Origin of the sequence: Rhodococcus parequi (assembly GCF_046042785.1) — a bacterium.
Taxonomy (GTDB): Bacteria; Actinomycetota; Actinomycetes; order Mycobacteriales; family Mycobacteriaceae; genus Prescottella; species Prescottella parequi.
This window is the reverse complement of sequence record NZ_JBDLNV010000001.1, coordinates 632,995-690,665: the sequence shown is the minus strand read 5'-3', so window position 1 is coordinate 690,665 and position 57,671 is coordinate 632,995. Positions and strand designations below refer to the sequence as shown.

At 69.6% G+C, this 57,671-nt stretch carries 41 protein-coding genes (1 of these 41 running past the window's edge); 17 read left to right on the top strand and 24 right to left on the bottom strand.

The window, feature by feature from the left end:
- The 3 genes in view from ABEU20_RS03205 to bioB are tightly spaced (at most 11 nt apart) and all read right to left on the bottom strand, a layout consistent with a single transcriptional unit that may run on beyond the window.
- A protein-coding gene (locus ABEU20_RS03205; protein ID WP_420162919.1) for a DUF2567 domain-containing protein crosses the window boundary here: on the bottom strand, positions 1-326 show its 5' portion. 229 nt of this gene lie to the left of the window's left edge; 326 of the gene's 555 nt are visible here — the first part of the coding sequence; the start codon lies at positions 324-326; its stop codon lies beyond the left edge, outside the window.
- An 11-nt stretch (positions 327-337) separates the two neighbouring features.
- Positions 338-571, bottom strand: coding sequence for a biotin synthase auxiliary protein BsaP (bsaP, locus tag ABEU20_RS03200; protein WP_420162918.1), 234 nt, complete (start codon positions 569-571; stop codon positions 338-340).
- Positions 558-1,577 carry a biotin synthase BioB gene (bioB, locus tag ABEU20_RS03195; RefSeq protein ID WP_420162917.1) on the bottom strand — a complete coding sequence of 340 codons (1,020 nt, stop codon included), beginning with the start codon at positions 1,575-1,577 and terminating at the stop codon, positions 558-560. Before bioB ends, bsaP begins: the two co-directional genes overlap by 14 nt.
- Before the next feature lie 187 nt (positions 1,578-1,764).
- Between bioB and ABEU20_RS03190 the strand changes: the two genes are divergently transcribed.
- Positions 1,765-2,394 (top strand): TetR/AcrR family transcriptional regulator C-terminal domain-containing protein, encoded by a 630-nt coding sequence (locus ABEU20_RS03190; protein ID WP_420162916.1) that lies wholly within the window; start codon positions 1,765-1,767, stop codon positions 2,392-2,394.
- 485 nt (positions 2,395-2,879) lie between these two features.
- On the opposite strand, the gene ABEU20_RS03185 is transcribed toward ABEU20_RS03190, so the two are convergent.
- Positions 2,880-3,176 carry a hypothetical protein gene (locus ABEU20_RS03185; RefSeq protein WP_420162915.1) on the bottom strand — a complete coding sequence of 99 codons (297 nt, stop codon included), beginning with the start codon at positions 3,174-3,176 and terminating at the stop codon, positions 2,880-2,882.
- Positions 3,177-3,345: 169 nt separating this feature from the next.
- On the opposite strand from ABEU20_RS03185, the gene ABEU20_RS03180 reads away from it, so the two are divergent.
- Positions 3,346-4,491 carry a lipase family protein gene (locus tag ABEU20_RS03180; RefSeq protein ID WP_420162914.1) on the top strand — a complete coding sequence of 382 codons (1,146 nt, stop codon included), beginning with the start codon at positions 3,346-3,348 and terminating at the stop codon, positions 4,489-4,491.
- Positions 4,492-4,506: 15 nt separating this feature from the next.
- Here the strand turns inward: ABEU20_RS03180 and ABEU20_RS03175 are convergent, their stop codons facing one another.
- From ABEU20_RS03175 to ABEU20_RS03140, 8 genes are all read right to left on the bottom strand, one after another.
- On the bottom strand, positions 4,507-5,253 hold the full coding sequence (locus ABEU20_RS03175) for a Mut7-C RNAse domain-containing protein (protein ID WP_420162913.1): 747 nt from the start codon (positions 5,251-5,253) through the stop codon (positions 4,507-4,509).
- A 63-nt stretch (positions 5,254-5,316) separates the two neighbouring features.
- Positions 5,317-5,700 (bottom strand): VOC family protein, encoded by a 384-nt coding sequence (locus tag ABEU20_RS03170; protein ID WP_420162912.1) that lies wholly within the window; start codon positions 5,698-5,700, stop codon positions 5,317-5,319.
- Between the two features lie 102 nt (positions 5,701-5,802).
- On the bottom strand, positions 5,803-22,230 hold the full coding sequence (locus ABEU20_RS03165) for an amino acid adenylation domain-containing protein (protein WP_420162911.1): 16,428 nt from the start codon (positions 22,228-22,230) through the stop codon (positions 5,803-5,805).
- A 191-nt stretch (positions 22,231-22,421) separates the two neighbouring features.
- The gene (locus ABEU20_RS03160) at positions 22,422-22,742 is read right to left on the bottom strand and encodes a hypothetical protein (RefSeq protein ID WP_420162910.1); all 321 of its coding nucleotides are present in this window, start codon (positions 22,740-22,742) and stop codon (positions 22,422-22,424) included.
- 246 nt (positions 22,743-22,988) lie between these two features.
- Complete coding sequence (locus tag ABEU20_RS03155) at positions 22,989-23,744, bottom strand: succinate dehydrogenase/fumarate reductase iron-sulfur subunit (RefSeq protein WP_420162909.1); 756 nt, start codon at positions 23,742-23,744, stop codon at positions 22,989-22,991.
- A 1-nt stretch (position 23,745) separates the two neighbouring features.
- Entirely contained in the window at positions 23,746-25,677 is a 1,932-nt protein-coding gene (locus tag ABEU20_RS03150) for a fumarate reductase/succinate dehydrogenase flavoprotein subunit (protein ID WP_420162908.1), read from the bottom strand.
- 51 nt (positions 25,678-25,728) lie between these two features.
- On the bottom strand, positions 25,729-26,532 hold the full coding sequence (locus ABEU20_RS03145; RefSeq protein WP_420162907.1) for a hypothetical protein: 804 nt from the start codon (positions 26,530-26,532) through the stop codon (positions 25,729-25,731).
- Between the two features lie 11 nt (positions 26,533-26,543).
- Positions 26,544-26,828, bottom strand: coding sequence for a hypothetical protein (locus ABEU20_RS03140; RefSeq protein ID WP_420162906.1), 285 nt, complete (start codon positions 26,826-26,828; stop codon positions 26,544-26,546).
- Positions 26,829-27,086: 258 nt separating this feature from the next.
- Here ABEU20_RS03140 and ABEU20_RS03135 point away from each other — a divergent pair, with 258 nt between their 5' ends.
- The 5 genes from ABEU20_RS03135 (at position 27,087) to ABEU20_RS03115 (ending at position 31,407) form a co-directional block, all read left to right on the top strand.
- Positions 27,087-27,962: a TIGR03619 family F420-dependent LLM class oxidoreductase gene (locus ABEU20_RS03135; RefSeq protein WP_420162905.1), complete on the top strand. Its 876-nt coding sequence runs from the start codon at positions 27,087-27,089 to the stop codon at positions 27,960-27,962.
- 204 nt (positions 27,963-28,166) lie between these two features.
- A complete protein-coding gene (ahpC, locus tag ABEU20_RS03130) occupies positions 28,167-28,730 on the top strand; it encodes an alkyl hydroperoxide reductase subunit C (protein ID WP_420162904.1) in 564 nt (187 codons plus the stop codon).
- 175 nt (positions 28,731-28,905) lie between these two features.
- A complete protein-coding gene (gene ahpF, locus ABEU20_RS03125) occupies positions 28,906-30,495 on the top strand; it encodes an alkyl hydroperoxide reductase subunit F (protein WP_420162903.1) in 1,590 nt (529 codons plus the stop codon).
- A 102-nt stretch (positions 30,496-30,597) separates the two neighbouring features.
- Positions 30,598-30,768, top strand: a complete 171-nt coding sequence (locus ABEU20_RS03120) for a hypothetical protein (protein WP_420162902.1) — start codon at positions 30,598-30,600, stop codon at positions 30,766-30,768.
- A gap of 123 nt (positions 30,769-30,891) precedes the next feature.
- On the top strand, positions 30,892-31,407 hold the full coding sequence (locus tag ABEU20_RS03115; protein ID WP_420162901.1) for a hypothetical protein: 516 nt from the start codon (positions 30,892-30,894) through the stop codon (positions 31,405-31,407).
- Here ABEU20_RS03115 and bioD read toward each other — a convergent pair.
- The 4 genes from bioD to ABEU20_RS03095 are packed head-to-tail and all read right to left on the bottom strand — an operon-like array spanning position 31,397 to position 35,267.
- Complete coding sequence (bioD, locus tag ABEU20_RS03110; protein ID WP_420162900.1) at positions 31,397-32,092, bottom strand: dethiobiotin synthase; 696 nt, start codon at positions 32,090-32,092, stop codon at positions 31,397-31,399. The genes ABEU20_RS03115 and bioD overlap by 11 nt on opposite strands.
- Positions 32,089-33,255 carry an 8-amino-7-oxononanoate synthase gene (locus tag ABEU20_RS03105; RefSeq protein WP_420163137.1) on the bottom strand — a complete coding sequence of 389 codons (1,167 nt, stop codon included), beginning with the start codon at positions 33,253-33,255 and terminating at the stop codon, positions 32,089-32,091. The genes bioD and ABEU20_RS03105 overlap by 4 nt, the downstream gene beginning before the upstream one ends.
- A 46-nt stretch (positions 33,256-33,301) precedes the next feature.
- Positions 33,302-33,940 carry a hypothetical protein gene (locus tag ABEU20_RS03100; RefSeq protein ID WP_420162899.1) on the bottom strand — a complete coding sequence of 213 codons (639 nt, stop codon included), beginning with the start codon at positions 33,938-33,940 and terminating at the stop codon, positions 33,302-33,304.
- Positions 33,941-33,962: 22 nt separating this feature from the next.
- Entirely contained in the window at positions 33,963-35,267 is a 1,305-nt protein-coding gene (locus ABEU20_RS03095; protein WP_420162898.1) for an adenosylmethionine--8-amino-7-oxononanoate transaminase, read from the bottom strand.
- Between the two features lie 116 nt (positions 35,268-35,383).
- Between ABEU20_RS03095 and ABEU20_RS03090 the strand changes: the two genes are divergently transcribed.
- Positions 35,384-37,450, top strand: a complete 2,067-nt coding sequence (locus ABEU20_RS03090; RefSeq protein ID WP_420162897.1) for an acyltransferase family protein — start codon at positions 35,384-35,386, stop codon at positions 37,448-37,450.
- A gap of 202 nt (positions 37,451-37,652) precedes the next feature.
- Here the strand turns inward: ABEU20_RS03090 and ABEU20_RS03085 are convergent, their stop codons facing one another.
- On the bottom strand, positions 37,653-38,900 hold the full coding sequence (locus tag ABEU20_RS03085; protein WP_420162896.1) for a cytochrome P450: 1,248 nt from the start codon (positions 38,898-38,900) through the stop codon (positions 37,653-37,655).
- Between the two features lie 216 nt (positions 38,901-39,116).
- On the opposite strand from ABEU20_RS03085, the gene ABEU20_RS03080 reads away from it, so the two are divergent.
- Entirely contained in the window at positions 39,117-39,905 is a 789-nt protein-coding gene (locus ABEU20_RS03080) for a GNAT family N-acetyltransferase (RefSeq protein ID WP_420162895.1), read from the top strand.
- Between the two features lie 196 nt (positions 39,906-40,101).
- Positions 40,102-40,716 carry a hypothetical protein gene (locus ABEU20_RS03075; protein WP_420162894.1) on the top strand — a complete coding sequence of 205 codons (615 nt, stop codon included), beginning with the start codon at positions 40,102-40,104 and terminating at the stop codon, positions 40,714-40,716.
- 712 nt (positions 40,717-41,428) lie between these two features.
- Here the strand turns inward: ABEU20_RS03075 and ABEU20_RS03070 are convergent.
- Positions 41,429-41,854: a hypothetical protein gene (locus ABEU20_RS03070; protein WP_420162893.1), complete on the bottom strand. Its 426-nt coding sequence runs from the start codon at positions 41,852-41,854 to the stop codon at positions 41,429-41,431.
- Between the two features lie 339 nt (positions 41,855-42,193).
- Positions 42,194-42,574: a hypothetical protein gene (locus ABEU20_RS03065; protein WP_420162892.1), complete on the bottom strand. Its 381-nt coding sequence runs from the start codon at positions 42,572-42,574 to the stop codon at positions 42,194-42,196.
- Positions 42,575-42,784: 210 nt separating this feature from the next.
- Between ABEU20_RS03065 and ABEU20_RS03060 the strand changes: the two genes are divergently transcribed.
- Positions 42,785-44,110: an HNH endonuclease signature motif containing protein gene (locus ABEU20_RS03060; RefSeq protein ID WP_420162891.1), complete on the top strand. Its 1,326-nt coding sequence runs from the start codon at positions 42,785-42,787 to the stop codon at positions 44,108-44,110.
- Positions 44,111-44,394: 284 nt separating this feature from the next.
- Here ABEU20_RS03060 and ABEU20_RS03055 read toward each other — a convergent pair whose 3' ends face one another.
- A complete protein-coding gene (locus ABEU20_RS03055) occupies positions 44,395-45,600 on the bottom strand; it encodes a PucR family transcriptional regulator (RefSeq protein WP_420162890.1) in 1,206 nt (401 codons plus the stop codon).
- Between the two features lie 108 nt (positions 45,601-45,708).
- On the bottom strand, positions 45,709-46,074 hold the full coding sequence (locus ABEU20_RS03050; RefSeq protein ID WP_420162889.1) for a hypothetical protein: 366 nt from the start codon (positions 46,072-46,074) through the stop codon (positions 45,709-45,711).
- 112 nt (positions 46,075-46,186) lie between these two features.
- Between ABEU20_RS03050 and ABEU20_RS03045 the strand changes: the two genes are divergently transcribed.
- The 3 genes from ABEU20_RS03045 (at position 46,187) to ABEU20_RS03035 (ending at position 49,124) form a co-directional block, all read left to right on the top strand.
- Positions 46,187-47,227, top strand: coding sequence for an NAD(P)-dependent alcohol dehydrogenase (locus ABEU20_RS03045; RefSeq protein WP_420162888.1), 1,041 nt, complete (start codon positions 46,187-46,189; stop codon positions 47,225-47,227).
- The gene (locus ABEU20_RS03040) at positions 47,224-47,646 is read left to right on the top strand and encodes a hypothetical protein (RefSeq protein ID WP_420162887.1); all 423 of its coding nucleotides are present in this window, start codon (positions 47,224-47,226) and stop codon (positions 47,644-47,646) included. Before ABEU20_RS03045 ends, ABEU20_RS03040 begins: the two co-directional genes overlap by 4 nt.
- A 221-nt stretch (positions 47,647-47,867) precedes the next feature.
- A complete protein-coding gene (locus ABEU20_RS03035; RefSeq protein ID WP_420162886.1) occupies positions 47,868-49,124 on the top strand; it encodes an ion channel protein in 1,257 nt (418 codons plus the stop codon).
- Here ABEU20_RS03035 and amt read toward each other — a convergent pair.
- Both amt and ABEU20_RS03025 read right to left on the bottom strand, forming a co-directional pair.
- Complete coding sequence (amt, locus tag ABEU20_RS03030) at positions 49,117-50,790, bottom strand: ammonium transporter (RefSeq protein ID WP_420162885.1); 1,674 nt, start codon at positions 50,788-50,790, stop codon at positions 49,117-49,119. The genes ABEU20_RS03035 and amt overlap by 8 nt on opposite strands.
- A 109-nt stretch (positions 50,791-50,899) precedes the next feature.
- Complete coding sequence (locus ABEU20_RS03025; protein ID WP_420162884.1) at positions 50,900-51,175, bottom strand: PepSY domain-containing protein; 276 nt, start codon at positions 51,173-51,175, stop codon at positions 50,900-50,902.
- A 129-nt stretch (positions 51,176-51,304) separates the two neighbouring features.
- On the opposite strand from ABEU20_RS03025, the gene glgX reads away from it, so the two are divergent.
- Positions 51,305-53,425 carry a glycogen debranching protein GlgX gene (gene glgX / locus ABEU20_RS03020; protein WP_420162883.1) on the top strand — a complete coding sequence of 707 codons (2,121 nt, stop codon included), beginning with the start codon at positions 51,305-51,307 and terminating at the stop codon, positions 53,423-53,425.
- Positions 53,422-55,800: a malto-oligosyltrehalose synthase gene (gene treY / locus ABEU20_RS03015; protein WP_420162882.1), complete on the top strand. Its 2,379-nt coding sequence runs from the start codon at positions 53,422-53,424 to the stop codon at positions 55,798-55,800. Before glgX ends, treY begins: the two co-directional genes overlap by 4 nt.
- A gap of 37 nt (positions 55,801-55,837) precedes the next feature.
- Here treY and ABEU20_RS03010 read toward each other — a convergent pair whose 3' ends face one another.
- Positions 55,838-56,683 (bottom strand): SAM-dependent methyltransferase, encoded by an 846-nt coding sequence (locus tag ABEU20_RS03010; RefSeq protein WP_420162881.1) that lies wholly within the window; start codon positions 56,681-56,683, stop codon positions 55,838-55,840.
- A 121-nt stretch (positions 56,684-56,804) separates the two neighbouring features.
- Here ABEU20_RS03010 and ABEU20_RS03005 point away from each other — a divergent pair, with 121 nt between their 5' ends.
- Positions 56,805-57,617 (top strand): mycofactocin-coupled SDR family oxidoreductase, encoded by an 813-nt coding sequence (locus ABEU20_RS03005; RefSeq protein WP_420162880.1) that lies wholly within the window; start codon positions 56,805-56,807, stop codon positions 57,615-57,617.
- The last annotated feature ends 54 nt before the right edge of the window (positions 57,618-57,671 follow it).

Below are 57,671 nucleotides of genomic sequence, written 5' to 3'. Positions count from 1 at the left end.
CCGACGAGGGCGGCCACACTCGCCCCGAGGGCCGACCCGACGACCAGGGCGGCGACCGCGCCGGGCCCGCGGGCGCGCCGCATCCCCCACACGACGACCGCCGACAGCACACCGGTCACGATGGTGATGCCGACGAAGATCGCGAGCGCATCGAATCGATGCAGACTCTCGGTGGTGAGCACCACGCCGCGGTCCTCGGCGACGACGAGCATGTGCACCGCCGGAGCGAGCAGCGCCCAGATCGCCCCGACCGGAACGCCGAGCACCGCCGGGAAGACGACGACCCGCGCGAAGGCTCGCGGCCGGCGGTGTCGGGGTGGCGTCACACCACCGGAGGTTACCTGCGACCGAGCAACGTCGAGTCGAGGACTCCGTGCCGGGAGCATTTCGCCCACCAGCCGTCGGGGCTGACCTGCACGATCATCCGGCGCCCACACTGCTCGCAGAACCGCGGCGGCTCGAGGCCGAGTTGCGCGGCGGTAGGCGTCGCGTCGTCGACACCGGGGACGATGCGGTGACCGGTGAACGGGTTGAAACGCTCGCCCGCCGCCACGGCGTCAGAGGGTGGCATTGAGCGCCTTGATCGGCATCTCGAGATCCACCAGCAGGTCCAGATCGCTCTCGGCCGGACGCCCCAGAGTCGTCAGGTAGTTGCCGACGATGACAGCGTTGATGCCGCCGAGCATGCCCTGCTTGGCTCCGAGGTCGCCGAGAGTGATCTCGCGGCCACCGGCGAAGCGCAGGATCGTACGCGGCAGCGCGAGACGGAAGGCGGCGACCGACTTGAGCGCCTCGCTCGCGGGCAGCACGTCGAGATCACCGAACGGCGTGCCCGGACGCGGGTTGAAGAAGTTCAGCGGCACCTCGTCCGGTTCGAGCGCGGCCAGGTTCGCGGCGAACTCGGCCCGCTGCTCGACGCTCTCCCCCATGCCGAGGATGCCGCCGCAGCACACCTCCATGCCGGCCTCGCGGACCATGCGCAGCGTGTCCCACCGCTCCTCCCACGTGTGGGTGGTGACGACGTTCGGGAAGTACGACTCGGCGGTCTCGAGGTTATGGTTGTAGCGGTGCACACCCATCGCGGCGAGCTGGTCGACCTGTGCCTGGGTGAGCATGCCGAGCGAGCACGCGATCTGGATGTCGACCTCGTTGCGGATGGCCTCGATACCGGCGGCGACCTGGGCCAGTAGCTTCTCGTCCGGCCCGCGAACCGCGGCGACGATGCAGAACTCGGTGGCGCCGGTCTTGGCGGTCTGCTTCGCGGCTTCCACCAGGCTGGGGATGTCGAGCCATGCGGCCCGCACCGGCGACTGGAACAGCCCGGACTGCGAGCAGAAGTGGCAGTCCTCGGGGCAGCCACCGGTCTTGAGGCTGATGATGCCCTCGACCTCGACCTCCGGCCCGCACCACTTCATCCGCACGTCGTGCGCGAGGGCGAGCAGGTCCTCGAGGCGGTCGTCGCCCAGGCGCAGCACCTCGAGCACCTGCTCCTGGCTCAACCCCTCACCGCGCTCCAGCACCTGATCGCGCGCGGTCGCGAGAATGTCGAGGTCGACGACGTCGGGGGCACTGGTCACTGCGAACTCCTCGGGGTGCGAACAGCCCCGGGAGCCGGGGCCGGACGGATTCGGCAACAAGATCGGCGCAAACTTGAACACCGTACAAGTTGAACGGCGTTCACGTTAGAGCCGCGGTCGATTAGTGTCAAAGGAACAGGCCACCGCGAGAACCGCGGCCTCGGCCCGACCCCGGAGGAGTGAGTCAGTGCAGCTGCGACGCGGCGACGTCCTCGACGGCGCGATGGCGATCCTCGACGAGTACGGACTCGCCGACCTCACGATGCGCCGGCTCGCAACCTCGCTCGGCGTCCAGCCCGGGGCTCTGTACTGGCATTTCCCCAACAAGCAGACCCTGCTCGGCGCGATGGCGGACCGGATTCTCGAGAGGGTCGACGCGCCGGTGTCGTCGGAGCAGTGGGACGACGGGATCGCCGAACTCGCCCATCGCCTCCGAAAGGCGTTGCTGGCGCACCGAGACGGCGCGGAACTGGTCGCGGCGACCTACGCGTCGCGGATGACGTCGAATCTGGCCCGGGAGAGTTTCGTGGGCGCCGGCGTCCGCGCAGGACTCCCCCGCCCGTACGCCGAGCTGGCCGCGTACACGCTGCTCTACTTCGTCCTCGGCCACACCGTCGACGAGCAGTCCCGCGCCCAGTTGGAGGCACTGGGCGCGCTCACCCGGACGCCCGCGTCGCCCGACACCGAAACCGCCGCCGACCTCGGCTCGGACGACGACTTTCTCGACGGCGACCCGCAGGTCCGGTTCGACTTCGGACTGGCCCTGTTCATCGACGGCGTCCGCGCCCGACTCGCGACGGACAGCCGCACCCGCTGAGATACCCGGCGACGAACCTGCCCCTAGCCGGCGGAGCCGCCGATCGCCACAGCGGCAACCGCACTGCACAGTGCCGTGAATCCACCGACGGCGAGGCCGTCCGTCATCGATCCCGAGCACCACCACGTCAGCCCGCCGGGAACGAGCCCGGACGCGACGACGACGGAGTGGGCGAGTCCGGATGCTGTGACGCGGCGCCGGAGGCCCCCGGAGTCGGGGTCGCCGGGCCGCGTCCGATGCCCCGGCCGAGCCGAGGGCGGGAGGTCGGCCGTCAGAAAATCCGGGCCACGGAATTCGGGCGGGACTTCGGTTCGAGGAGGAATCCGATAAGGCATCGTATCTTCACCGTCCAGGATGGAGGGCTGGCACGGAGCTTCGGTTCAAACTCGCTCGCCGGATCCGACTTCAGAATACCGATTGCGCGCGCAGCTCCCCAGGTGTCGAGACGGAAACCACAGCGACGACGGTGATTCGACCCGGGCGGGTCAGGAAACGTCCTCGCGCCGTTCGCTGACCGCGCGGCAGATGTCACGGTCGACGGCCACCGCCCGAGCGGTGGCGACGTCCCCCACCGCGAGCAGTTCGCGTTCGCGGTCGGTGAGTGCCTCGATGGCGCGGGCGAGTTCGTCGTGATCCATCGCCCAGGCCGCGGCGTGCACCGGGGACGTCCGGTCCCGACTGCGCGCCCGCCATTCGTGCCACCCGAACCATCCGAGCAGCAGCACCATCGCGAGGAGAGGCAGCACTGCCAAGATCACGAGCCAGGTCGGCGGTGTCACCATCTCGCCTGAGAACTCTCCCGGATACTCACCAGGCCCCATTCCATACCCCCCAAAACGATGCGCGCCCAGAGCTTTCGATGGTAGCGCCACCGAACCCCCTGCGAAGAGCACATCCCAACCAGCAGAATGGGTGGTGCAGCGCACACCGAGACAGCTGCGAGGTGACGCGATGATCCGAGCACTCGCCTACCGTGCCGCGCTCACGGTGGTGACGGTGACGACGGCCGTGGTGGCGGCGACGGCCCAGGCGCTCCCGGTGCACGCGGAGGTGCCGAACTCGGTGACGACGCCGGGTTCCGTCACCGCGGTGGACCCACTGCCCCCGTCGTCGTGGATTCCGGGAGCCGCGACCGGAACGAAGGTCACCTACACCACCACCGGACCACTGGGCCGCCCCGCGACGAGCACCGGTGCCGTGTTCCTTCCGCCCGGGGCCGCCCCGGCCGGCGGCTGGCCCGTCGTCGCGTGGGCGCACGGGACCGTCGGGATCGCCGATCGATGCGCCCCCACCGTGACCGGCAAGATCGGCGGTCCGTATCTCGCGCACTGGCTTTCGCAGGGGTACGCGATCGTGGCCACCGACTATGTCGGTCTCGGAACCCCCGGCCTGCACCCCTACCTCGACGGGCCCACCGAGGCGAACAGCGTGATCGACATGGTGCGGGCGGCGCGCGTCGCCGAGCCCGGGCTCTCGGAGCGATGGGTGGCGCTCGGACAGTCCCAGGGAGGCCAGGCCGCGCTGTTCACCGCCGCGCGTGCAACGCGGTACGCCCCCGAACTCGACTATCGCGGCGCGGTCGCGACCGGCGCACCGTCGAACCTCGAGAACCTGGCGACGCTCGTCGCGCCCGGGTTCCCCCGTCTTCCGCTCACGGGCAGCACCGTGTTCGTGTCGTACATCCTGGCCGGCCTGCGGGCGGCGCGGCCGGACCTCGACGTCGATAGGTTCCTCACCCCGGTCGGTCGGGACGCCCTGACGGCCGCCGAGACCGAATGCTACGAGACGACCGCGCCGAAACTGGCGGGCGTCTCGATCGGCGATCTCGTCTCCCGCCCGCTCGACGACCCGGCGCTGCTGTCCGCGGTCCGCGGCATGCTCGAGGTCCCCACCACCGGCTATGACCAGCCGGTCTTCCTGGGGCAGGGGATGACCGACGACATCGTGCCCGCACCACTCGCCCTGAAACTGGCGGGGGAACTGGCCACGAACCGGCAACCGGTGACGTTCCGGACCTATCCGACCGGCCACCTCGAGACCATGCGGGCCTCACTGCCCGACACCACGGCGTTCGTGCGCGACCTCTTCGCCGGATGACCGCACGGCTTGCGGTCAGAACCACACCCCGATCTCGGCCAACCGGGCCCGCAGCCGGGTCAGATGCCCTCCCGGCCAGTACACCTGGCCGCAGCCCCGGCACCGGCTGAACCGGCGCTGCTCCCGCAGCACACCTCCGGGAACCCGGCCGCGCGCGACGGCGGGCGTCGCGGGTCCGATCAGCCCGTTACAGCGCGCACATCGCGTGAGCGGAGCGATGCGCGACTGCAATCGGAAACGATCGAGGACCTCCCGCAGTTGCAGGCGTGAGTCCGTCTCGTGCAGGAACCCGCCGTAGACGAGCGCAGCGCGTTCGAGCAGGCCGACGTCCCGGGTGAGGAGGACGCGATTCTCACCGCGCGACAACGCGAGCAGTTCGTCGTCCGAGCGGTCGTTCGCATACGAGCTGTCGAATCCGAGCAGCCGCAGGTAGCGGGCGAGGCGGCCGAGGTGGACGTCGAGCACGAACCGCGGCTCCTGTAGCGGCGGCCGCAGCGGCTCGACGTCGCCCAGGTCGAGCGACTGGAACGTCGGGTACACGGCCACCCGCTCGCCGCCGGCGAGGAGTCGGTCGAATCCGACGGGTTCGCCGTCGACGGCGATCAGGTCGACCTCGGTGTGGGGAACCCCCAACGATTCGATCCGATCCTTGACCGACGGCGTGCCGGTGAACTCGTGGACGAGGGTCCGCCGACGCGCCGACGGCTGCAGGAAGTCGTTCAACTCCCCGTAGAATCGGAACTCGCTGTGACACTTCGACATCGTCGGTCCAGGTGGTGGCGGCCCGCTCACGATCTCGCTACCCGTGCACCGGCCGGTGTTGCGTCATCCGCCGGAACCGTAAGGGCGCGTGATGATCTCCAGATTGTGGCCGTCCGGGTCGTGGAAGTACACCCCGCGTCCGCCGTCGTTGCGGTTGATCTCGCCGGGGCGCGCCTTGCGCGGATCGGCCCAGTGGTCCATTCCGTTCGCGCAGATCCGGCCGTAGATCGCGTCGAAGTCCGTTTCCGAGACCAGGAACGCGTAGTGCTGCGGTAGTACCTCGACCGGCGACGTGGCGAAGTCGAGCGTGACGCCGTTGCCGAGACCGACCGCCAGGAACGGGCCGGCCGCCACGGCGTCCGGCAGCCCGAACAGGGTGGTGAAGAAGAGCGCGGACACGGACCTGTCGCGCGAGAACACAATGGTGTGGTTGAACGAGATCGTCATGGAAGACCCCTCGAGATTCGACGCCTCCATGCCTGGCGCAGTCCGCCATCGACACGCGACGCTGCCCACCATGAAAGCACCCGACCGGGGTGCACTGCAAGATCATCGCGTGTGCCCGTCCAGATACCGGCCGACGACCGGGCCGATCACGTCGAGCGCCTCCGGCGTTGTCAGCCGGTTGTGCGTCCAGGCCACCGTATGGATACGGACGGCGCCGGAAACGTAAGGATCCCACGGTGTTTGCGATCCGTCTGTCGCATCGCCCGCCGAGGCGATGTACACGAGGTCGCCGTCGAACATCTCCGGCCGGTAGGCGCCGCCGAGATCGATCGTGTGCAGGTAGTCGTCGTAGAGGCGGCGCACGTCGTCGGCGGTGAGCGCCGCGTACGGACCGTCCCCGTCGTGCAGCAGTCGGGCCGCGTCCTCGGCGGTGAGGTCGCCGTCGATCGAGGACTCGTCGACGCCCGCGAACTCCGCGAACAGCATGCCCAATGTCGGGGCGGGCGCGGATTCGGGCACCGACTCCCCCGTCTGGGTGTCGAGCATGACGAGCGTGCCGACCTCCTCACCGAGGCGCCGCAGACGTACCGCCATCGCGTGTGCGATGGCCCCGCCCACGGAGTAGCCGAGCAGGTGGTACGGCCCGTGCGGTTGGACCTGCCGGATCCGGTCGACGTACCGATGCGCCAACTCTCGCATCGTCGCCGGCGCGTCCGCCCCGTCCGTCAGCCCCGGTGACTGGATGCCGTACACCGGCCGGTCGGGAGAGAGGTACGGGAGCAGACCCGCGTAGCACCAGGTCAATCCGATGGCCGGGTGCACACACACCAGCGGCTCCGCGCCGTCGCCCGGCCTCATCCGGACCAGTACGTCCGCCGGCGCGGGTACACCGCCGTCCAACCGGGCGGCGATCGCGGCCGGGGTCGGATCGGTGACGACCCACTGCAGCGGCAGCGCCCGGCCGAGCCTCGCCTGCACCTCGGCCACGACCCGGACGGCACTGAGCGAGTTGCCCCCGAGTTCGAAGAAGCTGTCGTCGACACCGACCCGGTCGGTGCCGAGGACGTCGGCGAACACATCGACGAGTACCGCCTCCACCTCGGTCTCCGGAGGGCGGTAGTCGACGGTCGCGAACACCGGATCGGGTAGCGCCGTGCGGTCGAGTTTGCCGTTGGAGTTCATCGGCACGTCGTCGAGGACGGTGACCGCCGACGGCACCATGTACGCCGGCAACGACGCCGCCGCGAACTTCTTGAGCGTCGCCGCGTCGACGGCGCTGTCGGCGGCGAGGCGCACGTACGACACCAGCACGGTCTCGCCGGTGGGGGCCTCGTGCCCGAGCGACGCCGCGAACTCGACGTCGGGGTGCGCCGTCAGTGCCGCATCGACGTCGCCGATCTCGATGCGCAGGCCCCGGATCTTGATCTGGAAGTCGGTGCGTCCCACGTACTGGATGCCGCACGAGCCGGCGCGTCGCACCAGGTCCCCGGTTCGGTACAGGCGTGACCCGGACGGCCCGAACGGGTTGGCCACGAAACGCTCCGACGTCCGCGCCGACTGGCCGCGGTAGCCGCGGGCGAGGCACGGGCCGGAGAGGTACAGCTCACCCTCCCCACCGTCGGGGACCGGCCGCATCCAGCCGTCGAGCACGACGGCGCCCACTCCCGACCCCGGCACCGGCCCGCCCAACGTGATCGGCGCCCCGGGCACGAGGGTGCCGCTGGTCGTGACGCACACCGTGCATTCGGTGGGTCCGTACGCGTTGAGCAACCGGGTGCGGGGCGCCCACTCGTCGACGAGTTCGGCGCCGAACAGTTCACCGCCGACCTCCACCACCTCGACGTCGGGCAGCGCGACGGGGTCGAGGGTGCCGCAGACGGCGGGCGTGACCAGTAGATGAGTGACGCGCTCGTCCCGCGCGTAGCGCTCGAGTTCGGGGCCCGCGTACACGTCGGGCGGGGCGACGACGAGGGTGGCCCCCGCGGCGAGGGCCAGCGTGAGTTCGAGGACCGACACGTCGAAGCTCGGCGAACACACGTGCAGCACCCTCGATCGCGGCGTGACGCCCTGGTGTGCGATCTGGGCGGCCGCCATGTACGGCAGGCCGGTGTGTGTGACCACGACTCCCTTCGGCGCCCCCGTCGACCCGGACGTGTAGATGAGATAGGCGGGGTCGGTCACTCGGACCGGGTGTACGCGTTCGTGGTCGCGAATCGGCAACGAGGAGAACCGGTCCAGGTCGAGTTCGTCGAGTGCGAGCCACTCGGGCCCGCCGGGCAGGCCGTGGTCGCGGGACGCCGCGAGCCCGACCGCGGCGTCGCAGTCGTCGAGCATGTAGCCGATGCGTCCCGGCGGCAGCGTGGGATCGATCGGCACCGGCGCGGCACCGGATTTTGCTACGGCCCACGTCGCGGTCACCGAGTCGGCCGACCGCGGAATCGCGACGGGCACGAAGTCCTCCGGCCCGATGCCGCGTTCGACGAGGACCCGCGCGATGCGGGTCGACCTCTCGTCGAATTCCCGATAGGTGACGTCGGTGCCCCGCCACCGCAGCGCCACCGCGTCCGGATCGAGCGCCGCGCCCGCCCCGAGTGTCTCGGCCCAGGTCTGCGGCGTCACGGGCCCCCGGGAGGCCACCTCGACGAGCGCGTCCCGGTGGGCGGCGCCCAGAACGTCGATGTGCCCGACCGGCGTCCGGGGCCGGTGCGCGAGTGTCTCGACGATCCGCGCCAGCCGTGCCGCGAGATCGACGACGGTCTCCGCGGCGACGACGTCCGGCGAGTAGCGCAGCCGCAGGCGCAGCCCCGTGTCATCGAACGCCATGAGCGAGAGGGGGTAGTGGGTGGAGTCGAATCCCTCCACCGCGGTGACGCGGACCCCGGTCGCGTCGGCGAGCCGACTTAGCGCCGTCACGTCCTGCGGATACGACTCGAGCACCATCGCGGTGTCGAAGAGTCCGCCGAAGCCCGCCGCCTGCTGGATCGCGGTGAGCCCCAGATGTTCGTGCGACATCAGTGCGGCGCGCTCGGACTGCAGCCGGGTCAGCAGGTCCAGCGTCGTCTCACGCGGATCGAGACGAACCCGGACCGGGACGGTGTTGATGAACAGCCCCACCATCGATTCCACCGAGTCGACGGCGGGCGGTCGGCCGGACACCGTGGTGCCGAACACGACGTCGGCGCCGGCGGTCATCTCCCCCAACAGGATTCCCCACGCCGCCTGCAGCACGGTGTTGACCGTGACGCCGGCCTGTTCGGCGGTCCGCGCGAGTGCCGCGGCGGTCGGCTCGTCCACCGGCACCGGTTCGCTCGCGGTCGCAGACAGGCGCTGCCCGGCGGCGTGTGGCACGACGAGCGTCGGGCCCGGCAGACCGGCCAGTGCCTCCGCCCACGCCCGCTCCGCGGCGCCGGTGTCGCGGTCGGCGAGCCACGCCAGGTAGTCGCGGTAGGCCGGGGCGGGGCGCTCCAGCGGGCGTCCACCCGTGACGTACAGCGCGAACAGATCCGCCACCAGCAGCGGCATCGACCAGCCGTCGAGCACGATGTGATGGTTCGTGACGACGAGCCGCCACCGGCCGGCGCCGAGTTCGAGCAGCAGGAACCGGATCAGCGGCGCGCTCCGCATGTCGAAGTGGTTCTCGCGTTCGCGATCGACGAGCGCCCGATCGCTGCCGTCGGCGACGACGGCGACCGACCAGTCGACGTCCACGTGGTCGAGGACCACCTGCACGATCGTGCCGTCGGCCCGGTTGTCGAACGCGGTGCGCAGGCTCGGGTGCCGATCCATCAACGCCTGCGCGGCCACCGCCAGCCGGACCGGATCGAGATCGCCGTCGAGATCGAGTACCAACTGCACGTGATAGGCGTCGACGTCCTCACCGGCGAGGAGGGCATGGAAGAGCAGCCCCTCCTGCAGCGGCGCGGTCGGCCAGACATCCGACAGCGCGGGATGCGTGCTCTCCCAACGGGTGATGTCCTTCTGTGTCGCCGCCACGAGATCGAGGTCCGACGGCGTCAGCCCCCCGCTGCCGGGCCGGTCCGCGTACTCCGCCAGCGCATGGACGGCTCTGCGCCACAACGTCGCGAACTCCTCGGCGCCGTCGGCGTCGAGGACGCCCGGCGCGTACCGGATCGCGGCGCACAGGTGCGGCCCGTCGGCGAGATCGACTACGTAGGCGTCGACCGCGAGCGTGCTCGGTACCGGGCCCTGGCTCGCGGCGTCGACCATCGCGTCCGGCCCGTCCGCGTCGAGGGACCACCCGGCGGCACCTTCTCCCGCCAGGCGTCCGAGGTAGTTGATCGACACCTGCGGATCCTCGAGGTCGTCGAACGCCGGCGCGGTGTCGGGATTCAGGTAGCGGAGCAGTCCGTACCCGATGCCGTGATCGGGCACCGCCCGCCACTGCTCCTTGACCGCCGCGAGTGCTGCCCCGGCGTCGTCGCCCGCCGAGTACGCGTCGTCGAGTTCGATGTCGGTGAGGTCGACCCGCACCGGGAAGCTGGTCGTGAACCACCCCACCGTGCGCGACAGGTCGGCGCCGGGCAGTATCCGTTCCTCGCGACCGTGTCCCTCGGCCGCGACGACGACACTCGCCCGGCCACCGGCCCAGCGGCCCCAGCGCGCGATCGCCAGCGCCGTCGCGCACAGCACCGCGTCGGCCGGAGTGGCCCGGTACAGCTCCGGCAGCCGACCCAGCAGGCGGTGTGTCACACTCGCGGCGATGCGCACGGACTCCTGTTCCGCGGTCACGTCGACGGCCGGATCGAACCGCCGGGCGCCGAGCACCGGGTCAGCGGGGGTCAATACGTCTCGCCACCAACGCAACTCCGCGACACGCTCCGGCTCGGCCGCGAGCCGGAGCAGCTCGTGAGCCCACGTCCGCATCGACGTGCCGACCCGTGGCAGCTCCGGGGCAGCACCGGCCCGGGCCTGCGCGCACGCGGACACGAGGTCGGCGAGCAGGATCCGCCACGACACGCCGTCGACCGCGAGGTGGTGGATGGCGACCGCGAGCCGCCCCGACCGCTCCGGTCCGGCGTCGCACCACGCCACCTGCACCATCGCCCCGGCTGCCGGATCGAGGCGGACGACGGCCGCGGACCGCTCCCACGAGGCCACCGCGTCGATGTCCGCGTCGTCGCGCACGTGCGAGCAGTCGATGCGCCGCAGGCAACCGGCGGCGTCGACCGAACCGGGCGGGTCCACCACCAGATGCAGGTCGGAGCCGGAGCCGATCCGGGTCGATCGCAGCATGTCGTGCCGGTCGAGCAGCGACTGCAGCGCGACGATCAGCTGCGCTCCCGTCGTTCCCTCGGGGATCCGCACGGTGACCGACTGCGAGAAGTGGTCCCACTCGCCGCGCCGGCCGCCGAGCCAACGAAGGACAGGTGTCGGCTCCACCTCGCCGACGCCACCACCGGAGACCTCCGTGAGCCCGGGCACCCGGTCCGCGCCGGCGGCCGCGTCCACGACGGTGACGAGACGCTCGACGGTCGGATGCTCGAATACGTCCTGCGGGCTGAACACCATTCCTGCCTCGCGGGCCCGGGACACCAACTGGATGACGGTGATCGAGTCGCCACCGAGGGTGAAGAACGAGTCGTCCGCCGCGACCGCGGGCACACCGAGCGTCTCGGCGAACAGAGCTGCGAGGTGCTGCTCCGCGGGACCGGTCGGCTCCCGTCCGTGGCCGGTGAACGCCGCGAAGTCGGGTTCGGGAAGCGCGCGACGGTCGACTTTCCCGTTCGCCGTGACCGGTAGCGCGTCCAGTACCACGACGGCGGCCGGGACCATGTACGGCGGGAGGGTGCGGTCGACGGCGTCCCGGATGTGGAGCGGCTCCAGGACGTGCCCGGCTGCCGGCACGACGTAGCCGACGAGACGGTCGTCGGCGCCGCCCTCGCGCCGCCGGGAAACGACCACCGCCCGCCCGACGCCGTCGCAGCGCAGCAGCGCCGACTCGATCTCCCCGAGCTCGATCCGGAAACCCCGAACCTGGACCTGGAAGTCACTGCGGCCCAAGAATTCCAGTTGCCCGTCCGATCCGCGACGTCCGAGGTCGCCGGTGCGGTACATCCGCCGGCCGTCGCTGCCCGGGGCCGCGACGAACCGCGCAGCGGTGAGACCGGGTCGGCCGACGTACCCGCGGGCGACGGCGTCACCGGACACGTAGATCTCGCCCTGCACCCCGGTGGGCACGGGATGCAGTCGCGCGTCGAGCACGTCGACGCGGACACCGGGCAGGGGCCGGCCGATCACGGACGCGGGCGTGTCCGCGAGCGCGTCGCGGGCGAGGACCGCATCGGTGTCGATCACCGTGGCCTCGGTGACGCCGTACATCTCGACCACCCGGGCCCCGCCCGGCGGAGAGTGCGTGTACCAGCGATCCACCTGTTCGAGGGCGAGTTCCTCGCCGCCGACGAACACGTAACGCAGAGGGAGGTCCGCCGCCGCGGCGTGATCGACCAGCTGGTAGAACGACGCGGGCGTCTGATTGAGCACCGTCACCGACTCCCGGCGCAGCAACTCGACGAAGTGGTCCGGCGACCGCGCGGTCGCGGGGTCCACGACGATCGCGGTGGCGCCCACCGACAGCGGCCCCCACACCTCCCACACCGAGACGTCGAAGGCGAAGGAGTGGAACTGCGTCCAGATGTCGCTCGGGCGGAGGTCGAATGCGGCGTAGCCACCCGCCAGCAGCGCCACGGCGCTGCGGTGCGACACCTGCACGCCCTTGGGTCGCCCCGTCGACCCGGACGTGTAGATGACGTAGGCGGCGTGGTCCGGGTGCAGCGGGGCGCTGCGGTCGGCGTCGGTGAACAGTGCCGGCGACGCCGCGGCGCGGGCGACGCGGATCGGCTCCGAGTCCAGGACGACGACCGGCGCCGCGAGCTTCCGCAGCGACCCGGCCGTGCTCGCCGTCGCCAGCACGCATGCCGGGGCCACCTCCCCGACGACGAACGCGACCCGCTCCGCGGGCGATCCGACGTCGAGCGGCAGGTATGCCGCTCCGGCGAGGGCGGTCGCGACCATCGCGACGACCATCTCCGCCGACCGGGGCAGCGCCAGCACCACCACCGTGTCGAGGCCGGCGCCGCGGGCGATGAGCACCCGCGCGAGTCGGCTCGCGTCGGCGCGCAGTTCCTCGTACGTCGTCCGCTGCTGCCCGTCCACGAGCGCGACCGTGTCCGGATGCGCCGCGGCGGCGTGCGCGAAGAGGACGTCGAGCGTCGGGCCCACGGTGGGGCCGGGGGCAACCCGGCCCGCCTCGATCTCCGACAACTCGACGTCGGTGAGCAGCCCCACCTCGCCGACCGGGACGTGCGGCTCGGTGGCGGCCGACGCGAGGATCCGGCGCAGCCGCTCGGCGAACCCGTGCGCGGTCGGCGCGTCCCACAGGTCGGTCGCATAGGTGAGGTCGAGGTGCATGCCCGCGGGTTCGCCCTGTGGCGTGAACGATTCGGAGACGCCGAGTTGCAGATCGAACTTGGAGACCGCGGGCTCGCAGTCGACCGGCTCCACCTCGAGCCCCGGCAGCCGGAGGTATCCCGACATGTCGGATCGGTACTCGACCAGCACCTGGAACAGCGGCGCGTACGACGTCGACCGCTCCGGCGCGAGCTCGTCCACCAGCCGCTCGAACGGCAGATCGGTGCGGGCGAACGCCGCGAGGTCGCGGTCGCGGACCACCGCGAGCAGTTCCCCGAACCCGGCGCCGGTGTCGATCGGGGTCCGCAACGGCAGCATGCCGACGAACATGCCGACGATGTCGTCGAGCCCGGCCTCCCCGCGGCCGGAGACCGGGGTGCCGATCACGATGTCGTCGATGCCGGACAGCCGCGCGACCAGCACCGCCAGCGCCGTGTGCGCCACCATGAACATCGTCGCATTGCCGTGCCGGGCGAGATCCGCGAGCCGGGCGTGGTCGGCCGCGTCGACACCGAAGCCGACGGCTGCGCCGCGGAACGATTGCCGCGAGGGGCGGGGGCGGTCGGTCGGCAGCGGGATCAGCTCCGGGATGCCGTCGAGCGTGGACCGCCACTGCGCGAGCTGCCGCCGGTACAGCGAGTCGGGATCGGCCGGATCGCCGAGCAGATCGCGCTGCCACAACGCGAAGTCGATGTAGTCGAGCGCGGGCGGCGCCCAGTCCGGTGAGCGGCCGCGACGTCGGGACTCGTACGCGCGCATCACATCCCGGGCGAGGGTCGTCATCGAGAATCCGTCGGCGGCGATGTGGTGTGCGACGACGGCCAGGACGTGCTCGGTGCGCGACACCCGCAGCAACTGGGCGCGCAGGGGCACCTCGCGGCACACGTCGAAGCCGGCGTCGACCAGTCGTATCAGGTGCGCGGGCAGGTCCGCGCCGAGCACCGACAGCAGCTCGGTGCGCGGTGCGGCGTCGGGCTCGACCACCTGTTGCACGGGGCCGCCGTCGACGATCGGGTACGTCGTGCGCAGGGTCGGGTGCCGGACCACGACGTCGGACACCGCCGCGATCAGAGCGCGCTCGTCGAGGTCGCCGCGCAGCCTGACCGCCATCACGATGTTGTAGGCGGCCGACGCGGTGTCGAGTTGGTTGAGCGACCACATGCGCAGCTGCGCCGAGGACAGCGGCACGGCGTCCGGCCGGCGGTACGGGCGCAACAGCGGACGGGGCTCGCCCTTGCCGCCGCTCCGGATCCGGGCGGCGAGGCCGCGGACGGTCGGTGCCTCGAAGAGGGCGCGCACGTCGAGGTCGGCATCGAGTGCCGCGTCGAGTCGCCGCGTGACCCGGGTCGCCATCAGCGAGTTGCCCCCGAGGTCGAAGAAGCTGTCGTCCGGCCCGATCCGGTCGAGGCCGAGCACCGCGCGCAGATGACCGGCGACGATCTCCTCGATCGGGGTGAAGGCGGCGGCGGTCGTGGTGTCGACGGTGGCCGGGAAGTCGGGCTCCGGGAGCGCCTTCTGGTCGAGCTTCCCGGACGGCGTGAGCGGGACCTCGCCGATCGGCACGACGAGCGAGGGCACCATGTGCGGGGGCAGCCGCCGCGCCAGATGCTCGAGCAGCGCGCCCGGCTCGACCGCCGGATCGTCGCCCGACCGCACGTACGACACGAGTACGGTCTCCCCCGAGGGCGCGGTCCTGCCCAGCGTGGCCGCGAAGTCCACACCCGGATGATCGGTCAGCGCGGTGTCGATCTCACCGAGCTCGATCCGGAATCCCCGCACCTTCACCTGGAAGTCACTGCGGCCCAGGTATTCGAGCGTGAGATCCTCTCGCCAGCGCACGATGTCGCCGGTCCGGTAGAGCCGGTCGCCGGGCAGGGTTCCCTCGTCCTCGTCGGTGGGGTGGTCGGTGGCGGCGACGAACGGGCTCGCGACGAAACGTTCGGCGGTCAGGCCCGGCCGGCGGTGGTAGCCGCGCGCGATCGCGGGCCCGCCCAGGTACAACTCGCCCGGCGTGCCGATCGCCACCGGCTGCAGTCGCGCGTCGAGCACCAACTCGACGAACCCGAGTGTCGGACCGCCGATCGTGACAGGCTCGCCCGGAAGCAGGGGGCCGGCGATGTTGGACATGATCGTGGTCTCGGTCGGCCCGTACGCGTTGAACATCCGCCGCCCGGGTGCCCACCGCCCCACCAGTTCCGGCGGGCACGCCTCCCCCGCGACGGCGAGCGAGGCCAGCGCGTCGAGGCCGTCGGACGACAGGGATCCGAGGACACTGGGAGTGAAGAATGCGTGCGTGGCCCGCCGGTCCGCGAGCCCGCGCGTCAGTTCCTCGCCCCCGTACACGTCGGGCGGCGCGATCATCAGGTGGGCACCGGAACCGAACGCCATGAGCAGCTCGAACACCGACGCGTCGAAACTCGGCGACGTGAACTGCGACACCCGCGCGTCCTCCGTGACGGCGAGGCTCTCCCTTTCGGCCGCAACCAGATTCGCGAGACCGCGATGAGTGAGCGCGACGCCCTTCGGGATGCCCGTCGAACCGGACGTGTAGATGAGGTACGCGGGGTTGTCGACGCGCACCGGTGCGCGCCGTTCGGCGTCGGTGAGCGGTTCGCCCGAGAACACCGTGAGCCCGTCCCGGTAGCCGTCGGAGTCGATCGCACGCCAGGACACCGCGGCCGGCAGGGATGCGCGCCACCGTTCGACGGTCAGACCGACGCGCGCGCCGGAGTCACCGAGCATGTGATCGATCCGCTCGCGCGGATACGTCGGGTCGACGGGGACGAACGCCGCGCCGGTCTTCGCGACCGCCCACACCCCCAGGACGAACTCGATCGACCGCGTCAGCCCCAGCGCCACGACGTCCTCGGGCCCCACGCCGTCGGCCACGAGGTGCCGCGCCATCCGGGTGGACCGCTCGTCGAGTTCGCGGTAGTCGAGGACGCGTTCGGCCGACGACAGCGCCGGCGCGTCCGGGTCGATCCGGGCCGCGTCGGCGAGGATGTCGGGCAGCGTGCGGGGCCGACGTCCGGGTTGCCCGTGGACGGGGGCCAGTCGCGCGTAGTCGGTGTCCGAGAGCAGGCGCAGGTGCGCCAGCGTGCGGTCGGGATCGGACGCGATGGCGTGCAGCACCCGCTCGAGACGGTCCGCGACGGCGTCGATCTCGTGCTCGTCGAACAGCGCCGGGGCGTAGTCGATGCGGATCTCGAGGCCGCCGTCGACCGACGCGGCGAGCGCGAAGGGGTAGTGCGTGGCGTCGTGGACCGCGATGTCCGCGACCCGCATCCCGGCGATGTCGGTGTCGGCGGTCAGCCCACCCCGGTCCATCGGATAGGACTCGAAGACGGTGATCGTGTCGAACAGTGCGGCCGCCCCGGTCGCCCGTTCGATGTCGGCGAGACCGACGTGTTCGTGGTCGAGGAGCGCCGTCTGGTCGGCGTGGCAGCGGTCGAGCAGTTCCCCCAGGGTCTCCGCGGGGTGCAGCGTCACCCGAACCGGAATCGTGTTGATGAACAGGCCGACCATGTCCTCGATGCCGTCGACCTCCGGAGGCCGCCCGGACACGATCGCCCCGAACACCACGTCGTCGCGTCTGGTCCACGCCCCCAGTACGATCGCCCACGCCACGCGCACGATGGTGCTGAGCGTGACGCCGCGTTCCCGGGCGACCTCCTCGAGCCGCGCGGTCTCCGCATCGGTGAGCAGGAGCCGATCGGCGCGCGGCACGGTGGGCAACTGCCGTCCGCGCTCGAACGTTCCCACCAGTGTGGGCTCGTCGACACCGGCGAGCACCTCCACCCACTGTTCGGTCGACGCCTGCCGGTCGATCGTGGCCAGCCACGCCAGATAGTCCGCGAACGACGCCGACGTCGGGACGTCGTGCGGATCCGCCGACGCGTACAGCGCGAGGAGTTCGCGGATCAGAGGCGGCACCGACCAGCCGTCCAGCAGGATGTGGTGGTAGGTCAACGCAAGTACGTGCCGGTCGTCGGCGATGCGGATCAGCAATGCCCGCAACAGCGGCGGTCTCGCCGTGTCGAAGCTCCGTGCCCGGTCCTGGGCGAGCACTCGATCGACGTCGGCGGCGTCGGGGAGGTCGGCGACCGACCACGGCAGCTCCACCCGGCGCGGAACCAGTTGCAGCGGATCACCGCCCGGTCCGGTGGTGAAGGCGACCCGCAGGATCTCGTGCCGGTCCAGCAACGTCTGCACCGCGCGGCGCATCCGGTCGCCGTCGACCTCCCCGCGCAGATCGAGGGTCAGCTGAACCAGGTAGGGATCAGCACCGTCGCCGGCCATTTCGGTCTGGAAGAGCAGCCCGGCCTGCAGCGGGGACAGCGGCCACACCTCCGCCAGTCCGGGGTACGCCGATTCGAGGTGCTCGATGGCCTCCTGGTCGAGGTCCACCAGAGGTACGTCCGACGGCGTCAGACCGCCCGCGTCGGGAGTCCTCGCCGCCTTCGCGAGAGCCCGGCACGCCGAACGCCACAGATCCGCGAGATCGCGCACCTCGGCGGAGTCGAACAGCCCCGCCGGGTACGCGAACGACGCACGTAGCCTCGGACCGGACGGGGTGTCGACGGTGATCAGATTGATGTCGAGGGCGGCCGCGGCGGGCATGTCCGGGTCCACGGTCGAGCCGAGGCCGCCGAGTTCGTCGACGGGAAGCCATGCACCGTCGACGCCGTCGGTCACCGTCGTGCGCCCGAGATAGTTCACGCTGATCCGCGGCGGCGCAGCGATCGGGAGTCGGTCCGGATCGGCGGAGCCCAGGTAACGCAGCGCGCCGTAGCCGATTCCGTGGTCGGGAGCGGACCGCAGCTGTTCCTTGACGAGTTTCAGCGCCTCGACGGCGGCCGCGGCACCACCGAACGGGGCGGCGCCGAACGCGGCGTCGAGGTCGACACCGGTGAGGTCCAGCCGCACCGGATGGGTCGTGGTGAACCAGCCGACCGTGCGGGACAGGTCCGCCCCCGGGATCACCTGTTCCTCACGTCCGTGCCCCTCGAGCAGGACGGAGCACGCCGTCGCCGCGGCGCCGCGGCGACGGCGCCACCGGGCCAACGCCATCGCGAGCCCGGTGACGACCGCGTCGTCGATGCCGCCGTGGACGGTTTCCGGGACGCTGGTCGACAGGGCCGAGGTGACATTCTCCGAGAGTTCGACGACGTGCGCCACGACGGTGTCGGCGACGTCACGGGTGGGGTCCAGGTCACGGCGGCCGAGCGGTGGATCCGGGGCGGCGAGCAGATCCCGCCAGTACCCGACCTCGGCTCCCCGTCCCGGCGCCGTAGCCCACTCGATCAGCCCGTGTGCCCACGTGCGCATCGAGGTGCCGACGTCCGGCAGGTGCGGTGTGCTCCCGCGCCGCACCTGATCCCACGCGGATGCCAAGTCCGGGAGAAGAATTCGCCAGGACACCCCGTCGACGACGAGGTGGTGGATCACGAGAAGCAGCCGACCCGGCCGGTCCGGACCGACGTCGCACCACACCGCCTGCACCATCCGGCCCGACGCCGGGTCGAGCCGGTCCGCGGCGTCCTCCCGCGCCGAGCCGAGCACGACGGCGAGGTCGGCGTCCGGCTCGACCGCGATCCGGCGCAGCACGTCCGCCGCTGCGACGGCGGACGGCGGCGGCACCTCGAACTCCGCGCGGTCCGGGAGGAAACGTGCCCGGAGCATGTCGTGGTGGTCGAGCACGGCCTGCAGCGCAGCATGGAGATCGGCCGCGGCGATGCCCACGGGCAGCGCCACGCACACGGACTGCGAGAGCCGCGACCACGGTCCCCCGCGTTCGACGAGCCACCGCACGATCGGGGTCGGCGGCACCCGGCCCACCCCGCCACCGGGCACTTCGTCGAGCGTCGGCGCGTTCTCGTCGACCGGTGTGACGACCGCGGCGAGACCCGCCACCGACAGCCGGTCGAACACGTCGCGGGCCGAGAGCGACAGGCCGGCCTCGCGGGCCCGCGACACCAGTTGGATCGCCATGATCGAGTCGCCGCCGAGGGCGAAGAACGAGTCGTCCGCCGCCACCGTCTCGACGCCCAGCACCTGCCCGAACAACCCCGCCAGGGCCTCCTCGACCGGCCCCGCCGGCGCCCGTCCGGCACCCGCGGCCGTCCCGAAATCCGGTTCCGGCAGCGACTTCCGGTCCACCTTCCCGTTGACGGTGAGGGGCAGCCGCTCGAGGACGGTGATCGCGGCCGGCGTCATGTACGCCGGCAGGATCGCGCCGACCCGGTCCCGCACGGCCTGCGGGTCGAGCACCACACCCGAAGCCGGCACCACGTACGCGGACAGCCGCACCGGGCCGGCGTCCGCGCGCCGCGGCACCACCACCGCGTCCGCCACTCCCGGACACTCGACGAGCGTCGCCTCGATCTCCCCCGGCTCCACCCGGAACCCGCGAACCTGAACTTGGAAGTCACTGCGCCCGAGGAAGATCAGGTGACCGTCCGCGTCCCATCGCGCGAGGTCCCCCGAGCGGTAGAGCCGGTCGCCGGTGGAGAACGGATCGGCGACGAAGCGCGCGGCGGTGAGCGCGGGGCGGCCGCCGTAGCCCCGCGCCAGCTGGCTGCCACCGGCGTAGATCTCGCCGACGACGCCGACCGGTACCGGTCGCAGCCGCCGATCCAACAGGTGCAACCGCACACCGGGGAGTCCGCGGCCCACCAGATTCCCCGGCTGCCGTGCGCGGGCCGCGTCCATCGTCACGCCGGTGAGGAAGACGGTCGTCTCGGTTATCCCGTACACGCTGAGGAGCGCCGACGCGTCGTGGTGGCGGTCCAGCCACGGCAGCATCCGGCGCTGGTCGTAGTCGTCGCCGCCGACGAACACCCACTGCAGGTCGGTCAGCGTCCGGCCCGCCGCGTTCTCGGCCTCCGCGAGTTGCAGAAAGGCGGCCGGCGTCTGTCCCAGCACGTTCACGTGCTCGCGGAACAGCAGTTCGACGAAGGCGTCGGGCGCGCGGGCGGTGTCCTGGTCGACCACGACGAGGGTTCCACCGGACGTCAGCGGCCCCCAGATCTCCCATACCGAGAAGTCGAACGAGAAGGCGTGGAACGTCGCCCACACAGCGCCGTCCGGGGTGTCGAACGCCGTCCGCGCGTTCGCCAGCAGCGCGGCCACACTGCGATGGCTCACCTGCACGCCCTTGGGTCGTCCCGTCGATCCGGACGTGTAGATCGTGTAGGCGAGGTGCGCCGGGCGCAGGGGCTCCGTCCGCTCGGCGTCCGTCACCGGTGCCGCCGACAGCGAGTCCAGGTGACGCGCTGTCGCGGCGTCGTCGAGCACGATCCGGGCGCCGGTGCCGGGCTCGCCGGTGAGATCCGTACTGGTCACCACACAGGCCACCCCGGCGTCGCCCAGCACGTAGTCGCGCCGCGAGGTCGGCGTGCCGGCCTCGATCGGGACGTAACTGCCGCCCGCGGTGAGGACGCCCAGCAGCGTCACGATCAGGTCGTCGGAGCGGTCCGACACCACCCCCACCGGGACGTCCGGCCCGACCCCCAGCGTGATGAGCCGCCGCGCAAGCCGATTCGCCCTGGCCTCCAGCTCCGCGTAGGTGAGCCGGTGGCCGCGCCACACCACCGCGAGCCGGTCCGGGTGCTCGGACGCCCGGCGCGCCACCAACTCGGGCAGGGTGTCGTCGGCGTCCACCCCGGGCGCGCGCCAGGACGACAGCCGGGCCGCGAGCGCGGCGTCGTCGACCATCGGCAGCTCACCCACCGGGGTGTCGGCGGGCGCCGTCAGCAGTGCATGCAGCAAGTGTGCGAACCGCTCGTGGTGGGTGCGCAGGGTGGCAGCGTCGTAGAGCTGCGGATTGGCCTTGAAATCCAGGCGGATCGGCTCGGAGGGCCCGTACCGGTAGACGTTGACGAGCAGGTCCTCGATCGGCCCGGACGAGAGCACGTCGAGGGCGGTTCGGGTGTCGCCGAGCCGCAGTTCCTCCGGAAACAGCATCAGGTTCAGCAGCGGCCCGGAGAAGCCGCGTCCGCCGCCGTGTTCGCCGCGGTCCCGCCGGAGGTCCTCGTGGCGGTAACGCTGATGCCGCAGCGCACCGGACAGCGCGGCGGACACCGCGGCCACCAGCTCCGCGACCGTCGTGGCGATCCCGACCGACACCCGCAGCGGCACGACGTTGGCGAGGGTGCCGCCGGACCGGCGCAGCACCGCCGTCGTACGGGACGAGACCGGCAGGCTCAGGACGACGTCCTCGGCACCGGTGTGCCGCGACGTGTACGCCGCGATCGCCGACGCAACCAACACCGCGACGCTCGCGCCGTATCGTTCCTGGGCGTCGTCGAGTGCCGCCGCCGTGTCGGGTGCGACGACGCCGCCGACGTCGCGCCCCAGCGCCCGCGCCGGCGCGGACCTCTCCGCGAGACTGCACCTTTCGGGCATTCCCGATGTCCGCTCCGCCCAGTAGTCACGGTCGGCGCGCCAGCGCTTCGATCCGAGATACTCGACATCCGCGGCGTTGACCGCATCGAGGTCCGCGGCCCGCGCGGGTGGCGGCTCGCGGCCGTCGACGGCCGCGTTGTAGAGGTCCGCCGTGCGGTAGAGCATCGTCGCGGCACCGACGCCGTCGAGCGCGATGTGATGCGCCCGGGTGTACCAGAACCAGCGCTCGTCGCCGACCCGCAGCAGCACCGACACCCCGAGCTGGTCCCGCAGCAGGTCGAGCGGCGCGGTCACGTCGGTCCGCATCCAGGTGTGCGCGGCGGCTTCCGGGTCGGGCTCGTCACGCAGGTCGACGACCCTCGTCGTCGTGTCGAGCCGGGGATCGAGGACCTGGTGCGGCCGAGAATCGGTCAGTACCAGACGAATCAGGCCCGAGCCGAACTCGTGGGCAGCCCGGGTCACGGCCGCTGTGAGGAGGTCGACGTCGAGCCGGCCCGGCCCCTCCTCGATGTCCACGTACTGTGCGACGGACATCGGCACGGACGGATCGAGCTGCTGCGCCAGCCACTGGCCGGTCTGTGCGGGCGAGAGGGGCATCGGGTCGGGGTGACCGCCGGAACTGCCGTCGAGTTCCGGCAGGCTTCCGCCAGCGTCCGTCGTGCCGGGCGCTGCATCGACTCGGAAGGGCAGTTCCATCAGCTCGGTGTGCGGCGTCGCCTGGACCACGTGTCCGACGGCCGCCGCCGCCTCAGTCCCGGCCCGGGGAGTCCATCCTCGTCGCGCGAGCGCCGGAGGCGTTCGACGCGGAAGGAATTGCGTCGATGTTCGTCATTGCCCCAACGATACGACGGACGGTCACCGCCGAGCGAGTGACGATTTCGTGTAGATCACCACTGCGGAGCCGCGACGAGTAGGAATATCAGTCCGGCGACGACGCCGAGGGCCCCGCTCAGAATGCCGAACAGGGCTTCGAGCGACTTGGGCTCGCTCTCCTCGGAGCGGGAGGCGACGACGCCGGCCCCGACCGCGCCGAGACCGAGCACGATGCCCAGACCGAACGTCCAGAAGGTGATGACCGACAGCGCGCCGAGTGCGATCGAGGTGTCGCTCCCGGACCGGCGCAGCCAGTCCAGAAGTGGCGCGAGCGGCCGGGGCTTGTCGGTGACGGGGTACGGATCCGGGGTGGGGCGGTCGGCGACGACGGACATCACGGTGCTTTCTCGAACGAACTACTGACTGACGCGTGGGTACGGTGGGCGTGCCCACCGATGGGGTCTTTCGGTTCGGATCGGCCGGATGTTTCTCCGCTGCCCGCCGCCCGACCGGAATCGATCGACCGTGCCGTCAAAATTAGCACTCGCCCGATGTGAGTGCCAACTGCAGTCCGTGTTGTTCACTGTGAGCGATCGCGCCGAAACAGTTTGGCACGCAACCGCGCCGACCGCGTGGGGCGATCAGTGTCGATCGCGACGGAAGAGCTTGTTACCCAGCCAGACGACCGGGTCGTAGCGCTTGTCCGCAACCCGTTCCTTCATCGGAATCAGGGCGTTGTCGGTGATGTGGATGTCCTCGGGGCACACGTCGGTGCAGCACTTCGTGATGTTGCACAGGCCGAGACCGAGGTCGTCCTGGGCGGCGTCGCGCCGGTCGGCCACGTCGAGCGGGTGCATCTCCAGCTCGGCGACGCGCATCAGGTAGCGCGGACCCGCGAACGCCTCCTTGTTCTCCTCGTGGTCGCGGACCACGTGACACGTGTTCTGGCAGAGGAAGCACTCGATGCACTTCCGGAATTCCTGCGAGCGCTGCACGTCCACCTGCTTCATCCGGTACTCCCCCGGCGCGAGGCCGGGCGGCGGAGTGAACGACGGGATCTCGCGCGCCTTGACGTAGTTGAACGACACGTCGGTGACGAGGTCGCGGATGACGGGAAACGTGCGCATCGGCGTGACCGTGACGACCTGGTCCTCGGTGAACGTCGACATCCTGGTCATGCACATCAGCCGCGGCCGGCCGTTGATCTCCGCGGAGCACGATCCGCACTTGCCCGCCTTGCAGTTCCACCGCACCGCCAGGTCCGGGGACTGTGTCGCCTGGATCCGGTGGATGATGTCGAGGACCACCTCGCCCTCGTTGACCTCCACCGCATAGTCCCGCAGGTCGCCCCCCGACGCGTCACCGCGCCAGATCCGGAATTTCGCGTCGTATCCCATGTCAGGTCGCCCTTCCAGGATGAGCGTCGAGTTCGGCGTCGCTGTAGTACTTGCCGAGTTCGTCGATGTCGAACAGCGCCAACAGGTCCGGGCGCATCGGCACCTGCTGCTCCCGGGTGACGATCACGTCGGGCACGGACGCGCCGTCCTCCGCCGCCGGGTCGCCGGCCACCGTGCTGCACACGAGCAACGTCGACCTCCACTCCGGATCCATCGACGGGAAGTCGTCACGGGTGTGCCCGCCCCGGCTCTCGGTGCGCATCAGCGCCGCGCGTGCCACGCACTCGCTGACCAGAACCATGTTCCGCAGGTCCAGCGCGAGGTGCCATCCGGGATTGAACTGCCGATGCCCCTCGACCGTCACCCCCGGCAGGCGGGACTTGACGTCGTCGAGCGTGGCGATGGCCTGCTCGATCTCCGACTCGGTACGGATGATCCCCACCAGGTCGTTCATCGTCTGCTGCAGTTGCGTGTGCAGCGTGTACGGGTTCTCCCCCGCGCCCGCCTCCGGCGGATCGAACGGCAACAACGCGGCCCGTGCCGCCGTCGCGACGTCCGCCTCCGCGACCACCGGCCGCGCCTCGAGGGACTGGACGTAGTCGGCCGCGCCGAGGCCTGCCCGACGACCGAACACCAACAGGTCGGACAGGGAGTTACCGCCCAGCCGATTGGACCCGTGCATCCCGCCCGAGCATTCGCCTGCCGCGAAAAGCCCAGACACCGTGGAGGACCCGGTGTCGGGGTCGACCTCGATGCCTCCCATCACGTAGTGACAGGTGGGCCCGACCTCCATCTGTTCTCGGGTGATGTCGACGTCGGCGAGTTCCTTGAACTGGTGGTGCATCGACGGCAGCCGCCGCACGATCTCCTCCGCGGGCATGCGCGACGCGATGTCGAGGTAGACGCCACCGTGCGGGGTGGATCGGCCCGCCTTGACCTCGGAGTTGATGGCGCGGGCCACCTCGTCACGGGGCAGTAGATCCGGGGTGCGGCGGTGGTGGTCCGGGTCGTCGTACCACTTGTCGGCCTCCTCCGCGGTCTCCGCGTACTGACCTTTGAACACCGCCGGGATGTAGGAGAACATGAAGCGCTCGCCGTCGGAGTTCTTCAGCACGCCACCGTCACCGCGGACGCCCTCGGTGACGAGGATGCCCTTGACGCTCGGCGGCCACACCATCCCGGTCGGATGGAACTGCACGAACTCCATGTTGATCAGGTTCGCGCCGGCGCGCAGCGCGAGCGCGTGCCCGTCGCCGGTGTACTCCCACGAGTTCGAGGTGACCTTGAACGACTTGCCGATGCCGCCGGTCGCCATCACCACGGCAGGCGCCTCGAACAGCACGAAACGTCCCGACTCGCGCCAGTAGCCGAACGCCCCGGCGATCCGGTCGCCGTCCTTGAGCAGTTCGGTGACGGTGCATTCGGCGAACACCTTCACCCGCGCCTCGTAGTCACCGGTCGCCGCGAAATCCTCCTGCTGGAGCGAGACGATCTTCTGTTGCATCGTGCGGATCAGCTCGAGCCCGGTGCGGTCGCCGACGTGCGCGAGCCGCGGGTAGGTGTGCCCGCCGAAGTTGCGCTGACTGATGCGGCCGTCCTCGGTTCGGTCGAACAGCGCGCCGTAGGTCTCGAGTTCCCACACCCGGTCGGGCGCCTCGCGCGCGTGCAGTTCGGCCATGCGCCAGTTGTTGAGGAACTTGCCGCCCCGCATCGTGTCACCGAAGTGCACCTGCCAGCTGTCCTTCGAGTTCGCGTTGCCCATCGCTGCCGCGCAGCCGCCCTCGGCCATCACGGTGTGGGCCTTGCCGAACAGCGACTTGCACACGACGGCGACCGACAGCCCTCGTTCCCGGGCCTCGATGACCGCGCGGAGACCGGCACCGCCGGCGCCGATCACCACCACGTCGTACCTGTGCCGTTCGACCTCGGCCATGCGCACTCCCCCTCTCGGTGCATCCGTCGGTGATGCCGGAATCGGTGGAACTCAGTTGATCAATCGCAGGTCGGAGATGGTGCCGCTCGCGACCAGCATGATGTAGAAGTCGGTGATCACGAGCGTCGCGAGCGTGGTCCACGCGAGCTGCATGTGCCGAGTGTTGAGCCTGCTCACCCACGTCCAGATCCGGTAGCGGACCGGGTGCGCCGAGAAGTGCTTGAGCCTGCCGCCGGTGACGTGCCGGCACGAATGGCACGACAGCGTGTACGCCCAGAGCAGGATCACGTTGCCCGTGATGATCAGGCTGCCCAGACCGAGCCCGAAGCTGCCGTTCGGTCCCTCGTAGGCGCGCACCGCGTCGTACGTGTTGACGAGCGAGACCACCAGCGCGACATAGAAGAAGTAGCGGTGGACGTTCTGCACGATCAGCGGGAACCGAGTCTCGCCCGAATAGGTGGAATGCGGTTCGGCCACCGCGCACGCCGGCGGCGCCAGCCAGATCGACCGGTAGTAGGCCTTGCGGTAGTAGTAGCACGTGAGCCGGAACCCCAGCAGGAACGGCAGCACGAGGAATCCGAGCGGAATCCACATCGGCAGTTCGCCCACCCAGGTCCCGAAGTGGCTGGCCCCGGGCACACACGACTCGCTGATGCACGGCGAGTAGAACGGCGTCAGATAGTGGTAGTCGTCGACCCAGTACGCGGCACGCACGAACGAGCGCACCGTCGCGTACACCACGAACACCGCCAGACCGAGCGTGGTGAGCAGTGGCGCGAGCCACCACCGGTCGGTGCGCAGGGTGCGCGCATCGATGTCCGCCCGAGCCGACGGCGGCGCGCCGATCTCGGTCACCCGAGGCGTCCTCACGTGTTCTCGTGCGGGTTGCCGCCGAGTCCCTCGTCGTCCGCGCCCTGCCACAGCGAGCGGTCGTACGGGGTGTCCGGCACCTGTACCCGCTCGGCGGTGGCGCCGGCCGTCGGACGCGGCGGCGATTCACTCAGATCATGGGCGTCGATGTCGAGTCGGTCGACGTCGTTGGCCAGTCGGCGCACGGCCGACGCGTCGCCGTACACCTCTCGCAACGATCCGATGCACTGACGCAAGTGCCCGATCGTGCGCTGCAAATCCATCACTTCGGTGGTGGTCATCCGTACCTCCGCACAAACGTCGGTCGGATCGGACGGCGGCAGGGCTGCCGGTCCGCGCCCGATCTGCCTACACGGTGTGATGCCACTCACAGTACGTCAGGTGTCGCGCCGATGCCGTCGATCGCACGAGATCCGGCGCCCTGCCCGCCGAATCGATTTCCCGCGCAGCGGGAGGAGCACTGACATGTGATCCAGCCCACTTCAAGATGGTGCGGGCGGGACGGACCTCGCCCGCCACCCGACCGAAGGAGCCCGTCCGTGCGATTCACCTACGCCGAGTCCATGACCGACCCCGACTTCTACGTGCCCCTCGCGCAGGCCGCCGAACGCGTCGGCTTCGACTCCATGACCGTCGCGGACAGCATCTGCTACCCGGAGGAGTCCGACTCGGTGTACCCGTACACGCCGGACGGAAGCCGCGAGTTCCTCGAGAACAAGCCCTTCGTCGAGGCGATGATCCTCGCGATGGCCCTCGGCGCGGCGACCAGCACGCTTCGGTTCACGACGTTCGTGCTCAAGCTGCCCGTCCGCCCGCCGGTGCTCGTAGCGAAGCAGGCCGCCTCGATCGCCTACCTGACCGGCAACCGCCTGCGGCTGGGCGTGGGGGTCAGCCCGTGGCCCGACGACTTCCAGGTCATGGACGTGCCGTGGGAGCGTCGCGGTCGCCGAACGGACGAGGCGATCGACATCGTGCGAGGACTCACGAGCGGCGGATACTTCGAGTACCACGGCGAGATCTTCGACCTGCCGTCGATCAAGATCAATCCGGTTCCGACACAGCCGATCCCGATCCTGATCGGCGGCCACAGCGACGCCGCGCTGCGCCGGGCCGTGGTGCGTGGCGACGGCTGGACCCACGCCGGCGGCGACCCCGAGGAACTCGACCGGATGCTGGACCGGCTGCAGAAGATCCGGTCCGCCGAAGGCAAGGCGGATGCCCCATTCGAGATCCACGTCGCGTCGGCCGAGGCCTACACGGTCGACGGCATCAAAAGGCTCGAGGACAAGGGCGTCACCGACGTGATCGTCGGCTTCCGCAACTCCTACGACGTCGCACCCGACACCGAGCCGCTCGAGCAGAAGCTCGCACACCTGGAGGGCTACGCGGAATCGGTGATCGCCAAGGTGCTCTGACGAGACAGGACCGTCGACTCTCGCCGTCCCCGCTCCGGGCGGCGAGAAACGACGCCGAGGCGCCGGTTTTGCCCGAAACCGCCCGCCCCGACATTGATAGGTAAAGGGTATCTATGAAATAGACCTCATAGATTGGAACTATCTATGATTCTTGGTTAACCTCTGAAACGTCTGGTATCCAACTTCGACCGAACAGAGGTTCACATGGCCCTGATCAACAAGCAGATCAAGCCCTTCGCCGCGACCGCGTACAAGAACGGCGCATTCGTCGACGTGTCCGACGAGGACATCAAGGGCAAGTGGGCGATCTTCTTCTTCTACCCGGCCGACTTCACCTTCGTCTGCCCGACGGAGCTCGGTGATCTCGCCGATCACTACGAGGAGCTTCAGCGCCTCGGCGTCGAGGTCTTCTCGGTGTCCACCGACACCCACTTCACGCACAAGGCGTGGCACGACTCCTCCGACACCATCGGCAAGATCCAGTACGCGATGATCGGTGACCCGACCCTCGAGATCAGCACCAACTTCGAGGTGCTTCGCGAGAACCAGGGCCTGGCCGACCGCGGCACCTTCCTCGTCGATCCCGACGGTGTCATCCAGTTCATGGAGATCACCGCGGAGGGCATCGGCCGCAACGCTGCCGAGCTGCTGCGCAAGGTCAAGGCCGCTCAGTACGTCCGCTCGCACCCGGGCGAGGTCTGCCCGGCCAAGTGGGAAGAGGGCGAAGAGACCCTCGCTCCGTCGCTGGACCTCGTCGGCAAGATCTGACGTAAGTCGCATCAGCTGACGTAAGTCGCTTCGGGCGGCGCGGGCCCGGTTGCTCCGGGCCCGCGCCCACCCCCACTTCCGTCTCGATCTGCACCTCGCCATACCTGCCCGGACCGCAGGAGAACCACGGTCCGATTCCCGATCACAGCCTTCCCCACGGATGGAGTAGATCCGCATGCTCGACGCCCCTCTCGCCGGCCAACTGAAGTCCCTCCTCGAGCGGTTGACCCTGCCGATCGAGCTCGTGTCCTCCCTCGACGACGGAGCCAAGTCGGCCGAACTCGCCGAACTGCTCACCGAGATCGCCGCGATGTCGGACAAGATCACCTACGAGCGCCGCGACGACGACGCGCGACGCCCGTCGTTCGCCATCCGCCGCGTCGGCACCGACATCGAGGTCCGCTTCGCCGGCATCCCCCTCGGTCACGAGTTCACCTCGCTCGCACTCGCGCTGCTCCAGGTCGGCGGTTACCCGTCGAAGGAAGCGCCCGAGGTGCTCGAGCAGGTCCGGGGACTCGAGGGCGAGTTCCACTTCGAGACCTACTTCTCGCTGTCCTGCCAGAACTGCCCCGACGTCGTGCAGGCGCTGAACCTGATGGCGGTGCTCAACGCCAACATCAGTCACGTCGCCATCGACGGCGCGCTGTACCAGGACGAGGTCGACGGCCGTCAGATCATGGCGGTGCCGACGGTGTACCTCAACGGCGAACTGTTCGGCTCGGGCCGAATGAGCCTCGCCGAGATCGTCAACAAGCTCGACGACGGTGCTGCGGACCGCGCCGCCGCCGCGATCGCGGAGAAGGATCCGTTCGACGTACTCGTCGTCGGTGGCGGCCCCGCCGGCGCCGCGGCCGCGATCTACGCCGCCCGCAAGGGAATTCGCACCGGCATTGCCGCCGAGCGCTTCGGCGGTCAGGTCCTCGACACGATGGCGATCGAGAACTACATCTCCGTCCCCTACACCGAGGGCCCGAAGCTCGGCGCGGCGCTCGAGAACCACGTGCGGCAGTACGACGTCGACCTCATGAACACCCAGCGCGCCGCGAAGCTCGTGCCGGCGGCCACCGAGAACGGCCTCGTCGAGGTCGAACTGGAGAGCGGCGCTTCGCTTCTCGCCCGCACGGTGATCCTGTCGACGGGTGCGCGCTGGCGGTCGATGAACGTTCCCGGTGAGACCGAGTACCGGAACAAGGGCGTCACCTACTGCCCGCACTGCGACGGCCCGCTGTTCAAGGGCAAGCGCGTCGCGGTCATCGGTGGCGGCAACTCCGGCGTCGAGGCGGCGATCGACCTCGCCGGCATCGTCGCGCACGTCACGCTCGTCGAGTTCGACTCGGCGCTGCGGGCCGACGAGGTGCTGCAGCGCAAGCTGCGGAGCTTGCCCAACGTGACGATCCTGCTGAGCACCCTCACCACCGAGGTCCTCGGCGACGGCAGCAAGGTCACCGGCCTGACCTACACCGACCGCACGACCGACGAGTCGCACACCGTGGACCTCGAGGGCGTGTTCGTCCAGATCGGCCTGCTCCCCAACACCGAGTGGCTGGCGGGCAGTGTCGACCTGTCGCCGCGCGGCGAGATCGTCATCGACGATCGCGGTCAGACGTCGGTGTCGGGAGTGTTCGCCGCGGGCGACTGTACGACGGTCCCGTTCAAGCAGATCGTGATCGCTGCCGGCGCCGGAGCCACGGCCGCCCTGTCCGCGTTCGATCACCTGATCCGCACCAGCGCTCCGGAAGAGGAGTCGGCGGCAGCGGTCGGCTGACGCTCCTTCCCCTACGACGACCCCGGGTCCGGTGCCGGGTCCGGGGTCGTTCAGGTCGACGGGCGTACCGTGGGGCAATACGACTGGCGTGGGGGTGGATTCATGGCGGACATCGCGGGGCGGGCATTTCAGAACGTCAGCTCGCTGTACCTGACCGGCCGGACATGGGACTCGGCGATCGAGCCCGAGCCGGAGGCGATCGAGACAGCCCTGATCGTCGACATCGAGCCGTTCCCGGACGACCCGCACGGAACGATCGTGCTTCGCCCGTAGACCGGTCCACGCGCGCACCCGCCCACCCGCCGGATCCTGTTCGGATAATCCACCGGTTCCGTCGCGTCCGAAGTTCCGGATCGCACTGTCCACCCACCCGGCCGGCTGTGCAACGATGCCGACATGTCCGCAATCACCGACTATTTCTCCGCGCCGTCCGACGAGGCCGCGGCGGCGGCTCTCGACGATCTGCTCGACCTCGATCCGGACGACATCGCCGCGGCCGAGGAGCTCTACCGCACCTCGCCGGACGAGGCGGCCCGCCCCCGGGTACGGACCGCCGCGAGCGGAACACCGGTTCTCCAGGCGAAGGAGATCGACCCGACGGTCTCGCTCGGACAGCTGGAGGCGGTCCTCACCGGTCGCAGCTACGACGAGGTCAAGGCCGGCCCGCGGCGCGGAACCATGGTGGCGGACAGCGAGGACGGTGACGCGTTCGTACTGTCGGTCGCCGACGAACTGCGCGCTGCGTTGGCCGGTTCCGAGCCGAGCGCACTGATCGCCGCGGCCGGCGCGTGGATCTTCGACGAAGCCGCCGAGCCCTCGGAGGAATCCGTCCCGTTCGTCGTCGCGCTGGCCGAACTGGCCACCACTGCGACCTCCCGCGGCGAGCGTCTCTACTGCCGCATCATCGTCTGATCATCACCGATTCGAGCCACTCGGGGTCGAACCACGTGGGGGCGGCCGCGGCGAATCCGGCGGCGTCCGGGCCCGCAACGCCCTCGGGCACGCGCCCGACCACCGCGGACCCGGTGACGGCGGGCAGATCATGGAGGTTGCAGCGGGCCGCGAGATCCGGCCGCTGCGGCCAGGATCCGACGACGAACCCGGTGCACTTCACGCGGGCCGTGGCGAGCGCCTCCGCGGTGAGGGCGCAGTGGTTGAGCGTGCCCAGACCGGGCGCGGCCACCACGAGGACCGGGGCGTCGAGTGCGGCGGCGACGTCGCGCACGGTGAACCCGTCGGCGCCGAGCCGGACCAGCAGGCCGCCGGCGCCCTCGACCAGTGTCACGTCGTGGTGGGCGTCGAGTTCGCGCACCGCCGACACCACCTGGGCGAGCGTCACCATCGGCATTCCGGCACGCCGCGCCGCCGTGTCCGGTGCGAGCGGCTCCGGGTAGCGGGCGAGCTCGACGGTCTCCGTGACGCCACTGAGCCGGACGATCTCGGCCAGGTCCGCGGGTGCACCCGGCGCCTCCCCCGTCTGCGCGGGCTTGCACACCGCCACCGATCGCCCCGCCGCGCGCAGGGTGGCGGCGAGGGCCGCGGTGACAACGGTCTTTCCGACGTCGGTGGAGGTTCCGGAGACGACGAGAACACTCATGCCGGGGCTCCCACGCGAAGATCCGAAAGCACCTCGGTCAGAACGGATTCGATACACGCCATGTCGTCCGCATCGATCGTCGCCCGCGCCGTGAGACGCAGACGCGACGTGCCCTCCGGGACGGACGGCGGGCGGAAACAACCCACGTGCAGTCCGCGTTCGCGGCAGGCCGCCGCCGCCGCGAACGCCACCTCCGGGTCGCCGAGCACCACCGACACCACGGCCGATTCGGGGTGGTCGGCACCGGTGATGCAGGCGAGGTCGCGGGCGCGGTCCAGGACGGCGGACGCCCGGTGCGGTTCCCGCAGCAGCACCGCGAGCGCCGCGCGGGCGGCGCCCACCGCGCCCGGCGCCAGGCCGGTGTCGAAGATGAACGTGCGTGCCGCGTCGATCAGATGGGCGCGGACCTTCTCCGCCGCGAGCACCGCCCCACCCTGGCTCGCGAGAGACTTCGACAACGTCGCGGTGACGACGATGTCCGGTTCCCCGGCCAGGCCCATCTCGTGGACGAGTCCGCGACCACCGCGGCCTCGTACCCCGATCCCGTGCGCCTCGTCGACGAGCAGGACGGCGCCGTGGTCCCGGCACACCCGGTGCATCTCGGCCAGCGGAGCCAGATCGCCGTCGGCGCTGAACACCGAGTCGGTGAGCACGAGGGCACGTTCCTCGGTTCGCTCGGCCAGCGCGCGCCGCAGGAACTCGGCGTCGGCGTGCGGCGCGACGACCACCCGGGACCGCGACAGCCGGCACGCGTCGACGAGCGACGCGTGGCAGCCGGCATCCGACACGATCAGCGCATCCCTGCCCGAAAGCGCCGTCACTGCACCGAGATTGGCCGCGTAGCCGCTCGCGAACACCAGACCGGACTCGGCACCGACGAAGTCGGCGAGTTCGCGTTCGAGAAGTTCGTGGTCGGACGTCGTGCCCGTGACCAGGCGTGAACCGGTCGCTCCCCCACCCCAGCGCCGGACGGCGTCGACGGCTCCGTCGATGACCTCGGGGTGCCGGACCAGGCCCAGGTAGTCGTTGGACGCGAGGTCGATCACCGCATCCCGGTCGTGACGTGCCCGCAGCTCACGGCGCAGTCCGGCAGTGCGACGCGCGCTCTCGACGTCGTCGAGCCAACTCAGGGCGGTGCCATCGATTCCCACCCGCAGCACGATACAAGCCCACTTGAACGGCGTTCAAGTGGGCTTGTATCGGGACCGTTCATCGGCGCTCGACCGCCCATCGCACCACCCGGACACCGCTGCCGAGCGCGCCGGCGGCGGCAACCGACGCCGTCACCCCGCACAGGATCGGGAAGGTCAGCCACGGCGATCCCACCCCCAGACGGACCGATCCGGGCTCCGCCACGACCATGTCCAGCTCCACCACGTCGGCGTCGGTGCTCGTGTCGGCGTCGGCGTAGACGCACATGACCCCGACCTCACCACAGAACGGTGTCCCGAGGCCCTCGAACCGGACGGGCGTCTCCGTCGCCGCCGTAGCGATCGGGACGGGCTGCGAGTCGGCGGCAGCCTCGTCCGGCGCGGGTGGCGCGAGGGTCCACACCCATGCGAAGCACAGGCCCGCGACCAGTGCGGTGCCGCACACGAGGGCCACGAGCGGCCGCCGTGGGGCGGCGGGCGCGCGCAGAATCCGCCACCCTTCGGCGTTCGCGCACGCCGCGACGAACCAGCCGACGAGCATCCCGAGAACCGCCAGCAGCGGCAGGCCCGGCAGCCACGCGGCCGGCGACGGCGCGGCGAAGTGCCATACCAGGGCGGCGATCATCCCCGCGATCAGCCCGACGAGCACGAGCAGGCCGGTCACCGGCCGGGGGCGGGGCACACCGACGCTGTCCACACGGGGACTGTAGCGACGCAGATCACATTTCCACGGCACTCCGGGACTGACTGCGCGCCGCGGCAACCATTCCGGCGGCGATGCGGTCGATGTCGTCCGCACCGCACACGTACGGCGGCATCGCATAGATCAGGTTCCGGAACGGCCGCAGCCAGACCCCGGCGTCGACCGCGGCAGCGGTCACCGTCGGCATGTCGACCGGTCCGGCGAGTTCGATCACGCCGATCCCACCGAGGATCCGCACGTCCACGACGCCCGGCACCTCCCACGCCGGGGCGAGTCCGCGCTCGAGTCCCGCATTCAGAGCCGCGACCTCGGTGCGCCAATCGCGCGAGAGCAGCAGTTCCACCGCAGCGACCGCCACCGCGCACGCCATCGGATTCCCCATGAAGGTGGGTCCGTGCATGATGCCGCCGCCCTCGCCCGCACTGATGACCTCGGCCACCTCGGTGGTGCACAGCGTCGCGGCAAGAGTGAGGTAGCCGCCGGTGAGCGCCTTACCGACGCACATGACGTCCGGCGCCAGGGCGGCGTGATCCGCCGCGAACAGTTCACCGGTGCGCCCGAAGCCCGTGGCGATCTCGTCGAACACCAGCAGCAGTCCGTGCTCGTCACACATGCGGCGTAGTTCCCGCAGGTAGTCGGGGTGGTGAAATCGCATTCCACCGGCACCCTGGACGGCGGGCTCGACGATGATCGCGGCGAGTTCGTGACGGTGCCGGACGACGATCCTCTCGAACTCCTCGACGTACTCGGGATCGAACTCGCGCGGCGGCGCCGGGGCGAACAGTTGCTGAGCGAGGACGTCGGTCCACATCGCATGCATGCCGCCGTCCGGGTCGCAGACGCTCATCGGCGCGAACGTGTCGCCGTGATACCCGCCACGCCACGTGAGCAGCCTGTGCTTCTCGGGCCGGCCGCGGCTGCGCCAGTACTGCAGGCACATCTTCACCGCGACCTCCACGGACACCGACCCGGAGTCGGCGAGGAACACCTTGTCGAGCCCCGCGGGGGTGATCTCGACGAGCAGTTCGGCGAGCCGGGCGGCCGGGGCGTGGGTGAGCCCGCCGAACATGACGTGACTCATCCGGCCCAGCTGGTCGGAGACTGCCTGGTCCAGCACCGGATTGCGGTATCCGTGGACGGCAGACCACCACGAGCTCATCCCGTCGACCAGTTCGGTCCCGTCGGCGAGCGTGAGCCGCACGCCCTGCGCGGACTCGACGACGAGCGACGCCGTCGACGCGGGAAACGCGCCGTAGGGGTGCCACAGGTGGGTGCTGTCGATCTCGACGATCCGATCGGCCGTCAGGTGCAGGGAGTTCACGGCGCTCGACTGTAGGTGTCGGGCAGGACCGGCGGGTCGGCAGGTACGTTGGACAGGTCCCCGTCGGCGGAATCCGCCGCGGTCGCCGCCCCGTCGCCTGCCCGGAAAGATTCGCGTTGTCCGTCAGCTCCACCGACCGAACCATCGGCGGGCCGTCGGCCTCTCCCACCCGCAGCCGCCCCGCATACCGCCACGATCTCGACGGACTTCGCGGTCTCGCGATCGGCCTCGTCGTCGTCTACCACGTCTGGTTCGGGCGGGTCTCCGGTGGCGTCGACATCTTCCTGACGCTGTCCGGGTTCTTCTTCGTCGCGTCGCTGCTGCGGACCGCCGAGTCCGGAGCCCGCCCCGATCCGGTTCCCGTCGTCCGGCGCGTGGTGCGACGCCTGGTGCCGCCGCTCGCGATCGTGCTGGCGGCGGTGGCCGCGTTCACGGTGGTGATGCATCCGGCCACCCAGTGGTTCGACACCGCACGGCAGATCACGGCGTCGCTGACGTTCCTGCAGAACTGGCATCTCGCCGATACCGCGAGCGACTACCTCGCCGCCGACCCGTCGGTCAGCCCGCTGCAGCATCTGTGGTCCATCTCGGTGCAGGGCCAGTTCTATCTGGCGGCGCTCGTCGTGGTGTTCGGGCTCGCGTGGCTGCTCCGCACTCGCGGCGTCCCGGTCCGGGGGCCGCTCGCGTTGCTGCTCGGCGGGCTCGCGCTCGCGTCGCTGACGTACGCGACGACGAGCGACCTGCCGCAGACGTGGCTCTACTACGACACCGGTGCACGCATGTGGGAGCTCCTCGTCGGCGGCCTGCTGGCCTGCGTTGCCCCGTTCCTGCGGGTGCGGCGGGTCTGGCGCGTACTCCTCGCGGTCGCCGGACTCGCCGTCGTGGTCGCGTGCGGCATGCTGCTCGACGGGCGCAGCCAGTTCCCCGGACCCTGGGCGCTGGTCCCCGTCGGTGCCGCGCTCGCGCTCATCGTCGCCGGATCGCAGGACGTCGAAACCGATCGCTCCCCCACTCGGCTGCTCGCGTCGCGGCCCCTGGTTCGACTCGGGTCGATCGCGTACGCGCTGTACCTGTGGCACTGGCCGGTCCTCATCGCGTACCTCGTCTGGCGCGAGGAAGCCGAGGTCGGGTTGGCCGGCGGCGCCGTCGTGATCGCGGTTTCCCTGGTGCTCGCGGAACTCACCACACGGTTGATCGAGACGCCCATACGTCGGCCGTCGGCTCCCCGCGCGGTGCGGGGCGCTCTGATCACGGTCGTCTCGTTGATCACGGTCGCTCTGGCGGCGGCCTCGATGACGTGGACCGGATTCATCGACCGCCGGACCGAGCAGTGGGCGCAGCAGAGCTCGCTCGATGCCTCGATATACCCCGGAGCCGCCGCTCTCCTGTCCGGCACGGAGGTCGAGTATGCGCGGGAGCAGCCGTCGCGCTTCGTGGCGCAGTCGGACCTGCCGGCGACGACGCTCGACGGCTGCATGTCCCAGCCCGGCCAGACCGAGGCGCTCACGTGCACCTACGGCGACGTCGACGCCGACCGCAGCATCGCCCTGATCGGCGGTTCGCATGCCGAACACTGGCTGCCCGCACTCGATGAACTCGGCCACGAACACCGTTTCCGGGTGGAAACGTACCTGAAGGTGGGGTGCCCAGCGGTGCTGCCCCCGGACCCCGAGGCCCCGGTCGGCGAATGCGAGGAGTGGACGTTCGAGATCCTCGACGCGATGGCCGCCGCCCGCCCCGACATCGTGTTCAGCACCTCGACCCGCCCCCGCCCCGGCACCCCCGGGGACTACACCCCCGACACCTACATCGCGCTGTGGCAGGCCCTGACCGATCTCGACCTTCCCACCATTGTGGTTCGCGACACTCCGTGGCTCGAATCGGACGGCATCGCCTTCCGCGCCTCGGACTGCCTGGCCCGACGCGGCGGCAACGCCGACACGTGCGGCATCGACCGTGCGCTGGCGCTCGACCCGATCGACCCCGCCCAGGATGCGTCGGCGCCGTTTCCGTCAGTCCTGCCCCTCGACCTCTCCGATGCCGTCTGCCGGGAGGACCGCTGCCGGGCGATCGAGGGCAACGTGCAGATCTACCGGGACTCGAATCACCTCACGACGTCGTACGTGAAGACTCTGACCCCCGTACTGGGCGCCCGCCTCGGCCCGCTCACCGGTTGGTGGTGACCCGGCCCGCCGAACAGTCCAAGCGCTCCACCACATCTGGCCATTCGTCGATCACGTGGCGGGCATGGCAGTCGATGTGCTTCGCACCCACGAGTCCACGACGACCATCGGCGTCGGCGAGCCGCTCGCAGCCGTGCTCGTCAACTTCCGATACCCCGCACGTCGAACTCCTTGCCGGCGCCGAGGCGTCGGACGAATCCGGTCAGTGCGCCACCGGGCATTTACCGGCGTAGTCCACCTGCAGTTCCTTGATCCCGTTGATCCACCCGGATCGCAGGCGGCGCGGGTCGCCGAGCTTGGTGATGTCGGGCATGTGGTCGGCGATCGCGTTGAACATCAGCTCGATCTCCATCCGGGCGAGGTTTGCGCCGATACAGAAGTGCGCGCCGGTGCCGCCGAAGGCGAGGTGATCGTTGTCCGTGCGGGTGATGTCGAATCGTTTCGGATCCTCGAACACGTCCTCGTCGAAGTTCGCCGACGAGTAGAACATCACGACACGGTCGCCCTTGTGGATCGCCTGACCGCCGAGCGTGGTGTCCGCCAACGCTGTTCGCTGGAACCCGACGACCGGTGTGGCCCAACGGATGATCTCGTCGACTGCCGTCGACGGACGCTCCCGCCGGTACAACTCCCACTGGTCGGGGTTGTCCATGAACGCCATGATGCCGTGCGTGATCGCGTTGCGGGTGGTCTCGTTGCCGGCAACGGCGAGTAGCAGAACGAAGAACCCGAACTCTTCGGACGCGAGCCCGTCGCCGTCGACGTCCGCCTCCACCAGCGTCGTGACGATGTCCTGTGCGGGACACTTGCGTCGCTCCTCGGCCATCGCGTACGAGTACGCGAGGATCTCGGCGGACGCGGTCGCCGACTCCTCCGCGAACTCTGGATCGTCGTAGCCCATCATCTGGTTCGACCAGTCGAAGATCTTGTGCCGGTCCTCCTGCGGTACGCCGATCAACTCCGCAATGGCCTGCAGCGGCAACTCGCATGCCACCTGCTCGACGAAGTCGCCGGATCCCGCGGCCACCGCGTCTTGCACGATCTTCTCCGCGCGCTCCTTCAGTGCGGGACGCAGACTCTGGACGGCGCGCGGCGTGAAGCCACGGGCAATGACCTTGCGGAGCTTGGTGTGCTCGGGGGCGTCCTTGTTGATCAGCAGGTGCCGCATCAGCTCGACGGTCTCGCGGGGCATGTCGTCAGAGAAGCGTGCGATGGCGGTGTTCTCCCAGGTGGAGAACACCTCACTGTTGCGCGAGACCTCCTTGACGTCCTCGTGCCGGGTCACCGCCCAGTAGCCCTCGTCTGCGTATCCACCCTTGGTGGGCGGCTGCTCCACCCAGTGGACCGGGGCCGACTTGCGGAGCGCTGCGAACTCGGCGATCGGCAGCCTCTGCTCGTAGACGTCGGGGTCGGTGAAGTCGAAACCGTCGGGGACTCCGGAAACTGCCACGCTGCACACCTTCTCTCGGGGACTGTTGCAGATCGTTCAGCGATCCACGTGACCATGATCACACGCACACGTCGGCACTCGCTTGGGCATTCGGCACAGCTCGACGCGCAGCAGTTGTGCGGCGCGCACAAATCCGCCCCCGAGGGTTTCACCTGTTCCGCCGGGACCATCACGGCAGATTTCGTCGACCGTTCGCCCGAATGCGAGGCTGGGTGCATGGCGTCCGATCCCCGTTCCGATTCCCTCCCGACCGCCCAGCCGGACTCCGGCGCGCTCCTCGCGGACGACTGGGCGGAGATCGACGATCCCGGGCTCGATCATCCGGTTCACTTCTCCCTGTCCGGCGCGCACGCCCACCTGTCTCGCACTGTCGGCCGGGCGGGCACGTACGCGGACGAGGTCTCCACGTTCTGTTCCGTTCCCGCCCATCCGGAACCCGAGGACTGGGACGATCTCGCCCGACTGCTCGGGAGCGGCGGTTTTGCCGACCTCTTCAGCTGTCCGGAACTTCCGCCCGCGCACTGGGAGCCCGTTTTCGCGCTCGACGGACTCCAGATGATCGCTCCGCCCGCCACGGACGCGCGCCCGGTCGTCGCCTCGGACGCCCTTCAGAGAGGATTCGAACTCGTCGAGCTCGGGGCCGCAGACGTGCCGGACATGCTCGAACTCGTATCCGAGACGCGCCCCGGTCCGTTCTGGGCCCGAACACCGGAATTCGGCACCTACCTCGGGATCCGGCACCACGGCACGTTGGTCGCCATGGCCGGCGAGCGCCTGCGCCCGCCGGGGTGGACCGAGATCAGCGCCGTCTGCACCGCGCCAGAGGCGCGCGGCCACGGACACGCCGCACGGTTGGTCCAGACGCTCACAGACCGGATCACGGCCCGGGGCGACAGGGCATTCCTCCACGTGGCGGGCACCAACGCGCAGGCGATCAGCGTCTACACGCGTCTCGGTTTCCGGCCGCGTCGAGATGTGACGTTCCGCGGGTTCCGAGTTCCCTGAGGGCCAGCCGCTTCCCGGTACGCGCGCCTGCGGTTCATCCCCGACCCCCGCACTGTCCGGGACCACGCGAAGCCGCCTTCCCTCTCCCTCGGACGGGCTGTCCTACAACGAACGGCTCGGCGCGGTCCCGCCCGAATCCTGACACGGAGCACCGCACTACCGTCGACGGCGTGTCGATCCCCCCTATGCTCGACGGGTGGCGTTCGAATCGAGTTCGGACCTCGACCGAGGTTCCCTCGGTCGGATGGCGTGGATCAACGTCGCCGCGACGCTCGTCGCGGCGGCTGTCATGACTGGGACGGCATGGCATCTACCGTGGCCGAACCCTTCCGACAGTGCGGTCGCGGCGGCGGGTGCCCGCGTCGTGCTTGTCCTTTCAGCCGTGGTGACGCTCGTCGTGGCGATACTCACCGCTATCCAGCGGCGACGCCGGACCTGGGCGATCGCGGCCTGGCTCCTCGTTGCCGGGTGCGCACTCGGCGTATCGGCTGTGGGTCGCCCAACGTTCGGTGACCATCAGAGCGAGTTCGAAGAGGTTGCCCGCCAACTACTTCGCGAACCCGAGAATTCGCAGAGCGGCCGCTACCATCGCGACCTTCGGATCGGACGCTTCGACGTGGCGTACGCCCATGTCAGCACCGACGGCTCGGTGTACTTCTACGACGCACGGACGGGACCGTCACCGTCCGAGAACCCGGGATGGATCTACGCACCTCACGGTCTCTCGGAGACAAGCGTCGAACACACGGGGGCGCGCAACATCGGGGGCGGCTGGTACACCTTCCCCAACCTGGTCGTCGACAACTACTGAATCGTCCGCGAGCTGTTCCCGCCACCCAATCCGTATGGGGCAGAACGGCAACGGCAACCAACCGTCCACCGTGCTCGATACGGCGTGCTCACACGACTTGTCCTGCGTCTGGAAGGCAACAAAGATCGGGCTCATCACTCATGTAGCGCTGTGGGCTGAGTTTTCTGCGGGGCTCAGCGCCGGACCCGATCTGCCACTTCGTGGGACGATTCGCGAGTTCGGTGCCCCGGCGACGCCCGACCTGGTCGCGGGTGAGTGGCCGCGCCTTGTGGTGAGAGACCCGAAAGCGGGTGTCGGGTCTGGCGGATGGCAGCCGACTTCGTATCGAACACCCGGACGGGCGCCCGATCCTCATCACCGACGACAGCACATGCATCGCAGGCACACCGTCGACCGACAACGCCGGATCGACCCGGATGCGTAAAGCCGTTCGACGAAGTACGCGGCCCTCATGTGCTGCTACGTCGCTCGCGCAGGTAGGCATGTTGAAACCGCTCGATATCGGACGTCTGGCCGGTACGTTGTCAGCAGCATGAGCGAGCCAGTTCCAGTGGAAGGTTTACCGGTCATGACGCGTGCTGAAGGGGTTCGCGCGGGCCGTGTGGGTGTGCATGCGGCGGCGATTGCCGAGTCGACACAGAAGTTCCTCGACGAGCACGTCCCGACGAGCCGACCGGACCGACGCGTGTCCCCCGAGCCCGCTACGGACGGGCTACGCTTCCTCTGTCTCGGACAGGATTCCCAGCTTTTCCTCCTCCGCCGCCGCATCCACCCCGCCATCCTTGGCCGCGATGCGCTCGATCAGCTGCCCGACCGCACGAGAGATCGTCTCGCGCACGAACGCATCGGGATCCACCGCCGTCTCGACATCGACGCGACCGACGTGGATCTGGGCGGTCACGGAGCGTTTCGCGACCGAGACGCGCGGGTTCCGCAGCCCGGTGGGCCCGTCCGTCGACGAGATGGAACCCCCGACGTGCAGCAGCACGTCCAGGTCGTAGGTGAAACCGATCTCACCCAGCTGACGCTTCATGCGGGTGACGGCGGCAATCCACTCCCCCGGCACGTCCGGTCCGCCGTATACGGTCCGAAACGTCAGCCGGCCGGTGAAGTCGGAGTCGTCTCCTGCGCTGCCCACTCGCCGAGTATAGAGCGGCCTACTCCGCAACGGCGTGAGTGAGCGTATTCAGCATTTCGAGGGTGTGTGCCGCATGGCGCAACGGAACTCGTTGTGGCTCAGCCCGTACCGGCCATGTCGCTGTCTCGCCGCACGGCGAGACCGTGGGCGCATTGGCGTCAACCAGAGCCTCTGTTGCCGACGGCAACTGTCCGGCAGGTCAGGGTCTGGGGTGAGCCGGTTCACGGCATCACGTGGACTGGACCCGATGCTGTTGATGCAGCATCAGCTCTCTGGATCTGGATCTAGATCTGGATCTGGCTCGGCTGCCGTGCCGAAAAACCGAACACCCCTAACGCCTCAACGATCTGGTGGAGGACCAGCTCCCTCCAGACGGTAGGTGGGTCCGCTCTTCAGGTGGTCAGCGGTGAAGGACTGTTGCCGGACGTTGTTGCTCACCCACAGCTCGTAGCCTGCCTGGTTCGCGGCGATCGCCTCGAAGTACGCGGTGTAGGTGCACGTTCCAGCCCCGTTGTCAGAAGAAGTCTCGATCGACTCGACCCTCAGGGGCGCAAATGATGTCGTCGCAGCGGACCGAGCAGAGATGGAAACCACATACCCCGGAACAAGGTGCGCTGCATCGACCCATACGCACTCGCCGGAACCGGCCCACACCTCGTCCGCTTCACCCGTGATCGTCACCGTCGCGGCAAACGTAGCCGGCACATCGACATTGGTCACACAACTCGACAGAGGTGCCACTCCCGCGAATGTGGCCGCCACGACCGCGATCGACCCCCGTTTGCACCCCATGGGAACACCCTAGGCATCAGCACAGCGACAACTGTCGACAGGTGGCGTCAGCGTCGCACCGTGCCGCACATCGAGAATTTGCTCGACACGACACTCTCCACCATTGACTCGAACACCCGTTCGAAGTAGGCTGGTGTCATGAATCCGGGGGGACTCAACAATTCAGGCACCGCAGCCACCGTGCTGCGACCCGCCGAGGTACGTCGACTGGCCGAACTCGACCTGTTGCGGTCGGCGATCGACTTCAGCCGCGAGATCGAGCGCTTGGAGACTCTTCGGGCCGTCGCGGTCGACGAAATCGACGCGCGCGCAGTGTCGTTCGACGTCCTCGGGTTCCGCAGCGTCAAGCAGTGGCTGGCTGCGAACACATTGTTGGAAGTGCCGGCCGCGGCACGGATCCTCGCGTTGGGCAAAATGCTGAGCCGGCAACCCGAAATTGCCGACGCCTTCAACGACGGCGCCGTCTCGGCCGAGCACGCCGCGTTGATCGGCAAATTCTGCGAAACCCCACCCCGCGGCATGCCGAACGAGGCGTTGGGGTCGTGCCGGAAAGTGTTGCTGGACGCCGCTTCCGGACCGGCCGCGACCACCATGACCGTGCGCACCTGCATCGCGAGGCTCGAGCGGATCTTCGAATCCGACGAACTCCCTCCCAGCGAAGACGCCGAACGCAACGAGTTCCATGCCTCGAAAACTCTGAACGGGCGCGTCGCCGTGAAGGGGGATCTCGACGCCGTCACCGGGGAAATGCTGCTGACAGCGTTGTCTGCGTTGACCAAGCCGAGGAATCCGGTCGACGACCCCGCCGGCACCCGCACCCCCGCGCAGAAGCGCGCGGACGCGTTCGCCGAGATCCTGCGCCGCTACCTCGACTCCGGCGACGCACCCATCGAAGGTGGAGAGAAGCCTCACCTCTCGCTGCACGTGAACGCCGCCGACCTTGCCCGCTCCGGGGCGGATCATGGCCAGTTCGATCAGAGTGACGACCAGGATTCCGGTCGGAAGACCAGTCCGGACATGTTCGGCGACAAGGATGTTGCACGAATGCCGCACTTGGGGCCGCTCACCATCGCCACTGCCCGCAGACTCGCGTGCGACTGCCATCTCACCCCGATCGTGATGCACGACGGCGTCCCCATCGACCTCGGCCGCACCAGCCGAACCGTCTCCAAGAAGCAGCGCCGCGCCCTGATCGCCCGCGACCACGGCTGCGCCTTCCCCGGCTGCGGAGCGCCACCCGCCCACTGCGAAGGCCACCACGTGAAGCACTGGGCAGACGGCGGACCCACCGACCTCGACAACCTCGTCCTGCTCTGCCGCTACCACCACCGACTCCTCCACCACAGTCACTGGCAAGTGAAAATCGGCGCCGACCGCCACCCGTGGTTCACCCCACCCAGCTCGGTCGACCCGTACAAGAAACCCATCCCCGCCCACAATCGGGCGGGACCACAGGCCGCATGACGCCGATAGCCGACACCCGAACCGGGTGCCGGCTATCGCAGGATGTAGTGCGTAGCCCATCCGACAGACCCGACAGACGGAGCGCTTCATGAACCGATACACGAGTGCGGCGAATACCTGATCGCCGCTGTCGCCCAGGCTCTTTCGTGGGCCGATCTGGACAGCGCGGAACGCGGCTCACGAATCGTGCTGTTCCCGCTGGCTGCGGCGATCCTCGCGGCAATCTTCGGGACAAGAGCCGAACGAGACTGAGCTCGCCCTTTCGGCTGGCCGGCTACCCCCGATCACTCACCGAACGCCTCGAAACACTTCAACGCGAGTTCGAGCTTCAGTCGGCGCGCCAGAATATCCCCACCGAGGATGTCCTCCACCCGCTGCATGCGGTATCGGACGGTGTTCTTGTGGATTCCCAGACCCCGAGCGGCGGCCTCGTGGTTACCGTGGCAGCTCATCACCGCGTGCAGGGTGTCCCGGAGACGCTCGGACGCGGCATCTGCGCCCAGGAGGCAGGCGAGCTCTCGCGCGACGAGCCCACGCATCGCGTGGGGATCCGCCGACAGCATCGACACGAGCTCGACGTCTGCATAGCTGGTCACGACATCTCGACGCGTGCCGATCTCGGCGATCCGTTGCGCCGCCAACGCCTCACGATGGCTGCGGCGGAATCCCTCGATGCCCGGCGCCGACTCACCGACGGCGAGTCGAACGCCGTCCGGTATCAGGCTCCGATCGATCACCCACGCGGCGGCGCCGTCCTGTGCAATCCACGACCACACGCCGTGCGCCCCGGACGGCACCGACAGTGTGCGGCGCCCGCCGGAGATTCGGGTCATCACCCGGTCGAGGGAGCCGGCGAAGAAGGTCGAGTCGTCGACCCACGCGACCACCGCGGTGTGCGCGAGTCGCAGCGGATAGCCGAGAAGTCCGGACGACTGCGCGACGCCCCCGCCCCCGTCGAGGATCTCGCGGACCGTCGTCACGCGGGAGGCGAAAGCTCCCTGCAGCAGCCGTTCCCGCTCGTCCGCGTACGTGACGGCGAGTTCGTCGAGCATCGAGTTGAGCAGTTCGCTGGTCTGCGACCACATGGTGGTCAGAACCTCGAGCTTGAACTGGGGGTCGAGGTCCTCCTGCTGGAGAAACTCGGTCGCAAAGGAGAGCATGGCGCGGTGACCGGCGTGGTACAGCTGCGTCAGGACCCGCAGCTCGAGCCCCCGCTGCGCAACGGTGCGGGCGAGCGCATGGGCCTCCACCGAGACGGGAGCCTCGGCGGGGCCGTCGCCGGACGGGCCGGAGGCGCCCAGGAAGGCGCCGAGCTGACTGCGCACCGCGGCCCGCAGATCGCGCTGCAGTTCCGCGTCCGCGGCCAACTCGGGAATGTCCGCGGTGAACGACTCTTCGAGGCCGGACAGAAAGAGATTCAGATCGTTCGGTGTCAACGTCGTGGTGAGGTAGTTTCGCAGCCAGCGATCTGCCGGTTCCCGCGCCTTCACCCGCCATCACACCTTTCCGGAACCGGCTCGCTGCCGACAATCCGCGGCTCCACCGTAGACGCGGCGACGGGCGACCAAGGCGACGAAACGCCGCAGACGACTCTCCCGTCAGCGCAGTTCCGCACCCGCCAGGCGCAGCGTGACGTAGTCACTGTCGACGAGAGCCGAGTCGAACATCGTGTCTCCCCTGGCCAGTGCTCGCAGTACCTCCGGCTCGAGCGCATCCCACCAGGCGTCGAGGCCCTGCCGGCGAGCGAACAGGTAATCCGACACGGCGCCTTGGAAGATCGCGAAGTGAGGTACAGCGTCGTTCTCCTCGGTGACATAGCAGACGCTGTCGTCGCCGCAGACGCTCATGACCTGGCCGATGAACTCCGGCGGCACGAAGCCCTGGGGATTGCGCAGCAGCGCGAGCCGCGCCCGCTCCGACAGGCGTGCGTAGAGGTGTTCGGGTTCCGAGGTCGCGTCCCCCATGCCCTGCAACCTAACGCCCGAGTCCGACACCTGTCCCCCGAGTCGGCGGATCCGTGCGATGCTCGAGACGCGACACATCCTCGACCGCGCGAGCCCATCGAAGGAGTCCAGCGTGAAGGCGATCCAGTACACCCGAATCGGGGCTGAACCCGAACTCGTCGAGATACCGACCCCGGAGCCTGGACCTGGCGAGGTGCTGCTCGAGGTCACCGCGGCGGGCGTGTGCCACTCCGACGAGTTCGTCATGAGCCTGCCGGCCGAGCAGTTCGGCTACGACCTTCCCATGACGCTCGGACACGAGGGCGCAGGCCGAGTGGCCGCGGTCGGCGCCGGAGTCACCGATCTGGAGATCGGCACCAATGTCGTCGTGTACGGGCCGTGGGGCTGCGGACGGTGTTGGCACTGCGCCCAGGGCCTCGAGAACTACTGTTCCCGCGCAAGCGAACTCGGCATCGCGCCACCCGGGCTGGGCGCGCCCGGTGCGATCGCCGAGTACATGGTCGTCGACTCACCCCGCCACCTCGTCCCGATCGGTGACCTCGACCCCGTCACCACAGTGCCGCTGACCGACGCCGGACTCACCCCGTACCACGCGATCAAGCGGTCGCTCGGCAAGTTGCGGGCGGGCTCCTTCGCCGTCGTGATCGGTACCGGCGGCCTCGGACACGTCGGCATCCAACTGCTCCGACACCTGTCCCCCGCCCGCATCATCGCTCTCGACGTCACCGACGAGAAGCTCGCGTTCGCTCGCGAGGTGGGGGCGCACGAGACCGTGCTGTCGAACGCCGACGCCGCCGCGAACGTCCGGAAGATCACGGGCCGGGCGGGCGCAGCGTTGGTCCTGGACTTCGTGGGCGTCCAGCCGACTCTGGACGTCGCGACCGCCGTTGCCGGAGTGGGGTCCGACGTCACGATCGTCGGCCTCGGCGACGGGAAGTCCGCGGCCCGGGTCGGCTTCTTCACCGGCGCCTACGAGACGAATGTCGCCTCCCCGTACTGGGGTTCGCGGAGCGAGCTCATCGAACTGATCGATCTCGCACACCAGGGTGTCCTCGACATCGCGGTCGAAAGGTTCTCGCTCGACGACGGCGTCGAGGCATACCGTCGGCTCGCGGCGGGCACGCTGCGCGGACGGGCGGTCATCGTGCCGTGAGTCGGAGCGCGGATCTGCTCCGCAGACTCGTCGGCGGGCTGTTCGTGTTCACCGCCGGCATCCACGTCGGCATCGTCGCCGCCGACGCCGAGTTGTACCGCGCCTTTGCCGACCAGTCGTATCTGCCGTGGGTCCGGACTGCATGGCGCGACGTCTTCATGGCCCACCCGGCCGCCTGGGGCTTGGTCGTGGCTGCCGGTGAGCTCACGATCGGAGTCCTGATCCTCGCGGGTGGCCGGCGGACGCGGATCGGACTGATCGGCGCAATCGCGTTCCATGTCGCGCTCATGCTGTTCTGCTGGGGTTACTGGATGTGGAGTGTCCCGATGCTGGTGCCACTCGGATATCTACTTTCGACGAGTGAAGATCGGCCACGACTCGCCGACCAGCGACGAGGCCGCCACCCCATGATCCGATAGGTCCGCCTTCTTTCGACGCACGAGTTCCGTTCGCCCGGAACCCAGGCGGCTATCGACGGGAGGGGCAGAGAACTCGGCGCGCGTATCGCGGCGCACCGGGGTAGTGCAGTCGACGGCATCGCCGCGGAGGCCCTGCGCCCGTCCGCCCGCGCGTCGTAGCGTGGAGGGACGAGCACTCCGACCCGTCGAACAGGGAGACACCGGAGGCACCGTTGGACGTCGTGTTCCCGAGCACCCGGACAATCGCCCGCGAGGCCGTCCCTTCCGTTCTCGTGGGCGTCGCGGCGGCGATCATCCCGATCGCAATGGTGCTCGCGACCGACAGAGTCACCGACCTGCTCTACACCTGGATCCCCGATCTGGTCGGTTTCGACGGTTACGCCCGCTGGTGGATCTTTGCGGTGCTCACCGGAATCGGCCTGCTGGTCGGCCTCCTGGTGTGGAAGTTGCCGGGTCACGGTGGCCCCGACCCGGCAACCGCGGGACTCGTGGGGCCACCCATCCCGCTCGGTTCGCTGCCGTCGCTGGCGATCGTCGTCGTGCTCGCACTGGGCGCCGGGGTGAGCCTGGGCCCGGAGAACCCGCTCATCGCGATCAATGTCGCGGTGGCGGCGTGGATCCTGGGGCGGCTGTGGCCGAGCATGCCGACCGAACGCGCCGTCTGGCTGACGACGTCCGCGACGATCGGCGTCCTGTTCGGGACCCCGCTGGCCGGGCCGCTGGCATTCGTCGAACTCGCGGGCCGCCGCCCGAAAGGCGAACTGTGGGAGAACATGTTCGCGCCGCTCATTGCGGCCGGAGCCGGTACCGCGACGATGTTCCTCCTCGACCGTCCGATGCTCGTCATCGACGTCCCCGAATACCGTTGGCCCACCATCGGGCACGTCCTGATCGGCACGCTCATCGCCGTCGGGACCGCCGGGCTCTTCCTGTTGGGCGTCCCCGGCTTCCATCGGATGCACACGCTGTTCCACGCGCTGCCGAACCCGGTTCTGGCGATCGGACTCGGCGGCGCGATCCTGGGCATACTCGGTGCGATCGGCGGACCCGCGACGCTCTTCAAGGACGCCGAGAACATGGGGAGGGTCACCGCCGACGCAGCGAATCAGTCGGTGGGCCGACTCGCGCTCTACGCGCTGATCAACCTCGTGGCACTGCTCGTCGCGTCGAGTTGCGGCTTCCGTGGCGGCCGGACCTTCGCGTCGGTGTTCGTCGGGCTCGACGTCGGACTGCTCGTGCATGCAGTGTTCGACACGGTGCCACTCGCCGTGGCCGTGTCGTGTGCGGTGCTCGGCGCCCTCGTGGTGGCGGTGCGCAGCTGCTGGCTGGGCCTGTTCATCGGCGCGACGATGGTGGCGTCGTTCGGCGTCGTCCCGGTGCTGTGTATCGCCGTTCTTCCGGTCTGGCTGCTCGTGGTGCACCGCGGCCAGCTGGTGGTGGGTCCCAATACCGTGCCGCTCGAGAAACCCGTCAGCTGACGGGCTCGTCCGAACGGGCCTGTGGGGTGAGCGGTTCCGCTGCCTGCTGCACGTAACCCTCGTGAGCGCCGATCGTGTTGTGGTCCAGCGCCTCGAGCACGGCGTCCACATCGGACTCGCGGGCCAGGACCTCCACCTTCAGGCGCTGCGCGAGCGCGAGCTCGCTGCGCTGATCACGCATCATCACCGTGTCCCGGTGGGTCGAGGGCGCATGCACCTCGGTCACCACGATCGACCGGGCACCGGCCTCGCGAAGCGATCGTTCGAGTTCTCCCGCGTCCACCGCTCGGACGAGCACCGTGACCAATTGGAAGCGCACCCCCGGCGGCGACTGCGCGATCCGGGTCGACGTCACCGGCGGCTCGTCGACGGCGCCCGATGCAGGCCCGACGCCGGCAACGAACGACGGCGCGAACTGGTAGGCGTCCATACCCTGACGTCGGCGGTCCAGTCCGAACTCCTCGTCGGCCGGTAGCCGCAGCCCCACGGTCTTCTCCGCCGTGACGGCGATCACGAGCGTGACGACGAACGAGAACGCGACCACCACGACCACCGCGAGCGCCTGGTTCCCGAGCAGCGAGAATCCGCCACCGAAGAACAGCCCGTCCGTCCCGATCGCGTTGATCGCCTTCTTGCCGAACAGACCCAGCAGCAGCGAGCCGAGCACACCGCCGACGAAGTGCACCGCGATCACGTCCAACGCGTCGTCGAATCGGAAGAGCACCTTCAGGCGCAACGCGAGCTGGCAGGCCAGCCCGGCGAGCGCTCCGATCGCGAGTGCGGACGGGGTGTCGACGTATCCGGCGCAGGGCGTGATCGTGGCCAGCCCCGCCACCGCGCCGGTCGCCGCGCCCACGACGGTGGATCGCCCCTGCCGGAAGCGCTCCAGGATCAGCCAGATCACCATGCCCGCGGCCGCCGCGACGTGGGTGTTCACCAGGGCCTGCGCGGCGATACCGTTCGCCTGCAGGCCGTCTCCCGCATTGAATCCGAACCAGCCGAACCACAGAATTCCGGCCCCGATCATCGTGAGTGGCACCGAGTGTGGGACCGTGTCGGTGTCGGGCCAGCCGGTTCGCCGACCGACGACCAGGAGGATCGCCAGCGCGGCCGCCCCGGCCGACGCATGGACCACCATTCCGCCCGCCCAGTCCTGGGCCCCTCGGCTCGCGAGCCATCCCTCGGGGTTGAACAGCCAGTGCGCGATCGGCGCGTACACGATCACCGGCCACACCACGAGGATCGTCACCCATCCCGCGATCTTCAGCCGGTCGGCCGTCGCCCCGGTGATCAAGGCGGGCGTGATGATCGCGAACATCATCTGGTATGCGATGAACGCCATCGCCGGTATCGCGATCCCCGGTACGACGACATGCAGTGCCGGACCGGGAGCTTCGTCCAGGTTCTGCAGCGCGAACAGTTTCAGGTCTCCGAACAGTCCCCCGGCGGCATCGTCGCTGAACGCAATACTGTGACCGATCAGAACCCACACCACGGTGACCACGCCGAGCGGGAGGAAGTTCTGCTGGATCATCACCAACGTGTTGCGGCTCTTCACCATTCCGGCGTAGAAGAACGCCAGACCCGGAACCATGAACAGCACGAGTGCGGCGCAGACCAGCACCCAGGCGGTGTCGCCGCCGTCGATGGGATTCGAAACGGTCACGGACAACACCTCCGGAGGAACAACTCCGGCCGCCCCGGTGTCATGGATCTGGTTGCGGGACAAACCGTTCAAACGCCGCGCCCTCGGGGGCGGCCGTCGAATCCTCAGTCTAGAGCGTCGCGGCGTCCGCCGGTTGGTCCTCGACGATGCGACCCGTCTGCAGGTCGATCTCGATCTCGCGCCGTTCGCCCTGGAGGTTCACGTAGTCGATCTCGACGGTGGGACGACCGTCCTCCTCGTCGAGTTCGATGCCCAGGATCGCGGGCCCCGGTGGAGCTTCCTGCGCCGCGGCGTGGCCGGCACCGACCACGAGTGCTCCGGGTCCGACGACGGCCGAGAAGATCACCACGGCGGCCGCCCTCGCTGCGCGGGACTTGGAGAGCATGAGACCTCACCTCGTTCGGCTGGGCGATTTCGTTCCACGCTAGTCCGCGCACCCGAACGAGGGACAGACCCGTGAATCCCCGCCCGCAGCGCGGGTGAACCTTGTCGCCTGCGGCTAGGGTTCAGCAGCATGGAGCGCAGCGACGGCCCCGGCGGATCGCCGCCGGTCGAGACGTGGCCGGGGGCCGCGTATCCGCTCGGTGCCACGTACGACGGCGGCGGCACCAACTTCTCGCTGTTCTCCGAAGCCGCCGAGGCTGTGGATCTGTGCCTGGTGGCGAAGGACGGCACGGAGACCCGCGTCCCGCTCGACGAGGTCGACGGCCACGTGTGGCACGCCTATCTGCCGTCGGTCGGCCCCGGACGACGGTACGGCTTCCGGGTGCACGGCTCGTTCGATCCGGGGTCCGGGCAGCGGTGCGATTCGTCCAAGTTCCTGCTCGATCCGTACGGCAAGGCCTTCGACGGCGCCTTCGACGGCCACCCGTCACTGCACACCTACGGCGAGGACACGCTCGGCCACACGATGACCACGGTCGTCATCGATCCGTTCTTCGACTGGGGCGCCGACCGCCCGCCCCGCATCCCCTACCACGAGACCCTCATCTACGAGGCACACGTCAAGGGCATGACCGCAGCACACCCGGAGGTTCCGCCGGAACTGCGCGGCACGTACGCCGGACTCGCGCATCCGGCGGTGATCGACCACCTGCTCGCACTCGGCGTCACGGCGATCGAGTTGATGCCGGTGCACCAGTTCATGCACGATCAGGTACTGCTCGACCGGGGCTTGCGAAATTACTGGGGCTACAACAGTTTCGGCTTCCTGGCGCCGCACACCGAGTACTCGTCGGCCACCGAGCCGAGCGGCGTGGTCATCGAGTTCAAGGCGATGGTCCGCGCCTTCCACGACGCCGGCATCGAGGTGATCCTCGACGTCGTCTACAACCACACCGCCGAGGGCGACCATCGCGGTCCGACCATCGTCTTCCGCGGCATCGACAACGCCGCCTACTATCGCCTCGACGACGCCGATCGGTCCTTGTACAAGGACTACACGGGCACCGGAAACAGCCTCGACGCGCGGCATCCGCACACCCTGCAACTCATCATGGACTCGCTGCGGTACTGGGTCACCGAGATGCACGTCGACGGGTTCCGCTTCGATCTGGCCTCGACACTCGCCCGCGAATTGCACGACGTGGACCGGCTTTCCGCGTTCTTCGATCTGGTGCAGCAGGATCCGGTGGTGAGCCAGGTGAAGCTGATCGCCGAACCGTGGGACGTCGGCGAGGGCGGTTACCAGGTCGGCAATTTTCCCGGGCTGTGGACCGAATGGAACGGCAAGTACCGCGACACCGTGCGCGACTACTGGCGTGGGCACCCCGCCACTCTCGGCGAGTTCGCGTCCCGGCTGACCGGATCGTCGGATCTGTACGAGGCCACCGGCCGCCGCCCCAGCGCGAGCATCAACTTCGTCACCGCCCACGACGGCTTCACCCTCGCCGACCTGGTGTCGTACGACGAGAAGCACAACGAGGCCAACGGTGAGGACAACCGGGACGGTGAGAGCCACAACCGGTCGTGGAACTGCGGGGTGGAGGGCCCCACCGAGGATCCGGGGATTCTCGCCCTGCGGGCGCGGCAACGCCGGAACATTCTCGCGACGCTCCTACTGAGCCAGGGCACCCCGATGCTCGCGCACGGCGACGAGATGGGTCGCACCCAGTACGGCAACAACAACGTCTACTGCCAGGACTCGCCACTGTCGTGGATGGACTGGTCACCGATCGACTCCCACGCCGATCTCCTGGCGTTCACCCGCCGGGTGGCGGGATTGCGGGCCACACACCCGGTCTTCCGCAGGCGCAGGTTCCTCGCCGGCCGCCCGGTCCGCGACGAGCACCGCCCCGACATCGCCTGGCTGACGCCGTCCGGCCGGGAGATGACCACCGAGGACTGGGACAGCGGTCTCGGCAAGGGCCTGGCGGTCTATCTCGGCGGTGACGCGATCCCCGAACCCGATCACCGGGGGCGCCGCGTGGTCGACGACTCGTTCCTGCTGTTCTTCAACGCCCACGACGCGGATCTCGAGTTCGTGGTCCCGGGCGCTCCGTCCGAAACGCGATGGGTCGGCGAGCTGGACACCACATCGTCCACGGGGGCAATGGGTCTCGTCACCGAATCCGGGGCGGTACTCACCGTCCGGTGCCGTTCCCTGCTGGTGTTGCGCCGGGACCGGCCGTCATGAGACCGATCACCGCGACCTACCGCCTTCAGTTGCGGGGTGACGTGTTCACCCTCGACGACGCACGTCGGCTGGCCGACTACCTCGACCGCCTCGGCGTCTCGCACCTCTACCTGTCCCCGATCCTCACGGCGATGCCCGGCTCCACCCACGGGTACGACGTCACCGATCCCACGTCGGTGTCGGCCGAACTCGGGGGGCGGCCCGCACTCGTCGCGCTGTCCGCGGAACTGAGCGAGCGGGACATGGGGCTGATCGTCGATCTGGTGCCCAATCATCTCGGCATCGGCCGTCCCGAGCGGAATCGCTGGTGGTGGGATGTGTTGACCAACGGGCACCGCTCGCCGTTCGCGCGGTTCTTCGACATCGACTGGCGCGACGACAACGGCTCGGACGGACGGATCGCGCTTCCGGTACTCGCCGACGAGCGCGACCTGCTCGGGTTGACGGTCGATCGCACCGGCGGGACTCCCCTGCTGGCCGTGGGCGACCAGCGCTATCCGATCGCGCCGGGCACCGACGACGGGGACCCGAGGGAGATCCACGCCCGGCAGGCGTATCGGCTGGTGCCGTGGCGGCAGGGCCTGGTCGGCTACCGACGCTTCTTCGCGATCAACGATCTCGCCGCGCTCCGACAGGAGGACCCTCGGGTGTTCGACACCACCCATCACCAGTTCGCGTCGTGGGTGCGCGACGACATGGTGGACGGTGTCCGTGTCGATCACCCCGACGGGCTCAGCGATCCCGCGGGCTACCTGCGCAACCTGCGCGAGCTGATCGGCCCCGACCGCTGGCTGGTGGCGGAGAAGGTCCTCGCGGCCGGTGAACCTCTCGATCCGACGCTGCCGATCGACGGCACCACCGGTTACGACGCTCTCGCCGAGTACGGCGGCGTCTTCCTCGACCCGGACGGGGCCGCCGCGCTGACCGAACTGGCGGGACGTGCCGGCGCGACCGGAGACCGCGACTGGTTGGACGAGAACGGAACCGAACTGCGCCGCAGCGTTGCTCGCGGCGACCTCGCTCCCGAGGTCCGGCGGCTGACGAGGGCGGTGCTGCGGGACTCCCCGACGTTCTGCAGCCCGGAGCAGTTGCGTGAGGCCCTCGTCGAGGTCCTCGCCCGGATGCCGGTGTACCGGGCCGACTACGCGCCGTTGGCGGGCGTCCTGCCGCGTCTCATCGGCGACATCGCCGACCGCCATCCGGAATGGTCGACGGCGCTGACGACGCTCGCGAGCGCCCTCGTCGACGGCCCGGAGTCCCGAACCCGGTTCCACCAGGTGTGTGGTGCCGTCACCGCGAAGGCCGTCGAGGACTGCCTGTTCTATCGCACTCCTCGCCTGGTATCACTCCTGGAGGTCGGCGGCGACCCCGGAGTCGTCGGCTGCTCCCCCGCCGAATTCCATCTGCGCGCCCATGAGCGCGCCCGACTCTGGCCGCGCACGATGACGACCTTGTCGACGCACGACACCAAACGCGGCGAGGACGTCCGCGCCCGTATCGGGGTGCTCACGCAGGTCCCGGAACTGTGGGCCCGGTGCGTCGCCGACTGGGAGATGTCGGCCCCCAGTCCGGACGGTGTCCTCGGTCTGATGCTGTGGCAGAACATGTTCGGCGTGTGGCCCGTCGACGGACCGTCTCCCGACGCGGGCGATCTGCGGCCGCGCCTGCACGCCTACGCGGAGAAGGCGGCCCGCGAGTCCGGTGTGCGCACGTCGTGGACCGACGTCGACGAGAAGTTCGAGGGCGCCGTGCACGACTGGATCGACCGGGTCCTCGACGGGCCGGTGGGCCGCAGTATCGGCCGGATCGCGCAGCACCTGGCGCCGCACGGATGGTCGGACGCGCTGGGCCAGAAGCTGTTCCAGCTGTGTGGACCCGGCATCCCGGACGTGTACCAGGGCACCGAACTGTGGGAGGACTCGCTGGTCGATCCCGACAATCGGCGTCCCGTCGACTACGCCGTCCGACGCGCCATCGTGAAGTCGATGGACACCCCCGGCGTCGAGACACCACCGATCGACGCGTCGGGAGCGGCGAAGCTGCACGTGACGCGGATCGCGTTGCGGCTGCGCCGGGAACGCCCGAACAGCTTCGTCGGCGGGCACTACCGACCGGTGTTCGGAGTCGGGCCGGCCCGCGACCACCTACTCGGGTTCGCGCGCGGACCCGTCGGCGCGGCCTCCGATGTGATCGCACTGGCGACCCGGCACAGCGTGCTGGTCGCCGAGAGCGGTTGGGGCAGTTCGGGCATCGCGCTGCCCACGGGCAGCTGGTTCGACCGGCTCACCGGGGAGCTCTACACCGGCTCGGTCCCGCTGGCGAAGGTGTTCGGCCGGCTACCCGTCGCCCTGCTGGTGCGGCTGGACCGGCCCTGATCCATCCGACACCAGATCGACACGGGCGCGGTGCCCTTCACTTGCGCCGGGCTGCAACCAGCCATCGCTGTCCCGGGCGCGCACGCCAGGTTCCGGGTCCTCCCTGCACCGCGCGACCGTACGTTTCGGCAACGTCGTCGATCGGCACGGCCTCGGCACGCCAGCCGTACGAGCCGAACCAGGCCACCGGATCGGGCGGGCCGTTCGAGCGCAGCATCGCCAGCCACTCGTCGCGGCTGATCGGGCTGTCGCGAAACAGCGGTGAGTCGTTCAGTGCGGCGGCCGCATCGGCGTTGGTGATGGTCGCCCCGACTGCGCTACCGGGCGCCGACAGCTCGCCGAGACGGGTCATCAGCGCATCGACGGCCTCGTCGGGCAGGTACATCAGCAAACCCTCGAGGATCCACGCCGTCGGGACGTCCGGATGGAACCCGGCATGACGAAGAGCAGCGGGCCAGTCGTCGCGCAGGTCGATCGGCAGGACGACGCGATCGGCCGACGCGGGCTCGGCGTCGCCGAGCACCTCGGCCTTGAAGCCGATCATGTCCGGGGTGTCGAGTTCGTACACGGTGACCGGGCTGCGCCACGCCAGCCGGAACGCGCGCGTGTCGAGGCCGGCACCGAGCAGCACCACCTGCCGACAGCCCCGGTCGACGGCGTCGAGCGCGAAATCGTCGAGGAACTTCGTGCGCGCGGCCACCCAGGCGGTCAACATCTCTCGCGAGAAGTCGTCCATCGTCTCGGTGGGTGGATCCCACCCGGAGGCTCGGACGAACTCGCGCGCCCACGGGTCGTCGAGCAGTCGGTCGTCCCGGCCTGTTTCGAGAGCTCGTGCCGCTGCGACGAACACCGCAGTCATGCCCACTCCGCGAGGTCGATCCATGGCAGTACCTCCTCGGCCCACAATCGATTGTCCTCCCGGTCAGCGAGACCGCGCCGCCCCGAGTCGACACCACTCCATATGGTCCAGATCACATGATCGTCGAGGACTGGAGGCAGCACCCATGAGCGCGAACCGTTTCGTCGGCAAGGTCGCATTCATCACCGGAGCCGCGCGGGGCCAGGGCCGCGCCGAGGCAGTCCGACTGGCATCCGAGGGCGCCGACATCATCGCGATCGACGCGTGCGCCGAATTCGATTCCACCGCCTACGACGGTGCCACCGAGGCGGATCTCGCCGAGACGGTCGCGCAGGTCGAGGCGCAGGGCCGGAAGATCATCGCCACCAAGGCGGACGTGCGCGATTTCGCCGCGGTCTCCGAGGCGCTCGCGAGCGGCATCGCCACGCTGGGCCGCCTCGACGTCGTCGTCGCCAACGCGGGCATCTGCTCGGGTGCCATGTCGTGGGAGATCACTCCCGAGCAGTGGCAGGAGACGCTCGACGTCAACCTCACCGGCGTCTTCTACACCTGCAAAGCCGCGATCCCGCACCTCATCGAGCAGGGCGAGGGCGGCTCGATCGTCATCACCAGTTCCGTCGCGGGCCTGCGGGGTCTGCCGTTCCTCGGCCACTACGTGGCCAGCAAGCACGGCGTCACGGGGCTCGCGAAGACCCTCGCCGTCGAGCTCGGCGCGCACAACATCCGCGTCAACACCGTCCATCCCAACGGGGTCGAGACGGGGATGCAGGTCAACGACATGCACGCGCTGGTCCAGGAGTACGCCACCACGCTGGCCCCGATCTTCATGGGCAGCCTGCCCGACCAGATCAGCCTGCCCGAGGACATCGCCAACGCGGTCGCGTGGCTGGCGTCGGACGAGGCCCGGCACGTCACCGGCATCCAGCTGCCCGTCGATCTCGGGACCCTCATCCGCTGAGCGGCTGATCGACACAGGTCGGCTGCGGTGTGCACGGGATCGGGGCATGCTGAT

What these genes read in the sequence shown, in the direction of transcription:
- ABEU20_RS03165 (WP_420162911.1), bottom strand. Translation starts at nt 22,230, where the DNA reads ATGGAACTGCCCTTCCGAGTCGATGCAGCGCCCGGCACGACGGACGCT.
- ABEU20_RS03180 (WP_420162914.1), top strand. Translation starts at nt 3,346, where the DNA reads ATGATCCGAGCACTCGCCTACCGTGCCGCGCTCACGGTGGTGACGGTG.
- ABEU20_RS03080 (WP_420162895.1), top strand. Translation starts at nt 39,117, where the DNA reads ATGGCGTCCGATCCCCGTTCCGATTCCCTCCCGACCGCCCAGCCGGAC.
- bsaP (WP_420162918.1), bottom strand. Translation starts at nt 571, where the DNA reads ATGCCACCCTCTGACGCCGTGGCGGCGGGCGAGCGTTTCAACCCGTTC.
- ABEU20_RS03010 (WP_420162881.1), bottom strand. Translation starts at nt 56,683, where the DNA reads ATGGATCGACCTCGCGGAGTGGGCATGACTGCGGTGTTCGTCGCAGCG.
- ahpF (WP_420162903.1), top strand. Translation starts at nt 28,906, where the DNA reads ATGCTCGACGCCCCTCTCGCCGGCCAACTGAAGTCCCTCCTCGAGCGG.
- ABEU20_RS03185 (WP_420162915.1), bottom strand. Translation starts at nt 3,176, where the DNA reads ATGGTGACACCGCCGACCTGGCTCGTGATCTTGGCAGTGCTGCCTCTC.
- ABEU20_RS03170 (WP_420162912.1), bottom strand. Translation starts at nt 5,700, where the DNA reads ATGACGATCTCGTTCAACCACACCATTGTGTTCTCGCGCGACAGGTCC.
- ahpC (WP_420162904.1), top strand. Translation starts at nt 28,167, where the DNA reads ATGGCCCTGATCAACAAGCAGATCAAGCCCTTCGCCGCGACCGCGTAC.
- glgX (WP_420162883.1), top strand. Translation starts at nt 51,305, where the DNA reads ATGGAGCGCAGCGACGGCCCCGGCGGATCGCCGCCGGTCGAGACGTGG.
- ABEU20_RS03175 (WP_420162913.1), bottom strand. Translation starts at nt 5,253, where the DNA reads ATGTCGAAGTGTCACAGCGAGTTCCGATTCTACGGGGAGTTGAACGAC.
- ABEU20_RS03155 (WP_420162909.1), bottom strand. Translation starts at nt 23,744, where the DNA reads ATGGGATACGACGCGAAATTCCGGATCTGGCGCGGTGACGCGTCGGGG.
- ABEU20_RS03160 (WP_420162910.1), bottom strand. Translation starts at nt 22,742, where the DNA reads ATGTCCGTCGTCGCCGACCGCCCCACCCCGGATCCGTACCCCGTCACC.
- ABEU20_RS03115 (WP_420162901.1), top strand. Translation starts at nt 30,892, where the DNA reads ATGTCCGCAATCACCGACTATTTCTCCGCGCCGTCCGACGAGGCCGCG.
- treY (WP_420162882.1), top strand. Translation starts at nt 53,422, where the DNA reads ATGAGACCGATCACCGCGACCTACCGCCTTCAGTTGCGGGGTGACGTG.
- ABEU20_RS03050 (WP_420162889.1), bottom strand. Translation starts at nt 46,074, where the DNA reads ATGGGGGACGCGACCTCGGAACCCGAACACCTCTACGCACGCCTGTCG.
- ABEU20_RS03140 (WP_420162906.1), bottom strand. Translation starts at nt 26,828, where the DNA reads ATGACCACCACCGAAGTGATGGATTTGCAGCGCACGATCGGGCACTTG.
- bioD (WP_420162900.1), bottom strand. Translation starts at nt 32,092, where the DNA reads ATGAGTGTTCTCGTCGTCTCCGGAACCTCCACCGACGTCGGAAAGACC.
- ABEU20_RS03025 (WP_420162884.1), bottom strand. Translation starts at nt 51,175, where the DNA reads ATGCTCTCCAAGTCCCGCGCAGCGAGGGCGGCCGCCGTGGTGATCTTC.
- ABEU20_RS03120 (WP_420162902.1), top strand. Translation starts at nt 30,598, where the DNA reads ATGGCGGACATCGCGGGGCGGGCATTTCAGAACGTCAGCTCGCTGTAC.
- ABEU20_RS03005 (WP_420162880.1), top strand. Translation starts at nt 56,805, where the DNA reads ATGAGCGCGAACCGTTTCGTCGGCAAGGTCGCATTCATCACCGGAGCC.
- ABEU20_RS03060 (WP_420162891.1), top strand. Translation starts at nt 42,785, where the DNA reads ATGAATCCGGGGGGACTCAACAATTCAGGCACCGCAGCCACCGTGCTG.
- ABEU20_RS03150 (WP_420162908.1), bottom strand. Translation starts at nt 25,677, where the DNA reads ATGGCCGAGGTCGAACGGCACAGGTACGACGTGGTGGTGATCGGCGCC.